Source organism: Jiella mangrovi (genome assembly GCF_017815135.1).
GTDB classification, from domain to species: Bacteria; Pseudomonadota; Alphaproteobacteria; order Rhizobiales; family Rhizobiaceae; genus Jiella; species Jiella mangrovi.
In genome coordinates this window covers 56,987-114,491 of record NZ_JAGJCF010000002.1, presented here as the reverse complement: position 1 = coordinate 114,491, position 57,505 = coordinate 56,987, and the positions used below count along the sequence as shown (strand labels likewise).

General features: G+C 65.5%; 47 protein-coding genes and 1 tRNA gene (2 of these 48 cut by a window edge). 20 read left to right on the top strand and 28 right to left on the bottom strand.

The features are described from left to right. Positions 1-1,267 carry the 5' portion of a hypothetical protein gene (locus tag J6595_RS03420; RefSeq protein ID WP_209593058.1) on the bottom strand. The gene continues 542 nt to the left of window position 1, outside the view, so 1,267 of the gene's 1,809 nt are visible here — the first part of the coding sequence; its start codon is at positions 1,265-1,267; the stop codon falls past the left edge of the window. A gap of 293 nt (positions 1,268-1,560) precedes the next feature. On the opposite strand from J6595_RS03420, the gene J6595_RS03415 reads away from it, so the two are divergent. Next, entirely contained in the window at positions 1,561-2,427 is an 867-nt protein-coding gene (locus J6595_RS03415; RefSeq protein ID WP_209593057.1) for a DUF1194 domain-containing protein, read from the top strand. Between the two features lie 49 nt (positions 2,428-2,476). On the opposite strand, the gene J6595_RS03410 is transcribed toward J6595_RS03415, so the two are convergent. The 5 genes from J6595_RS03410 to J6595_RS03390 all read right to left on the bottom strand — a co-directional run bounded on the left by J6595_RS03410 (position 2,477) and on the right by J6595_RS03390 (position 8,074). Then, positions 2,477-3,484, bottom strand: coding sequence for a GlxA family transcriptional regulator (locus J6595_RS03410; RefSeq protein WP_209593369.1), 1,008 nt, complete (start codon positions 3,482-3,484; stop codon positions 2,477-2,479). Between the two features lie 233 nt (positions 3,485-3,717). Beyond that, the gene (locus tag J6595_RS03405; protein ID WP_209593056.1) at positions 3,718-5,325 is read right to left on the bottom strand and encodes a TadE/TadG family type IV pilus assembly protein; all 1,608 of its coding nucleotides are present in this window, start codon (positions 5,323-5,325) and stop codon (positions 3,718-3,720) included. Between the two features lie 234 nt (positions 5,326-5,559). After that, positions 5,560-5,934: a hypothetical protein gene (locus J6595_RS03400; protein WP_209593055.1), complete on the bottom strand. Its 375-nt coding sequence runs from the start codon at positions 5,932-5,934 to the stop codon at positions 5,560-5,562. A gap of 126 nt (positions 5,935-6,060) precedes the next feature. Then, positions 6,061-6,705 (bottom strand): exopolysaccharide biosynthesis protein, encoded by a 645-nt coding sequence (locus tag J6595_RS03395; protein WP_209593054.1) that lies wholly within the window; start codon positions 6,703-6,705, stop codon positions 6,061-6,063. A gap of 220 nt (positions 6,706-6,925) precedes the next feature. Next, a complete protein-coding gene (locus tag J6595_RS03390) occupies positions 6,926-8,074 on the bottom strand; it encodes a patatin-like phospholipase family protein (protein ID WP_209593053.1) in 1,149 nt (382 codons plus the stop codon). 295 nt (positions 8,075-8,369) lie between these two features. On the opposite strand from J6595_RS03390, the gene J6595_RS03385 reads away from it, so the two are divergent. Continuing rightward, a complete protein-coding gene (locus tag J6595_RS03385) occupies positions 8,370-8,516 on the top strand; it encodes an entericidin domain-containing protein (RefSeq protein ID WP_209593407.1) in 147 nt (48 codons plus the stop codon). A gap of 285 nt (positions 8,517-8,801) precedes the next feature. Here the strand turns inward: J6595_RS03385 and J6595_RS22445 are convergent, their stop codons facing one another. After that, complete coding sequence (locus J6595_RS22445; RefSeq protein ID WP_209593052.1) at positions 8,802-10,955, bottom strand: glycosyltransferase family 2 protein; 2,154 nt, start codon at positions 10,953-10,955, stop codon at positions 8,802-8,804. A 103-nt stretch (positions 10,956-11,058) separates the two neighbouring features. Here J6595_RS22445 and J6595_RS03375 point away from each other — a divergent pair, with 103 nt between their 5' ends. After that, the gene (locus J6595_RS03375) at positions 11,059-11,907 is read left to right on the top strand and encodes a transporter substrate-binding domain-containing protein (protein ID WP_245197591.1); all 849 of its coding nucleotides are present in this window, start codon (positions 11,059-11,061) and stop codon (positions 11,905-11,907) included. Between the two features lie 106 nt (positions 11,908-12,013). Here the strand turns inward: J6595_RS03375 and J6595_RS03370 are convergent, their stop codons facing one another. Continuing rightward, the gene (locus J6595_RS03370; RefSeq protein WP_209593051.1) at positions 12,014-12,424 is read right to left on the bottom strand and encodes a tellurite resistance TerB family protein; all 411 of its coding nucleotides are present in this window, start codon (positions 12,422-12,424) and stop codon (positions 12,014-12,016) included. Positions 12,425-12,640: 216 nt separating this feature from the next. Here J6595_RS03370 and J6595_RS03365 point away from each other — a divergent pair, with 216 nt between their 5' ends. Next, complete coding sequence (locus J6595_RS03365) at positions 12,641-14,287, top strand: lysine--tRNA ligase (RefSeq protein WP_209593050.1); 1,647 nt, start codon at positions 12,641-12,643, stop codon at positions 14,285-14,287. 71 nt (positions 14,288-14,358) lie between these two features. Here J6595_RS03365 and J6595_RS03360 read toward each other — a convergent pair whose 3' ends face one another. After that, positions 14,359-15,120, bottom strand: a complete 762-nt coding sequence (locus tag J6595_RS03360; protein ID WP_209593049.1) for a thermonuclease family protein — start codon at positions 15,118-15,120, stop codon at positions 14,359-14,361. Then, entirely contained in the window at positions 15,087-15,740 is a 654-nt protein-coding gene (locus J6595_RS03355) for a LexA family transcriptional regulator (RefSeq protein ID WP_209593048.1), read from the bottom strand. The genes J6595_RS03360 and J6595_RS03355 overlap by 34 nt, the downstream gene beginning before the upstream one ends. A 273-nt stretch (positions 15,741-16,013) precedes the next feature. Between J6595_RS03355 and J6595_RS03350 the strand changes: the two genes are divergently transcribed. Both J6595_RS03350 and J6595_RS03345 read left to right on the top strand, forming a co-directional pair. After that, positions 16,014-17,027, top strand: coding sequence for a YihY/virulence factor BrkB family protein (locus J6595_RS03350; RefSeq protein ID WP_342453076.1), 1,014 nt, complete (start codon positions 16,014-16,016; stop codon positions 17,025-17,027). Positions 17,028-17,106: 79 nt separating this feature from the next. Then, a complete protein-coding gene (locus J6595_RS03345; RefSeq protein WP_209593047.1) occupies positions 17,107-18,486 on the top strand; it encodes an L-serine ammonia-lyase in 1,380 nt (459 codons plus the stop codon). On the opposite strand, the gene J6595_RS03340 is transcribed toward J6595_RS03345, so the two are convergent. Continuing rightward, positions 18,473-19,360: a LysR family transcriptional regulator gene (locus tag J6595_RS03340; RefSeq protein WP_245197590.1), complete on the bottom strand. Its 888-nt coding sequence runs from the start codon at positions 19,358-19,360 to the stop codon at positions 18,473-18,475. The two genes, J6595_RS03345 and J6595_RS03340, sit on opposite strands and share 14 nt — an antisense overlap. 94 nt (positions 19,361-19,454) lie before the next feature. On the opposite strand from J6595_RS03340, the gene J6595_RS03335 reads away from it, so the two are divergent. After that, positions 19,455-19,859: a tautomerase family protein gene (locus J6595_RS03335; protein ID WP_209593046.1), complete on the top strand. Its 405-nt coding sequence runs from the start codon at positions 19,455-19,457 to the stop codon at positions 19,857-19,859. Between the two features lie 17 nt (positions 19,860-19,876). Here the strand turns inward: J6595_RS03335 and J6595_RS03330 are convergent, their stop codons facing one another. Continuing rightward, a complete protein-coding gene (locus tag J6595_RS03330) occupies positions 19,877-21,226 on the bottom strand; it encodes an SH3 domain-containing protein (RefSeq protein WP_209593045.1) in 1,350 nt (449 codons plus the stop codon). A gap of 334 nt (positions 21,227-21,560) precedes the next feature. Continuing rightward, a complete protein-coding gene (locus J6595_RS03325) occupies positions 21,561-23,768 on the bottom strand; it encodes an FAD-dependent oxidoreductase (protein WP_209593044.1) in 2,208 nt (735 codons plus the stop codon). 156 nt (positions 23,769-23,924) lie between these two features. On the opposite strand from J6595_RS03325, the gene J6595_RS03320 reads away from it, so the two are divergent. Continuing rightward, positions 23,925-24,713, top strand: a complete 789-nt coding sequence (locus tag J6595_RS03320; RefSeq protein ID WP_209593043.1) for an EAL domain-containing protein — start codon at positions 23,925-23,927, stop codon at positions 24,711-24,713. Positions 24,714-24,758: 45 nt separating this feature from the next. Here the strand turns inward: J6595_RS03320 and J6595_RS03315 are convergent, their stop codons facing one another. Both J6595_RS03315 and J6595_RS03310 read right to left on the bottom strand, forming a co-directional pair. Then, the gene (locus tag J6595_RS03315) at positions 24,759-25,967 is read right to left on the bottom strand and encodes an acetyl-CoA C-acetyltransferase (RefSeq protein ID WP_209593042.1); all 1,209 of its coding nucleotides are present in this window, start codon (positions 25,965-25,967) and stop codon (positions 24,759-24,761) included. A 375-nt stretch (positions 25,968-26,342) separates the two neighbouring features. After that, complete coding sequence (locus J6595_RS03310) at positions 26,343-26,813, bottom strand: MerR family transcriptional regulator (RefSeq protein WP_209593041.1); 471 nt, start codon at positions 26,811-26,813, stop codon at positions 26,343-26,345. A 296-nt stretch (positions 26,814-27,109) separates the two neighbouring features. Between J6595_RS03310 and J6595_RS03305 the strand changes: the two genes are divergently transcribed. The 4 genes from J6595_RS03305 to J6595_RS03290 all read left to right on the top strand — a co-directional run bounded on the left by J6595_RS03305 (position 27,110) and on the right by J6595_RS03290 (position 33,590). After that, positions 27,110-31,021, top strand: coding sequence for a peptidoglycan-binding protein (locus J6595_RS03305; RefSeq protein ID WP_209593040.1), 3,912 nt, complete (start codon positions 27,110-27,112; stop codon positions 31,019-31,021). Between the two features lie 130 nt (positions 31,022-31,151). Further along, the gene (locus J6595_RS03300; protein ID WP_209593039.1) at positions 31,152-32,081 is read left to right on the top strand and encodes a sulfite exporter TauE/SafE family protein; all 930 of its coding nucleotides are present in this window, start codon (positions 31,152-31,154) and stop codon (positions 32,079-32,081) included. 80 nt (positions 32,082-32,161) lie between these two features. Then, a complete protein-coding gene (locus tag J6595_RS03295) occupies positions 32,162-33,016 on the top strand; it encodes a TIGR02186 family protein (RefSeq protein WP_342453075.1) in 855 nt (284 codons plus the stop codon). 61 nt (positions 33,017-33,077) lie between these two features. Then, positions 33,078-33,590: a DUF3429 domain-containing protein gene (locus J6595_RS03290; RefSeq protein ID WP_209593037.1), complete on the top strand. Its 513-nt coding sequence runs from the start codon at positions 33,078-33,080 to the stop codon at positions 33,588-33,590. Between the two features lie 8 nt (positions 33,591-33,598). Here the strand turns inward: J6595_RS03290 and pdeM are convergent, their stop codons facing one another. The 3 genes from pdeM to J6595_RS03275 form a co-directional block, all read right to left on the bottom strand. Further along, complete coding sequence (gene pdeM, locus J6595_RS03285) at positions 33,599-34,312, bottom strand: ligase-associated DNA damage response endonuclease PdeM (RefSeq protein WP_209593036.1); 714 nt, start codon at positions 34,310-34,312, stop codon at positions 33,599-33,601. A gap of 402 nt (positions 34,313-34,714) precedes the next feature. Next, entirely contained in the window at positions 34,715-36,373 is a 1,659-nt protein-coding gene (locus J6595_RS03280) for an alpha-amylase family protein (protein ID WP_209593035.1), read from the bottom strand. A 363-nt stretch (positions 36,374-36,736) separates the two neighbouring features. After that, complete coding sequence (locus J6595_RS03275; RefSeq protein WP_209593034.1) at positions 36,737-39,322, bottom strand: ligase-associated DNA damage response DEXH box helicase; 2,586 nt, start codon at positions 39,320-39,322, stop codon at positions 36,737-36,739. Between the two features lie 317 nt (positions 39,323-39,639). On the opposite strand from J6595_RS03275, the gene J6595_RS03270 reads away from it, so the two are divergent. Beyond that, a tRNA-Gln gene (locus tag J6595_RS03270) sits at positions 39,640-39,713 on the top strand. 258 nt (positions 39,714-39,971) lie between these two features. On the opposite strand, the gene J6595_RS03265 is transcribed toward J6595_RS03270, so the two are convergent. After that, entirely contained in the window at positions 39,972-41,348 is a 1,377-nt protein-coding gene (locus tag J6595_RS03265) for an amidase (RefSeq protein ID WP_209593033.1), read from the bottom strand. After that, positions 41,348-41,596, bottom strand: coding sequence for a hypothetical protein (locus tag J6595_RS03260; RefSeq protein WP_209593032.1), 249 nt, complete (start codon positions 41,594-41,596; stop codon positions 41,348-41,350). The genes J6595_RS03265 and J6595_RS03260 overlap by 1 nt, the downstream gene beginning before the upstream one ends. A 630-nt stretch (positions 41,597-42,226) precedes the next feature. On the opposite strand from J6595_RS03260, the gene J6595_RS03255 reads away from it, so the two are divergent. From J6595_RS03255 to J6595_RS03230, 6 genes are all read left to right on the top strand, one after another. Then, entirely contained in the window at positions 42,227-43,831 is a 1,605-nt protein-coding gene (locus J6595_RS03255) for an ABC transporter substrate-binding protein (RefSeq protein WP_209593031.1), read from the top strand. A 109-nt stretch (positions 43,832-43,940) separates the two neighbouring features. Then, a complete protein-coding gene (locus J6595_RS03250) occupies positions 43,941-44,894 on the top strand; it encodes an ABC transporter permease (RefSeq protein WP_209593030.1) in 954 nt (317 codons plus the stop codon). A 6-nt stretch (positions 44,895-44,900) separates the two neighbouring features. Then, positions 44,901-45,824: an ABC transporter permease gene (locus tag J6595_RS03245; protein ID WP_209593029.1), complete on the top strand. Its 924-nt coding sequence runs from the start codon at positions 44,901-44,903 to the stop codon at positions 45,822-45,824. Positions 45,825-45,828: 4 nt separating this feature from the next. After that, positions 45,829-46,929 carry an ABC transporter ATP-binding protein gene (locus J6595_RS03240; RefSeq protein WP_209593028.1) on the top strand — a complete coding sequence of 367 codons (1,101 nt, stop codon included), beginning with the start codon at positions 45,829-45,831 and terminating at the stop codon, positions 46,927-46,929. Further along, positions 46,926-47,945, top strand: a complete 1,020-nt coding sequence (locus J6595_RS03235; protein WP_209593027.1) for an ABC transporter ATP-binding protein — start codon at positions 46,926-46,928, stop codon at positions 47,943-47,945. Before J6595_RS03240 ends, J6595_RS03235 begins: the two co-directional genes overlap by 4 nt. Positions 47,946-47,968: 23 nt before the next feature. Continuing rightward, positions 47,969-49,183, top strand: a complete 1,215-nt coding sequence (locus J6595_RS03230; protein ID WP_209593026.1) for an amidase — start codon at positions 47,969-47,971, stop codon at positions 49,181-49,183. A 2-nt stretch (positions 49,184-49,185) separates the two neighbouring features. On the opposite strand, the gene J6595_RS03225 is transcribed toward J6595_RS03230, so the two are convergent. Further along, positions 49,186-49,839: an aspartate/glutamate racemase family protein gene (locus tag J6595_RS03225; RefSeq protein ID WP_209593025.1), complete on the bottom strand. Its 654-nt coding sequence runs from the start codon at positions 49,837-49,839 to the stop codon at positions 49,186-49,188. Positions 49,840-49,970: 131 nt separating this feature from the next. Between J6595_RS03225 and J6595_RS03220 the strand changes: the two genes are divergently transcribed. Then, the gene (locus J6595_RS03220) at positions 49,971-50,435 is read left to right on the top strand and encodes a RidA family protein (RefSeq protein ID WP_209593024.1); all 465 of its coding nucleotides are present in this window, start codon (positions 49,971-49,973) and stop codon (positions 50,433-50,435) included. Positions 50,436-50,613: 178 nt separating this feature from the next. On the opposite strand, the gene J6595_RS03215 is transcribed toward J6595_RS03220, so the two are convergent. The 7 genes in view from J6595_RS03215 to argE are tightly spaced (at most 1 nt apart) and all read right to left on the bottom strand, a layout consistent with a single transcriptional unit that may run on beyond the window. Further along, complete coding sequence (locus tag J6595_RS03215) at positions 50,614-51,804, bottom strand: aminotransferase class I/II-fold pyridoxal phosphate-dependent enzyme (RefSeq protein WP_209593023.1); 1,191 nt, start codon at positions 51,802-51,804, stop codon at positions 50,614-50,616. Position 51,805: 1 nt separating this feature from the next. After that, positions 51,806-53,221: a M20 family metallopeptidase gene (locus J6595_RS03210; RefSeq protein WP_209593022.1), complete on the bottom strand. Its 1,416-nt coding sequence runs from the start codon at positions 53,219-53,221 to the stop codon at positions 51,806-51,808. Next, positions 53,218-54,180 carry an ABC transporter ATP-binding protein gene (locus J6595_RS03205; RefSeq protein ID WP_209593021.1) on the bottom strand — a complete coding sequence of 321 codons (963 nt, stop codon included), beginning with the start codon at positions 54,178-54,180 and terminating at the stop codon, positions 53,218-53,220. The genes J6595_RS03210 and J6595_RS03205 overlap by 4 nt, the downstream gene beginning before the upstream one ends. Further along, complete coding sequence (locus J6595_RS03200) at positions 54,177-55,160, bottom strand: ABC transporter ATP-binding protein (protein WP_342453073.1); 984 nt, start codon at positions 55,158-55,160, stop codon at positions 54,177-54,179. The genes J6595_RS03205 and J6595_RS03200 overlap by 4 nt, the downstream gene beginning before the upstream one ends. Next, positions 55,157-56,050, bottom strand: coding sequence for an ABC transporter permease (locus tag J6595_RS03195; RefSeq protein WP_209593019.1), 894 nt, complete (start codon positions 56,048-56,050; stop codon positions 55,157-55,159). The genes J6595_RS03200 and J6595_RS03195 overlap by 4 nt, the downstream gene beginning before the upstream one ends. Further along, complete coding sequence (locus J6595_RS03190) at positions 56,047-57,018, bottom strand: ABC transporter permease (RefSeq protein ID WP_209593018.1); 972 nt, start codon at positions 57,016-57,018, stop codon at positions 56,047-56,049. Before J6595_RS03190 ends, J6595_RS03195 begins: the two co-directional genes overlap by 4 nt. Further along, positions 57,015-57,505, bottom strand: the final stretch of a protein-coding gene (argE, locus tag J6595_RS03185; protein ID WP_209593017.1) for an acetylornithine deacetylase. It continues 661 nt past the right edge of the window; the window shows 491 of its 1,152 coding nt (coding positions 662-1,152); the start codon falls outside the window, past its right edge — the gene reads right to left on this strand; it ends in the stop codon at positions 57,015-57,017. The genes J6595_RS03190 and argE overlap by 4 nt, the downstream gene beginning before the upstream one ends.

The window sequence follows — 57,505 nt, the reverse complement described above, 5'->3', positions numbered from 1 at the left end:
TCACCGCGGCATGATGCATGATCTCCGAGCGCTGCGAGACCTGTCCGAGCTGGCCGAGATGATCGTTTTGGAGCCGCTCGTAGGTGATCTGGCCGACGAAGGCGCGCGCGGCGCGGGCGGTTACTTCCGTCAGATAGGGGAGCGAGGCGGCAGCGATCAGAACGGCGAGGAGGCCGAGCCGAGAGCCTTCCAGGCGGCCACGGCGCTCCCAGGCCATCAACAGCACTGGCCAGACGAAAATGAAGCCCTGACCGCCGGTGTTCTGCGTCTCGACGAAGAGGGCGGCGAAGGTGGCGGCCGCGAGCCAGACCAGCGGCCAGTCCATCACGCCCGCGAGCGTCGCCGCGCCGGGGGACCGCAGGAAGGCTTTAACTGCCCCCAGCATGGCGCGGCCGTCGAAGACGATGAGCACGAGCATCAGGGCGCATAGCGGCCCAAAGACGGTGAAATGGATCGACGCCGCCTGCAGGAAGCGCGGCAAGAGGCTCCCCTCGTTCAACGACAGCAATGCGGCGATGTCGCCGAGATAGGCCGAGACGATGCCCAGCCACAATTCGAGAAGGGCGAGGACGGCGAGGAACGAGGCCGCTGCCGCGAGCGACAGTTTGAGGTCGATCCGCCGTGCCAGCAGCGCGACGACGCAGAGGAGGCCGCCGGCGAAGAAGCCCGTGACCTTGACGAGGAAGAGCGCCAGCATCGTGCCGACGACGACCGCGAACATCACGCGCATCGAACGCACGAACAGAAGCGATGCTGCCAGAACGTAGAGGATCTCGGTGATCTGGCGGTTATAGATGCCGAAGCCGTCGACGCTCGGATAGGAATAGTACTGCGTGACGTTGATCGGCAGGACCTGAAACACCAGGAACGGCAGGAGAAGCGCAAGCGCCAGACCGCGCGAGCGCTTGTCCACGTCGTGGACGACGAGAGCGATCAACGGCCCCGTGACGAGCAGCAGCGACCACTGTGCGATCAGCAGCGGCTGGCCCTGCGGGAAGATCCATTCGACCAAGGCGAACAGCCAGTAGCCGAGCGGCCCGACCGGCGTGAAGAAGTCGACGCCCGGCAGCTGGCCGGAGAAGATTCGGTTGGCGGCGTCGAAATAGATGAAGAGATCCCAGTAGAAGGCACCGATCGGAACCGTCAGAGGGAGAAGGAGCAGGCCGACGAGGATGAGGGTGATGGCGAGAAGGATCACCAGCGGCGAAGCGAGTGTGGCGAAACGTCTCGAAAGGCTCGAGTGACTGTTGTTCAAGGTCAGCGTCACGATCAAGGGTCCGGCGTTGCGGCAGCTTCGCCAACGCTAACGCGACGTCATTAAGAAAGACTGAGGGGTTTGCTCCCAATCTTTTCCCGCTTAGCTAGGGCGCGCGTGCCGTCCGCTCATCTCCCCTCGTGTGTGACGGTTTTGTGAGTTGCGTGCGCTCGTCTTCGGCGTAGCGTGTTGCGATGCAATTGCGGCGCTGCACCCATGGGAGCACTGATGACGCCCGCGTCGATCCGTTTGACGGAGAGCGGCGCAAGCGGCGCTGCACGGGTCCCCTCGGCCGCCTGGCGACCATGACGGTTTTCCTGGCTTCGGTTTTCGCATCGCTCCTTCCTTCGTCTCCGGCCGGTGCGTTCGAGCGGGGCCTTCTCGATCTCGGCGCCGGTGTCGAGCGGCAGGCCGATGGTACGCCCGTCGATGTCGAACTGGTTCTGGCCGTCGATGTCTCCTGGTCCATGGATCGCGGCGAGCAGGAGATCCAGAGGAACGGGTATGCGGCCGCCTTTCGCGATCCGAAGGTCCAGGAGGCAATCCTCGAAGGCGTGAATGGCAAGGTGGCGGTCACCTATGTGGAATGGGCGGGAACCGCCTCGCAGACGGTCGTCGTTCCCTGGACGCTGATCGATTCGAAGGCAGCCGCCGACGCCTTCGCCTACCGGCTGACGACGGAACTGCCGGATCGCGAACGCCGCACCTCGATCTCGGCCGCGATCGACTATCTGGTGCCGATGTTTTCCGGCAACGGCTATGACGGCCTGCGCCGGGTCATCGACATATCCGGTGACGGGCCGAACAATCAGGGCCGCATGGTCACCCTGGCACGCGACGCGGCGGTGAAAGCCGGCATCACCATCAACGGCTTGCCGCTAATGACGTCGGATGGCGGGTTTTCATGGGGCTCGATCCCCAATCTCGACCGGTACTATTTCGAATGCGTCATCGGCGGGCCGCGTGCCTTCGTCATCCCGGTCAACGATTGGTCGCAGTTTCCCGAAGCGGTGCGGCGCAAGCTGATCCTCGAACTGGCCGACGCCTGGCCACGCGTAGAGAGCGATCTGCCGCCCGTCCTGAAGACGCAGGCGATGCCTCCGGCGGATTGCCTCGTCGGCGAGAACATGTGGATGGAACGCCAGCAGCGCTGGATGGACGATACGCGCTGAAGCGGTGCGAACCGTCTCCTATCGGTGCGTTGTGCCGAGATGCCGGATTTTAGGCGACCGAGGCGATCTTCTGGCGGCCGGCGCGCTCCTGCTGCGGCGAGCGATCGTGGAGTTCGCGATAGCATTTGGCGAAGTGCGAGGCCGAGACGAAGCCGCAGGCGATGGCGATCTCGACGATCGGCAGTTGCGACTGGCGCAGCAGGTGGCGCGCGCGGTCGAGCCGCATTTCGAGATAGTAGCGGGCCGGAGACAGCCCGAGCTCGCGCTCGAACAGGCGCTCCACCTGCCTGCGCGAGAGTTCGACATGATCGGCGATCTCGGCGAGCGAGAGGGGGTCGGCGAGATTGGCCTCCATGATCTCGATCGCCCGGACCACTTTGGCATGCTGCACCCCCAGCCGGGCGCGAAGCGGCAACCGCTGGCGGTCGTGCGGTCCACGCACACGGTCGGTGATCGCCTGTTCGCAGACCCTGTTGACGATGCCGTCGCCGAGATCCTCCCGGATCAGGGAAAGCATCATGTCGAGGGAGGCGGTCCCGCCGGCCGAGGTGTAGATGTTGTGATCGATCTCGAAGAGGTCGGCATAGACCTCCGCCATCGGGAACGCCTCGGCAAAGCCCGCAATGTTCTCCCAGTGGATCGCGCAGCGGCGCCCGGACAGAAGCCCCGCCTTGGCCAGCAGCCAGGCGCCGGTGCACAGTCCGCCGACGGCGACCCCGCGCTGGTGGGCCTCGCGCAGATAGGAGAACAGCGCCTTGTCCTGAACGTCTTCGACGAAGACGCCGGAACAGGCGAGGATCATCGAGGGGCGCCTGCCGTCGATGAGGCTGCGACGCTCCTCGTCGAGACCGACCGCGGCGGTGCAAAGAACGCCGTTCGAGGCGGTAACCGTCGCGCCATCGGCCGAGGCGATGCGCCAGCGATAGATCTCCCGGCCGACGATCCGGTTGGCGATTCTGAGGGGCTCGATGGCATTTGCGAATGCCAGCATCGAGAAGTTCGGCACGAGCAGGAAGACGATCGTCCTCTTCGGGCCGTCTCCCGCGGCGCCGACCATCAAGGGCCCGATCGCCGTCTCGGCGTCATCACCGTTGCTCATCGATGCGGCCCTTGGTCGAAATCGCCACTCTCTCGCGCCATTGCGCAATCCAACGGTGACGAAATTTCGACGGTCCCGCAAGGTGGTTCGCTTCGGGGCCTGTCATTCTTGCAGAAGACAGGGGGGAGGCGCCGGGACCGCCGCCTTCGGCGCGACCCCGGGCCAGCCCTCTCACAAGACGGTCGGACCTGTCAGCTGACGAGGCGGATCCGCAGGACGCGTTCGGCGATTTCCCTGAAGGTTTGGGTCAGTTCGCTGGCGGTCGTGACCGGAAAATAATGGTCCGAATCTGACGCGCAGCCGGTCAGCAGGGTCTCGTTTCCGCTCATGAGGCGGATGGTGAAGATCTCGATGTCGTCCGCCTTGGCGTTCTCACAGGCCTTCGTCGTGCGAGCGTCGATCGCCGAGACCTTGTCGCTGCCGTTCCAGCGGTTCTGGGTGTTGTTGCCGTCGGTCAACACGATCATGACCTTCTGGGTGCGGGTATCGGTGTTTGCGCCTGCGAGGGGATAGGTGGAGGTGAAGGCTTCCATGCCCCATTGCACGCCGATGGTGATGTTGGTGTTGCCGGAAGGCTGCATCTGATTGACCTTGGTTTTCAGGGTCGTGAGGTCGGTCGTCAGGGGATAGACGGGAAGCAGCGTGTCCCGGGCGCAGTTGGCCTTCGGATAGATCGTCGCCGATACTCCCGTCTGCGGCGGATCGTTGGTGACGTCGTAGGACTGGGTGCGATCGATCACGCAGCCGGACCAAGTCTCCGAAGCGGTGAGGATCAGATCGTTGTTGGCCGTCTCGGTATCGTTGTCCTTGGTGGTGACCGGCGTCGTGCCGGTCGTCGTGATCACCTGGGAATAGATCCGTGTCGACGAACCATAGGCGACGTAGCTGCAGCCCCGGTAACTGCACTGCTTCGACACGTTCTGGCGATCGACGACGTAGTTGGTCCCGCTTTGCGATGCGGTGTAGGAATAGGTGACGCAGTAGTAATAGGTATAACAGCCGGTCAGAATGTTCGTCGTGCCGAGCTCGAAGCCGTCGCGGGTCGGCGAGCAGAAATAGCGGTCGATGTAGTTCGCGTTATAGTTCAGCTTGCTGCAGTCGATGACCGGGTCCGCAATCGCCTGTGCCGCGACGCAGGCCGCCCTGTCGGTCAGATCGGCGATCGTCGAACAGTCGGTCGTCGCATAGGGATTGGCGGGGGTGCCTGCGTAGGTTCCCATGGTGGTCGAATCGAGCCGCACCTGCGTGTCAAACGGTATCAGTGCGGCCTGGACCTTGGCGTCGCCGCTTTCGGCGCCCGCGAACTGGTCGAGAAACAGGCCGACGGCCTTCTTCAACTCGACCATGCGACTGTCGTTGGCCATTGAGCCGGACGAGTCGAGAACGAGGACGATGTCGAGCGGGATGTTGGCTCTCGCCGACACCGATTCGACGCCGACAGTCAGGTTTTCGATGCCGATCAAACCGAGAAACGGCGTCTCGACCTTGAAATCGACGTTGTAGATGTACTCGCCGTTTTCGATTTGAAGGTTCGTGCCGGAAACGTCCGCGTCGATGTCGTCGGCAATGTTGGCGAGAAAATACATGTCCGCCAGACGTTCGCGCTCGGTGTCGTCCCCACTGGCATCTCGCGCCGCGACGATCACGGCGGAATCGGCTGCCGCCTGTGCCTCGGACTTGTAGCGCCAGACATTGCCGGCATCGACGCCGCCGCCGATCGCAACGATGACGGGGACCGCCGCAAGCGCCGTCATCATGCCGAAATTGCCGCGGGTGTCTCTTACAAGGCGGCCAGCCAAGCCTCTCCACAAACGCGCAAGAGAAAGCCGATACGCCATGAATGGACCTCACGTGAACATTGTCACGCGGCACTCTTGTGGATTTGTCTTAACAGAACGCCAAACAAATCAGGACGATATCACAGGCCATCGCCGAGTTTGAAAGCGAGGTTAACGGTCCATGTCGCAGGCGGCGACGGACTTGTCATTTTGCCTCATTCATCGGCCCGGAGCTGATATTTTGCGGGAGACTCGCTAGCGCGACAAACGGCGATGGTTCGAGCGAACGCGCTTTGAATAGGGCCTGAGCCCCGCCTGGAAGACCGCGTCCATCGGGTTGCCCGGTTGGCGCCGGCCCGTAATCGACGAGATGACGGCATCGCCGACGGCCTTTGCCATGGCGGTCTGTACCGCAATGACGGCCTCGCCGGTGGCCGCCATCTTCTCGCTCACCATCTGCGTCGCCTCGGCCTTGTCCCTCGCCGTCGGCGCCGTCGCCATGGCGAACCAGAGCTGACCGACGCGGCTGGCGATCACGAAGGGCGAAAGCGTCGCAAGAGTGGTCAGTTCGGCGACGCTCTTGGGCGTGCCGAAATCGGCGACGAAAGAGAACGGATCGTTACGATGCATTGCGGACAGTCCTTAAGGTTCACAGAGTAAACTCGGAACCGCCGCGAAAGTCGCGCGGGCCGAGCATTTATTCGCAGTCGCGGCTGTGCCGGCCAGGGCCGGGGACGTCTCTGCAGCCTTTAACGGCTAGAAAAACTGAAGAACGGCGAAAGCTGCAGCGCCGTAAAAACCGACGAGCGCGGCGATCCCGATGATGCCGGTGATCAGCGCGGCACCGAGCCAGAGGCCGTCGCGGGTGCTGATCGCCACACCGACGAGAGCAACCGAAATGCCCGGCAGGAGATTGGTGAGCGGAAACGGGATGGCGACGATCGTCGCCATCACGAAGGAATACCAGCCGAGGATCGGCAGCAACAGCCGCTCGGGCTCCATCCAGTAGCGATGGCGGGCGAGCCGCTCGATCCGCCTCAGCATCGGCCCGATCTTTCCCATCACCTGGGCGATCCGGTCGGGGCTGAGCTTCATTCTTCCCACTGCGTTGGGCAGCCAGATTCTCGGGCGCCCGATGGCGAGCTGAAAGGTGAAGAACATCAGCGGCAGGCCGATGAAGAACGACGCCGGAGGCGGCAGCGGGATGAGGTTGAGCCCGCCGAACAGAATGAAGAAGGCGCCGAACGCGCGTGTATCGAAGGCCTGGGAGAGCTCGTTGATCGTCGGTTCGCCGGACCGGCGATGGCTGAAGGTGCGAAGGATCGCCGAGATACGCTTCTGTCGATTGCCGCCTTGCCGGCGGATCGCACGGCGCAGACTGGAAAAACCACCAGGGGACACGGACGAGACTCTGCAAATTGACATTTATGGTCGTTCGATCAGGGCATTTTCAGGCCGGTGATGGATCAACGACATCGACGATCGACCAGTCCCGAACGAGCTGCACCGGGCTCACTATGCCCATTCCTGCGTTAAGTCGAGGTTTCGATCCGCGTTCCCGGGCTCGTGACGCCGAAACAGGGGCAATGTTGCCGAGCTGCCTGCGGGCCGTTGGCCGCGTTTACTTGTCGCTGAGGTCCAGCACCTCGACGGAATGGGGTGGCATGCGGCGATTCTGAAACCGGCTATCCTCGAAGGTTTCCTGCGCATCGGCAAAGCCATCGCTCCAGCGCTCGTCGACCGACGCACGGGAGAATTCATAGTCCTTGGAGTCCCGGCTGGCGGCCTTGCGGCGGTTGATCAGATGGACGATCGTCACCGACGCATCGTTCGATGCCGCGCTCAGGAGGGCGGCGTCCGGATCGGCGGCGAGGTCCTCCGGCAGCTTGCGCAGCAGCCGGTAGAGCGCCCGTTTCAGTTGCCGTTGTTCCTTCATCATGTCGGTGTTCAGCCGCGTGCGGCTGGAGAAGCGAATGTCCTTCTCGCGCTCGGCGATGTCGAACAGCGTCGTCGGCACGGGGCCTCTTGCGCTGAACAGATCGACCTGAAAAATGCACATGTCGTGATGGTGATCACGCTCGAGGACGTATTGCAGCGGCGTGTTGGAAACGAGCCCGCCATCCCAGTACCATTCGCCCTCGATCTCGACCGGCGGAAATCCGGGGGGCAGGGCGCCGCTGGCCATTACGTGTTCAGGGCCGATCCTGGTTTCCCGGCTGTCGAAATAGCGGAAGTTGCCGGTCGCGACGTTCACGGCACCAAGGCTGACACGGGTCTCGCCGCCGTTGAGGAGGTCGAAATCGACGAGTTCTTCCAGCGTCGCGCGCAACGGCGTGGTGTCGTAATAGCTGACGTCGCCGGGGTTGCGGTCGGGAAGGAGGTAGCTTGGCGGAAGCCGAGGGACGAAGAATCCGGGCACGCCATACATGGCGGTCGATGCGGCACTCGCCTCGTTGAAGGCCGTCCGCAGGAAAAGTCCCGGCAAGGGAGGTCCGAAGGTGATGGAGGACGAGACCCTGTCCCAGAACGTCCTCAGGGCCTGCGTCCGCTCGCCGGGCTTGTTGCCGGCGACGAGCGCCGCGTTGATTGCGCCGATCGAGATCCCCGCCACCCAATCGGGCCTGGCGCCGCGCCCTTCCATCGCCTCGAAGACGCCGCCCTGATAGGAGCCGAGGGCGCCGCCGCCCTGAAACACCAGAACGAGCATTTCGTCTGCCTTGGTGATCGCGAGATCGCTGGAAATGGCCTGTTTTTGCGAAGCGTGTTTCATGGTGGCGAAGACCTTTGGGCGTCGGCAAGAAGCGGGCGGCTGCGATGACTGGGTGAGCGCGAGGCGCGAGCTTATTCGGCATGGCCCCTGGCGCCAAAGCCGAAACCCGGCTGTCCGGATTTGCGGCATGCCGGTCCGGGCTGCCTGAGGTGATGAAGACAGGCCGACGCCCCCGATGCCGCGCTGCAGCAAAAGAGAAGTGGGGCGGAAGCTCCACGCGTCGAGAATGTGTCGGAACTTTAAGGTCACGAGACCGTTCCAATGGCACCTGTATCTTCTTTTGGAGCACCGACCCGTGACCAGGCGTAATTCGATCGTTCTCACCCTTCTCGCCAGCGCCATGCTGCTGTCGGCTTGCGCCAACACCGTCAGGGGCGTGGGACGTGATGTCGGCAACACCGTCGACGCGACGGGCGCCGCTGTGAACGACGTCGCCAGATGATGGATGGTTTCGCCTGATGCGGGTCGTGTGAGGCTCGCCTGGCGCGACCTCGATGTCTGTTGGAGCCGGGACACTCGCGGGAGTGGGCCCGGCTTTGACTTTGAGACAGTGTTCAGTTCCGCCTCGCGTTCCTTAGGCCGGGCCGGGTTGAAAGCTGAATGCGCCTGCTGGCCGAACCGCCGTTTCGTAGGTGCAGTTCTGATGCCGCTTGCCATTCTCACCATCGCGGTTCGCTTTGTTCCACTCCGAAGGACGCCCCTCGCATCGTCCTTTACACCGGCCAGGTCAGCGAACGGGAATGTACGCGAACTCCTGCGGTCCTGAGGACTGCCATGGCCCGGTTGCAGAGGGCCACTCCGGCAGGGACATGAGACGGGGGCCGCTATCAACGACAGGCGCAAGGTCGACGCGCTCGAAGAACGGCTCGATCCGGTAGCGCGGATCGGAGAAACTTGCCCGTGAATCAAGGCCGTGAGGGGTCTTTTCCCATTTGTGCGGCGCCGTCAGGAGCTGAATTAGCGCTCGCGTCGTCGCGACTGCCAGAAGCACCCAGTAGGCAGGAAGCAGCACGTAGCGGCGGCGCAGCGGCTTTAGCTCCGCTGGTGTCAAACCGCTCGAGGAGAGAACCACGAAAAGCGTGTAGGCCGTCGCGACATTGAAGAGATCGACGAACGTCAGTGCCGCGAGATCGCGGAAATGCAGGAAACCGAACGCGATCGCACCCAATTGCCCGATGATGACGGCAAGCAGGATCGGATGGGCGAATGCCGAGATCAGCATGCCGAGAAACAGAAGCTGGAAGGCGACCATCGTTTTCGCGCCGAGATCCTTCGACAACCGCCGCGGTTCGCGCATGTGCAAGAGATAGGTGATGAACCAGCCCTTCATCCATCGCGTGCGCTGGCGAACCCAGACGCGCCAGAGTTCAGGCGCGTGCTCGAAGGTCGGCCGGGTCAGCGTGCCGACGCGGTAGCCCGCTCTGTGCAACCGAATGCCGAGATCGGCATCTTCGGTGACGTTGTGGGAATCCCAGCCGCCGACGGCGACGAGATCGGCGCGAACGAAATGGTTCGAGGTGCCGCCGAGCGCCAGTGGCAGGCCCTGGCGGGCAAGCCAGGGCAGCAGGCGACGAAACAACGCCGCATATTCGAGCGCAAACAGCGCGGCCAGCCAGTTGCCCTCGCCATTCGTCACGATGAGCGGCGCTTGCAGGCAAGCGAGATTGGGCGGGCCGGTGCGAAATCTCAGATAGGCTTCGCGCAGCTGGCCGGGATCGGGCTCGTCCTCCGCATCGTAGAGGACGAGAAATTCCCCGAATGCGAGCGGCAGCGCATGGTTGAGCGCCTTCGGCTTGGTGCGGGGTTCTCCGGGAGGGACCAGCACCAGCGAAAAATGCGGGCGCCCCTCGATCGCGCGGGCGACGGCGCTGATCGTCTCCTCGTCGTCGGCCTCGCAGACGAGCTTGATGTCGAGCCGGGTCTTCGGCCATTCGAGCCCATCCAGCGCCGCGACGAGCTTCGGCACCATGGCCGTCTCCTTATGGAGGGCGACCAGAATGCTGTAGATCGGCACGCTCTGGCAGCCTTCTTCGAGAACGCCAGGGGCCGGCAGGTGGCGCGCTGCCGCCGGGTCCTGTCGAGCGGCGAGCGCGGCGGGGATGCGGAAAGCGAGACAGGCCGTGAAGAACAGCGTGCCGACGCCGTGGCATAGGCCGAAGGCAAGGCCGGGCGCGGCCGCAAAGAAGACGATGGCGGCGATCAGCGCTGCGACGCCGAACGCTGCCTGATGGGCTTCGATGGCCGTGCGGGCGGAAAGGCGGGGCGTCTCGGCCGACAGGCTGAGGCGGGCGGTGCGGTAGCGCTCGGCCATGGTCTGTCGGTCGATGGCCCGCGACGCGTCCGATGGCGTCGTCACCCGCATCAGCGCACGCATCTGCGTCCAGCGATCGAGATAATCGCTCAAACGCTCCAGATTTTCGATGGTCGGGCAAACGAAGATGCGCCCGTCCAGCCGGTCGTCGCAGACCTTCAGAATGCGTGGCGGCGGACGCTCCAGCATGTCCGCGACGTCCAGAACCCGGTCGAGTTCCCCGATCGGCCCATAGGCAACACCGAGATGAGCGGCGACGCACTCGGCGTAACGGGTTTCGTCGCAATGGCCGGCGGCGATCAGCTCCGAGGCGATGTCGCTGCAATGCCGCCGCGCGGCCAGATGAGCATCGAGAGCATCGCCGTAAGAAATCTGCAGAGCGTCGAACAACCGCATCTGGAAGGGGCTGAAGGCGCTGCCGGATCGCGGTAGATTGTCATGGCGGAAGTTCGGTCCGGGGCGCTCGTCGATATCCAGTCCCGGCGACGGGGGGGGACGCTTGCCCGGTCCCATCGGCGTCGGATAGATCTGGCCCCCGAGGGTGTGAGCGATATCGAGATTCGCCCGCACCGAACCCTCCTGCGTCTTCAGGCTGTATTGTCTTTTCCGGCAACCCCTGGGTATCGTGTTGAAGTTGAATGGTCAGGTAAACCAACTATTGAGGGAATTATTCTTGCGCTGGTTGATTTGCCTCGTCTTTTTCATAGTCGGCTTCGCGATGCCGTCGCTTGCGGCCGACGATGGTCGCGAAACGGTGGCGACGCCAAACTTCGTGGACCAGCATCAGCGGATTGCCAAACCCGACCTCACCAGTCGCCAGCGCATCCGCTTCATGACCTCGACGGACTATCCGCCGTTCAATTTTCTCGACGCGCGGGGCATGCTGACGGGATTCAACGTCGATCTCGCCAAGGCGATCTGCGAGGAGCTGGGCGTTCTTCCCAAGTGCCAGATCGAGGCGCTTCCTTTTGCCGATCTCGTGCCGGCCCTGAAACGCGGTGACGGCGAGGCAATTATCGCCGGGCTCGCCATGAACGCGACCACGCGGCGCGAATTCGCTTTTACCCAGCCCTATTTCCGGTATCCGGCTCGGTTCGTAGCGCGCAAGGACCGCCCGATCGAACAGCCGATCGGTGACCATCTGAGTGCGAAGGTCGTCGGGGTGGCGGAGGGGAGCGCCCATGGCGCCATGCTTCGCGCCTTCTTTCCAGCCGCGACGGTGCAGACATTTCCCGATCGCCTCCAAGCTCTCGCCGCGTTGCGGCAGGGCAAGATCGATGCGTATTTCGGCGATGGCGTCAGCCTGTCGTTCTGGCTGGAAAGCGACGCCGCGGCGCAATGCTGCGTTTTTGCGGGCGGGCCGTTCCTGTCGGATCGGTTTTTGGGCGAGGGACTGTCAGTTGCGGTTCAGCCAAGCGACCCCGGCCTTGCCACCGCCATCGACTACGCCATCGCGCAGCTCGTCGCCAAGGGGCAGATGACGGAGTTGATGCTGCGCTATTTTCCGATCAGCGCGTTCTGATTTATCGGGCCACGCATCGCGACTTCGACCAGCGCGCCCATCGCGCGATGCCGGTCAGCTGATTGGGCTGAATTCGGCATTCAGTCCGGCAGCGCGCGGGCCGTCGTCACAGCTTGCGATAGCGCACCCTTGCCGAGTGCTCGATCGCGCCGGCGGTCAGCCGGTCGAGCTCGAAGGCGTCGCGCAGCATTTCGAGAAGTCGCAGTTCGGGCTCGGAGGCATCGCTGTCGGCTGCGATGACTTCGACGGCCAGAGCATAGGCGGTCTCGTAGAGATTGGTCGGCACGGAGTTCAAGAGGTTTGCGATGATCTCGTCGAGGCCATCGTCCTTGTCGAGCAACTGCCCGCAGTCATGGGCGAGTTCCGTCAGCCGGCCTTCGTCGAAGCCTTCGAAGACGGGGAGGGTGCGAAGCAGCACGGTGAACTCGCGTTGCTCGATCCCGCTGATCTGGCCATCGGCTGCGGCGACGGCGATCAACAGATGGACGAGTGCGTCCTGCGGGTTCATTGCTGCCATGCTCTTTGCTCCATCGCGGCTCCAGTGCGGCAAACCTAGGAATCGGATCGCTTCGCCACAAGTGCCGAGGCGCCGGGGCGGCTCAAGCGAGCTTTCCCGAGACGCCGGGTTTGTTGACGCAGGGCCCGCTTCTTTCTAGACCTTGCCGTGCATTTCCGACCGGTCTTTGCCGGCGGCTTTGGACCATCGTTTCTCTCGATCATTTCTGGAAAAAACATGCCGACCCCCGATGCCGAACCGATGCGCGAAGAGGCGCTCGCCTCCAATGCCTGGCCGTTCGAGGAGGCGCGCAAACTCCTGAAACGGTTCGAGGCCTCCGGAATGCCGGCCGAGGTCCTGTTCGAGACCGGCTATGGCCCCTCCGGCCTGCCGCATATCGGCACCTTCGGCGAGGTGGCGCGCACATCGATGGTGCGCCACGCCTTCCGTGTTCTCACCGACGATCAGGTGCCGACACGGCTGATCTGCTTTTCCGACGACATGGACGGCATGCGCAAGATCCCGGAAAACGTGCCGGACCGGTCCCTGCTCGAGCCGCATCTTCACAAGCCGCTTTCGGCGGTGCCGAACCCCTTCGGCGGCGAGTATGAGAGCTTCGCCGATCACAACAACGCCATGCTGCGCCGATTTCTCGATGCCTTCGGCTTCGATTACGAGTTTGCCAGCGCGACGCAATACTACCGCTCCGGTCGGTTCGACGAGGTGCTGCTGCGCGCCGCCGCGCGCTACCAGGACATCATGGACGTGATGCTGCCGACGCTTGGGGCGGAGCGGCAGGCGACCTACAGCCCGTTCCTGCCGATCTCGCCGACGACGGGGCGGGTTCTCTACGTGCCGATGAAGGCCGTCGATGCGGCCGCCGGGACGATCACCTTCGCCGACGAAGGCGGACAGGACGTGACGCTTCCCGTCACAGGCGGTCAGGTCAAGCTGCAGTGGAAGCCGGATTTCGGCATGCGCTGGGCGGCGCTCGGCGTCGACTTCGAGATGTTCGGCAAGGACCACCAGACCAACGCGCCGATCTACGACAGGATCTGCGAGATTCTCGGCGGCCGCGCGCCGGAGCATTTCGTCTACGAGCTCTTCCTCGACCAGAATGGCGAGAAGATCTCGAAGTCGAAGGGCAACGGCATCACCATCGACGAGTGGCTTGCCTATGCCTCGCCCGAGAGCCTGTCACTCTACATGTTCCAGAAGCCGCGGACGGCGAAGAAGCTCTACTTCGACGTCATCCCGAAGGCCGTCGACGACTATTACGCGTTTCTTTCGGCCTATCAGCGTCAGGATCTGAAGCCGCGGCTGCAGAACCCGGTCTGGCATATCCACGACGGCATGCCGCCGGCGCAGGGCATCGCCGTGCCCTTTGCGATGTTGCTTAATCTGGTTTCGGCCTCGAACGCGTCCAACACCGAGACGCTCTGGGGCTTCATCAGTCGCTATGCGCCGGGCACGACGCCTGAGACCGATCCCGAGCTCGACCGGCTGGTCGGCTACGCGCTGCGCTACTACGAGGATTTCGTCCGGCCGACCAAGCAGTTCCGGGCACCCGACGATGTCGAACGCGCAGCGCTTCGCTCGCTCGACGAAAAGCTCGCATCGCTGCCCGAGGACGCCGATGGCGAGGCGATCCAGAACGCCATGCTCGACGTCGCGCGGCCGATCGAGCGCTATCAGGACCTCAAGAAGAAGGGCCCCGAAGGCGGGCCGGGCGTCTCGGTCGAGTGGTTCCAGGCGCTCTACCAGATCCTGCTCGGCCAACAGAAGGGCCCGCGCTTCGGCTCCTTCGTCGCGCTCTACGGCATCGACGAGACCCGTTCGCTGATCAGCCAGGCCTTGGAGGGCAAGCTTTCGGCGGCGAGCTGAGGGAAGGGGGAGAGGCGGACGACCGCGCAGCCGCGGCCCGATACCGTTCTCCCGCACCGGGGCTCTTCGCCCTACCGCCAGATGCCGCGCTGAGCCTTCCTCGCCGCCGCTTCGACCTCGACATAGGGCCCGTCCGGCGTCGCCCGGGCCCAGCCGTTCTCGACCACCCAGCGGCCGATGTCCTCGTCGGCGACGGTGCAGGCAGTTGTGGCTTCGCCGCGTCTGACGCCGAAATCGTCCGGCACCTCGCAGGCGATGGAGCGCCCGCGCAGGAAGCGGCGGAGCTCGGTGCGCGCCATGACGCCGCAGGGGAAGGCCGCGGCGCCGCTGCCGCACTGTTCGGCGAGCGGCACCGCCTCGACGCCGGGAAGCGTGATCACGCCCTGGCGATAGGCGATATGGGCTCCATCGAGGGCGACGGGGCGGGGCAGAAGTTTCGGGCGCGGCGTATCGGCCCGAAGCGCCTCGTCTGACAAGGGCGGGCGTGGCGGCAGCCGTTCCAGCGGTTCCTGCTCGGTCGAAGCGCCGGCGGCTGTCTCGCCGCGCGACGCCATGCTGTGCGAGGCCGGGGTCGAGGTCGAAGACCGTTGGCCGGCGACCCGTTCGTCCCGAGGGCTGGTCTTCTGCGGCTCGTTTGCGGTCTGCGTGGCGGGAGCTTGCGGGCGGCTGCGGCCGGCCTCGAACACGGTGCGGCCCGCGTCCTTTTCCGGCGCCAGCCACATCACGAAGGCAAACACCAGCATCAGGCCCACTGCCACGGCGATGTTACGCCGGATGGCGGCGACATCGACGGAAATTCTCACTGGCTCGCCCAGAGAATTCGCGCCATCCACTCGATCTCCTCGACGCGAAAGTGGAGGTCGGGATAGTCCGGATTGACCGAGGCGAGCTCGATCGAGCGGGCGGTCTGGCGCTGGAGGATCTTCGCCATCACCTCGCCTTCGCGGGTGCGCACCACCACCCTGTCGCCGCGCCGCACCGAGGCGCCGGGGGCGACGATGATGACGTCGCCGTCGCGATAGAGCGGCAGCATCGAGCTGCCCGCGACCTCGAGTGCGTAGGTCGTCTCGTCGGATCGGGCCGGCAGCTGGATTTCGTCCCAGCCCTGACCGACGGGATAGCCGGCATCGTCGAAAAAGCCGCCGCCGCCGGCCTGGGCAAAGCCGAGCAGCGGCACGCTGGCGGCAGCGCGGCGTGCCTGCAGGCCGGCGTCGCCAGCACCCTTTCCGGCCATCAGCGCGGTGAAATCCTCGATCGTCGAGCCCGTTGCCTCGATCACCTTGGCGATCGATTCCGTCGACGGCCAGCGCGGCCGCCCGTCGCCGGCGCTGCGCTTCGACCGGTTGAAGGTCGTTGGATCGAGGCCCGCGCGCCGCGCAAGACCCGACGCCGAAAGGTTGTTGCGCGCGGCGAGCGCGTCGATCGCGGCCCAGATTCGATCGTGCGAGAACATGGCGAATGGTCCGTCGTCAGGCGGCTAAGGAAAATATACCTTTATGGCTTCTTAAAAGCGTCGGCGCGCCTTGTCCATAGGGAAAGGCGGCCGGATGGCGTCAGCCGTTTGCGGCCAAAGGAACGAAGGCGCCCCCTGTGGCATTGTGGCGATTGCGGGGCGCCGGGATGCTGTTACGGTCCGGCCTTCAGAATTCTTCCCATGACGAGACGAATTTTCACGGCATGATGGGAAGCGGGGCGCTGCTGGTCCCGCCAACGGAGACGACAAGAGGTGAGTGAAACGCGGTTCGCCGCCCAGACCAGTGAGGAAATGCGCCGCAGGGCCGGGGAGCCCGGTCGCGGACGCGACGCGGACTATCCGACCAAAATCCCATGGAAGGGCTGGAAGGACATCGCCGCCCGCATCTATGTCTCCTTCTTCGAAGACCGGGTGATGCTGATCGCGGCCGGCGCGACGTTCTATCTCCTCCTGGCGCTGTTTCCGGCCTTTGCCGTGTTCGTGTCGTTTTACGGCTTCGTCAGCGACCCGACGACGATCGGCGATCACATCGCCTTCATCGGCCAGTTCCTGCCGAAATCGGGAACCGATCTTCTCGAAGCGCAACTCACCACCTTGAACAAACAGAATTCGACGTCGCTCTCGCTGGGCTTCGTCACCAGCTTTCTGTTCGCCATGTGGAGCGCGAACAACGGCATCAAGACGCTGTTCGAGGCGATGAACGTCGCCTATGGCGAAAGCGAGAAGCGCAGCTTCCTGCGGCTCAACCTCGTGGCCTTCTGCTTCACGATCGGCGCCATCGTCCTTGCCATCGTCCTGATCGTCGCCGTCGGCGTCGTTCCGGCGCTGATGGCGATCTTCGGATTGCGGACCTATACGGAGACGGTCATTGCCGCGCTGCGCTGGCCCGCCGTCTTCGTGCTCATCGTCGTGGCGATCGCGATCATCTATCGCTACGGGCCGAGCCGCAAACGCGCGCGCTGGCGCTGGGTGACCCTCGGCGCGCTCCTGACCGCGAGCGTCTGGCTCGTCGCCTCCATCGGCTTTTCCTGGTATCTGTCGAACTTCGCCAACTACAACGCCATGTACGGCTCGCTCGGCGCCGTCGTCGGCTTCATGATGTGGGTGTGGATTTCCTCGCTGATCTTCATCATCGGCGCCGAGATCAACGCCGAGATGGAACACCAGACGGCCGTGGACACCACCGACCCGCCGGCCAAGCCGATCGGCCGGCGTGGCGCACGGGTCGCCGACACTGTCGGACGAAGGATCGGCCGAAGCGCTTGACGCGGAAGCCGGTTCGCGCTCCCCTCGCAACGAGGCACCCCGCAACGGCAAGGTGCCCTGGCATATGGGAGCGGCCGCAATGTCGATCAGCCTGTTCGAGCTCTTCAAGATCGGCATCGGGCCCTCGTCCTCCCATACGGTCGGGCCGATGTGGGCGGCCCGGCGCTTTCTCGATCGGCTCGACGAGCGCGGGACCAAGGACCGTGTGGCGAGCGTCGTGGCCGAACTTTACGGCTCGCTGGCGCTGACCGGCGTCGGCCATGGCACGGACAAGGCCGTGATGCTCGGCCTTCAGGGCATGCGGCCGGACCAGATCGATCCGGACGCTGCTGAGGAGGCCTATGCGCAAATCCGCGAAACCGGGGAAATCGCTTTCGACGGCAGGCGGAAAATGCCGTTTCGCGACGGCGAGGAGCTGACCTTTCACAAGCGCGAGCGTCTGCCGCACCACCCCAACGGAATGCGGTTCGTCGTCTTCGACGAAAGCGGCGCGGAATTCGACCGCGCCGACTATTATTCGGTCGGCGGCGGCTTCGTTCTGTCGGCCGAAGAGGCCAGCGATGAGACTCCGGTCCTAAGAAACGCCGTCGCGCCCTATGAATTCGCCAATGCGGCCGAATTGCTCGTCCATTGCGACGAGGAAGGCTTCGCGATCGCCGATCTCGTTCTCGCCAACGAAGAGACCTGGCGTTCCCGCGCCGAAGTGCGGGCCGGCATCCTGTCGATTCGCGACGCGATGATCTCGTCGATCGAGCGCGGCTGCCGGATGGATGGCTGCCTGCCCGGCGGGCTCAAGGTCAAACGCCGGGCCAAGCTGCTTTATCAGGATCTCCTTCACCGACCGGAGCGGGCGCTGCGCGATCCCTTGACGACGCTCGACTGGGTCAATCTCTATGCTTTGGCCGTCAACGAGGAAAACGCCGCCGGCGGGCGGGTCGTCACCGCGCCGACCAACGGGGCGGCGGGCGTCATTCCTGCGATCCTCGCCTATTACGAGCGCTTCGTTCCCGGCGCCGACGACGAGGGCTCGATCCGCTTCCTCGCCACGACGGCGGCAATCGGGGCGCTCTACAAGCAGAACGCCTCGATCTCGGCGGCGGAGATGGGCTGTCAGGGCGAGGTGGGCGTCGCCTGCTCGATGGCGGCGGCGGGGCTCACCGCCGTTCTCGGCGGCACGCCGAGGCAGGTGGAGAACGCTGCCGAGATCGCCATGGAACACAATCTCGGCCTCACCTGCGACCCGATCGGCGGTCTCGTCCAGATCCCCTGCATCGAGAGGAACACCATGGGCGCGGTCAAGGCGATCAACGCCGCGCGCCTCGCCCTCAAAGGCGACGGCACCCACTTCGTCTCCCTCGATCAGGTCATCGAGACGATGCGCCAGACCGGCGTCGATATGAGCGAGAAATACAAGGAGACCGCCTTGGGAGGCCTCGCCGCCAACGTCACGCTCTGCTGAGCGCTGAGCGCGGGCCGGGCGCGGCCGATGGGCTTTTCAGCATATCCCGCACGCTGGCTACCAGCGCGCGGGCCGCGGCGGCCTGTGACGGGCCGGGCGTTCGCGCCAGCATGACGATCTGCGAGGAAGGAAGGGCCGGCAGGCCCCATGCGGCTGGAGCCTCTGGAAGGTCGCCGCCGACGAGCCGGCCGAGCGGGGCGATGCCGAGGCCCGCCCGCACCGCCGTGACCAAAGCGAGGCAGCTTCCTCCGACGAAGGCTTCCCGAAAGGGCAGGCCGGCACGATCGAGCGCCTTTGCGGCAACGGCGCTGACACCGCAGGGCGGCGGAAGCCAGACGACGGGGACCGGCCCCTGCGGCGCCGACCATACCGGCGGCACCCGCCAGACCAGCGGATCTTCTCCGAGGACTTCACCCTCGTTCGCCTGCCCCTCGCGCCGAACGATGGCGATATCGATCGAGCCTTTGTCGAAGAGCGCGCGGATGTCCGCCGACTGACCGATCCGCAAGGCAAGCGGCGTGCGCGGTGGCAAGGCGATCTGCAGGCGATGGAGAACGGCGTCGAAGGCCGTGCCGAGCGCATGGTCGCTGATGCCGAGGCTAAGGGCCGGCGGCCGATCGTCTTCAAGTCGCAGCGCCTCGTCATGGGCGGCGAGCAGCTGGCGCGCCGGCCCGAGAAACGCCGCGCCGGCCTCGGTCAGGTGAAGATGCCGCGGGCTGCGGTCGAGAAGCTGCCTTCCGAGCCGCTTTTCCAGGGACTTGATCCGCTGGCTGACGACGGGCTGCACCGTTCCGGCTGCCTCCGCAGCGCGGGTGAGATTGCCGTATTCGGCGGTCAGCACGAAGAGGCGGACGGACTCGAGATCGAGCATCATACAAAAACACGATCATAGATATTATTCATCATAGGATTGTATGATGGTAATGGAAAGTCAAAATCGGCGTCACACCCCATGAAGGAGACCCGAAATGCCGATGATCACCATTCGCTTCGTCACGCCGAGCCAGCGCCCCGAACTGCCGCCACGCATCGCCGCACTGGCGGCGCGCCTCAGCGCCGAGATTCTCGGCAAGGACCCCGAAGTGACCGCCGTCCTGGTCGAGCCGGCCGAGCCCGAAAACTGGTTCGTCGCCGGTAAGCGGCCGACGGATGGGGGGCTTTCGGCGTTCTGGCTGGACATCAAGATCACCGCCGGAACGAACACCAGAGCCGAGACGGCAGCCTTCGTCAAAGCCGCCCATGCCGAGATGCAGACCCTGCTCGGCCCGGTGCACGAGGAATCCTATGTCCATGTCCACGCGACCGACGGAGACGCCTATGGCTATGGCGGTCGGACGCAGAACGCGCGCTGGGCGGCGGCGCATCCGGGCTGACAGGCGCAGCCGGGCGCTTACTCCTGCGGCGTGCGCGCGACGAACTTTTCGTAGACGAAGCCCCTGTTTCCCCTATCGGTCTCGACTTCGCACCAGCTCTGGCATGACAGGATCTTCAAGGCCTCGCCCTTGGCGAGAACGGCGACGATGGTCCCGTCATTGGTCGGCTCGGCGCGCAGATTGACCGAGGCCGTCGCCCGCCCTTCATTTGCGGGCAGAGCGGCCGTCTCGCCGGATGGAAGAGCGGCGCCGGCTGCGGCATTGCCGGGCTCTGCCGTCTCTCCAAGGAGAGACGGCCTCGGCGTTTCCGCCTTGCTCGCTGGCGTGGTGGCGGCTTGCGTGGACGCGATCAGGATCGACGGTGAGACCGCGACGAAATCGCCGATCGGGGCGGATGTCGCATCGGGGGCCGGCACGACCATGGAGGCCGCCGGAGTGAGTGCGCCTGGGACGACGACATCGCTCGTCGTCGCGGGCGAACCGACGATGCTGCCCGTCGCCGTCGGATCGAGATCCGTGAAAGCCTCGTCCGGTCCGGATGGAAGCCGTAAGGCCAGGGCGGCGGCGGCCGGATCGATGGCGGGCATGTTGTTGGCGGCGATGCTGGTCTCGGCCCCGACGTCGGGGCGGGCTCCGACGGGGGCTGCGCCGCCGGGCGCCGCGGCGGGCCCAGACCAGGGAGCGCGCGCTGCCTGTCGGCGCAGCGATGCATCGTCGGGCAGTCCCGGCCCGACAGGTTGCGCGTAGGCCGAGGCGGTTTTTCGGCCAGCGTTGCCGCTGGTGCCGCTCTGCGACGGGGAGGAAGCACTTGAGGCGCTGCTGCGTGTGTCGTTCAGTGCCGCAGCGATCGAGGCCTCGGCCAGAGCTGCATCGGCTTCGACGGTGTCGCGCCTGCCCGCGGCAACGTCGCTACGCGCGCTCGCGCCGAGGGTTCCGTTTTCCGCGGTCCGGGCGGAGGAAGGTCGATGCGCTGCGGCCGGATTGCTGCGCGATGCAAGAGCGGACGGCGCGGGAGCTTCGCCGGGCAGGGGCGCCAGGGCGGACAATGCCAGGGGCACGAGAATGACGGCGGAGAGGCACGCCACCGCGACAAAGGAAACGATCGGCCGCTCGCTGAGGCCGCGCGCCGCCCCGCGCATCGCGGCGAGCGGCGCTTCCAGCGCAAGCTGCGGCCTGCGCGAGCCGGCCGCCGGGCGCATGCGCTTGCGCATCCGGCCGAGCAGCCGACGGTCGGCCTCGGCCGCGTCGAATGCGCGCCTGCGATCGATCAGGCGGCTACGAATCGTCTCCTCGCTGGGGCGATCGGCGCTGTGGCAGCTGTCGGCAAATTCTTTTCCGTCCCGGGACGGAAGATCCCCCGGTCGCATGGCTTCCCCGTCTCTGTGTCGATCCCCTCGGCTGCCGCCTTGGCGGCTGAGCGCGCGGGGAACCGGACGGACCCCTGCGACGGCTGGACAGGCCGGTCGGCACCATGGCGCGTCCGTCCCATTCCGCATTATTGCGCCTGATCCCCGAAGCCTTCCCCTGACTTCGGGACCGCGCCGCCGCAAGTCCGCTTGGCATCCCTTTATTCGAATTTGATCTATTAAACATGGCAAAGGTCTGGCGCCATCCCGTTCGATCTCGGGACGGCGCCAGACCCTTTCGTCATGCGCGAGCGGCGTGGCCCATCTGGCCGGCCGCCGATCCGGGTTGCAGAGCTCAGGCGGCCCTTGCTGAAACCCCGGCCGGATCGAACCTTTGGTAGAAGGTCTCGCCCTTGTCGGCCATTTCCTTCAGCAGCGGGATCGGCGCAAAGCGCTCGCCGAACCTTGCCTCGAGCTTTTCACACAGGGCGACGAAGGCCTTCACGCCCATTCCGTCGATGTAGCTGATGGTGCCGCCGGTATAGGGGGCGAAGCCGAATCCGAAGATCGAACCGATATCGGCCTCGCGCGGATCGACGACGACGCCTTCGGCCATGGTGCGGGCCGCTTCGAGCGCCATCGTGACGAGGAAGCGCTGCTTCAGCTCCTCGAAATCGATGGTCTCGGGGTCCTTCTGCTCGAACATCTCCTTCAGACCCGGCCAGAGCTTTTTCTTCGCCGGCTTCTCGGGATAGTCGTAGAAGCCCTTGCCGGCTTTGCGGCCAAGTCGGCCACCACCGACCATCGTCTCGACCAGCTGGAAGTGGCGCGGATCGACGGCGTCCTCGCCCATGTCGCGCATGGTCGCCTTCATGATCTTCTGCGACAGATCGACCGCCGTCTCGTCGTTGAGGGCGAGGGGCCCGACGGGCATGCCGGCGAACTTGGCGGCATTCTCGATCATCGCCGGCGGCACGCCCTCGACGAGCATGTCATAGGCCTCGTTCATGTAGCGAAGGACGCAGCGATTGGCGAAGAAGCCGCGACTGTCATTGACGACAATCGGCGTCTTCTTGATGACGCGGATGAAGTCGAGCGCGACCGCCAGCGCCTTGTCGCCGGTCTTCTCACCGAGGATCACCTCGGTCAGCTGCATCCGGTCCACCGGCGAGAAGAAGTGGATGCCGATGAAGCGATCCTGATCGGGAAAGGCCGTGGCGAGGCTGGTGATCGGAATGGTCGAGGTATTGGAAGCGTAGATCGCATCCTTGGAGAGGACCTCGGCGACCTTCTTCGTCACCTCGGCCTTGACGTCGCGATCCTCGAACACCGCTTCGATCACGAGGCCGGCATCGGCGAGCTGGCCGTAGTCGGTGGTGGCGGTGATGCGGGAAAGAAGCTGCTCGCCCTTCTCCTGCTTCATCCGGCCTTTCGACACGGCGCCTTCGACCAGCTTCTGCGAATGTCCCTTGCCCTTGTCGGCGGCTGCCTGCTCCTGGTCGATCAGCACGACCTCCAGCCCGCCCATGGCTGCGACATAGGCGATGCCGGCGCCCATGAAGCCGGCGCCGATGACGCCGATCTTCTTCAGGTCGGTCGCCGGCACGTCCTTCGGCCGGCGGGCGCCTTTCGCCAGCGCCTGCGAGGAGACGAAGAGCGAGCGGATCATCATCCGCGCCTCGGTGGTGCGCAGCACCTCGGTGAAATAGCGCTGCTCGACCTTCAGCGCCGTATCCATCGGCAGCAGCAGGCCCTCATAGACGCATTTCACGATCGCCTTGGCCGAGGGATAGTTGTCGCTCGTCTCCTTGCGGTAGAGCGAGGCGACGGCGGGCCAGACCTTGGCGCCGGCCGGCGAATAGACCGGGCCCGACGGCAGCTTGAAGCGGTCTTCGTCCCAGGGTTTGACCGGCGAGACACCCTTTTTCAGCATCTCCTTGGCCGCACTGACGAGTTCGCCTTCCTCGACCACGGCGTCGATCAGGCCCATCTTAAGGGCGTCGTCGGCCGAAAGGGTCGAGCCCTTCATCAGCATCTGCAGCGCGCCCTGCGTATCCATCATGCGGGGCACGCGCTGGGTGCCGCCGGCGCCGGGCAGAATGCCGACCTTGACTTCCGGCAGGCCCATCTTGGCCGAGCGCGCCGCGATGCGGGCGTGGCTCGCCAGCGCCAGCTCGAAGCCTCCGCCCATGCAGGTGCCGTTGATCGCCGCGACGAAAGGCTTGCCGCAGGTTTCCAGCTTGCGCCAGATCCAGGACATCCGCCCGGCGCGCTCGAACAGCGTGGCGATCGCCGCATCGTTGTTCCTGCCGACCTCGGCGTAGAAGTCCTCGAACATCGCGCTGACCGATTTCAGGTCGGCGCCGCCGGTGAAGGAGCCCTTCTTGCCGGACGTGATCACCGCGCCCTTGACGGCGTCGTCGGCTGCGATCTGGTCGATGATCGCGTCGATCTCACCCGTTGCCTCGTCCGTGAAGACGTTCATCGAGCGACCCGGCATGTCCCATGTGACAAGGGCGATGCCGTCGGCATCGGTCTCGACGGTGAAGTTCTCGTAGGTCATGTCTGGCTCCCATCCCAGTCGCGGACAAACGTTGCTCCGCTAACAATTTATGTTCGGATTTAAGACGTTATCGGCACTGACGACCGTCTTGTTGAGATAGTTTCAATCTTTGCACTGCACCGTCGGCTTTTGCGAATGATGACAAGGAGACGCCTCATGTCCGCTCCGGAGTGCCCAGGCTGCCAGACCTCGAAGCCGCTCGACTTCGACTTCTCGATGGCCTTCCAGCCGATCATCGATGCGTCTGCCGGCAAGGTATGGGGCTATGAGGCGCTCGTCAGGGGTGTGGCGGGCGAGGGGGCGTATTCCATCCTCAGCCGGGTCTCTGACGAGCAGAAATACCGCTTCGACCAGGCGTGCCGGGTCAAGGCGATCGAACTCGCCTCGCAGCTTTTCCCGCGCCCCGACCTGCATCTGTCGATCAACTTCCTGCCGAACGCGGTCTATGAGCCCGCCGCCTGCCTGAGGGCGACGCTGGCGGCTGCCCGCAAGAACGATTTTCCGCTCGGCGCGATCATGTTCGAATTCACCGAATCCGAAGAGATGACCGACGTCGATCATCTGAAGCGGATCATCACCGAATACCGCAAGATGGGCTTCATCACCGCCCTCGACGATTTCGGCGCCGGTTATGCCGGGCTCGGCCTGCTGGCCGATTTCCAGCCGGATCTGATCAAGATCGACATGAAGCTCGTGCGCGACGTCAACCGGTCCCATGCCCGGCAGACGATCCTGTCGGCGATCCTCTACGTCGCCCGGGAACTGGACATCAAGGTCCTCGCCGAAGGCATCGAAACGGCGGCGGAGTTCAATGCATTGAAAGCGGCCGGCGTCCGGCTTTTTCAGGGGTACTACTTCGCCAAGCCCGCGTTCCAGGCACTGCCGGACCTGCAGATCGACGTCAGCGGGCCGGCGACGACGAAGATCCTTCTCGCCACCGCCTGACGCCGCCCGGTCGGACTGAACGCTTGCAACGCCCATCGAAGCGCCTCACACGCGCTCGATGATGGTCGCCGTGCCCATACCGGCGCCGATGCAGAGCGTGACGAGGGCCGTCTGCTTGTCCTGGCGCTCCAGCTCGTCGAGGACCGTGCCGAGGATCATCGCGCCGGTCGCCCCGAGCGGATGGCCCATGGCGATGGCGCCGCCATTGACGTTCAGGATCTTCGGGTCGATGTCGAAGGCCTGCATATAGCGCAGCACGACGGCGGCGAAGGCCTCGTTGAGCTCGAAGAGGTCGATGTCCTTCAAGGACATGCCCGAACGTTCGATGAGCTTGTTCGTCACGTCGACGGGGCCGGTCAGCATCAATGCCGGGTCCGAGCCGATATTGGCGAAGGCGCGGATGCGGGCCCGCGGCTTGACGCCGAGCGTTTCACCGCCTGCCTTCGAGCCGATCAGGACGCCGGCAGCACCATCGACGATGCCCGACGAATTGCCGGCATGGTGGACATGCTCGACCGCCTCGATTTCCGGATGGGCCTGGATGCCGACGGCATTGTAGCCGCCCATCTCGCCGATCTGGGCAAAGGATGCTTTCAGACTGCCGAGGGACTGCATGTCCGTCGAGGGACGCATATGCTCGTCCTTGTCGAGGATCGTCATGCCGTTCTGGTCTTTGACCGCGACGACCGAATTGGCGAACCGGCCCTCGCTCCAGGCCTTGGCCGCGCGCTTCTGGCTCTCCACCGCATAGGCGTCGACATCGTCACGGGTGAAGCCGTATTTGGTCGCGATGAGATCGGCCGAAACGCCCTGCGGCATGAAATAGGCCGGAATGCCGACGGATGGGTCCATGACCCAGGCGCCACCGGACATGCCCATACCGACGCGCGACATGGATTCGACACCGCCGGCGATCACGAGATCGTCGGCCCCCTGCGCCACCTTGGCCGCCGCCAGGTTGACCGCGTCGAGGCCCGATGCGCAAAAGCGCGAAATCTGCATGCCGGGCGCCGAAAAGGCGTATCCGGCCTCGAAGGCGGACGCCTTGGGAATGACGCTGCCGGCCTCGCCGACAGGATCCACGCAGCCGAAGATGATGTCGTCCACTTTGGCCGTATCGATGCCGTTGCGCTCGCGCAAAGCCTCGAGAACCTTCGCGCCGAGACGCACCGCCGGCACCTCGTGCAGCGAGCCGTCCTTCTTGCCGCGCCCACGCGGGGTGCGGACGTGATCGTAAATGTAAGCTTCGGCCATAAGCGTTGCCTCCTCTCCCGGGATCCGTGCCACACGCTCCACATGTTTGATGGATGCGTCGGCGACGGCGTCGTTTACATTGACGTAAACGTCAATCGATCCGATCGCAAGGGGTCGGCCGGGCGAGAGGCCGGACGCGTCTTCGAACGATCTGATCGGGGAGATTGGGAGAGATGGCTCGACGACAAGATGCGCCGCGCGAAGTCTGTGACCGCGATGCGGGACGTGGCGGGCGAAAGTGGCGGCCACGAGCTTGGCACGCCCACCGACGCGGCGTCGCCTCACACCGAGCTTCGCTGTCCGCTATGCCGTGCGGCGGAGCGACACCAGAATTGGTGTCGCTGCCTTACCGCCACCGAGCGCCGAAGGCGCCCGTTATTCGGCAGCTTCGCTCAGCCGTGAACGCGTGAAATCGATCGTCTTGTCCATCGCCTTGATCGATTCCTCGATCTCGCGCTTCTGTTCGAGCAGGATGTGGCGTTGCTCTTCGAATCGCTCAAGCGACACTTCAAGCTGCTTCCGCTTGCCGTTCGGCTGATGGTAAAGCTCAATGAGCTGCTTTGCTTCGGTGAGGGAAAAGCCAAGCATTTTCGCCAGCAGGATGAGACGCAGGCGGGTGCGATCGCGGCGGCTGTACAGCCGCGTCGTGCCGCGACGGGCCGGCGACAGCAATCCGCGATCCTCGTAAAACCTCAGCGTTCGCAGCGTGACACCGAATTCCTGCGAGAGATCGCCGATACGAAACGTCTCTTTGTCTGCACGGGGATCACCGCTCAGTCCCAGCAGAAAATCGATATCGACGGGTGTTTCTTCTTCCGGTCTTTCGACCGCTGATAGCTTTGACATTGTAGATTCCAACTTTGCCCCGAGGTCCAGGTCTCGCTGCCCGAAGGCAAGCCCCGAATCCCTCCTTAGAGGAATACCGATCCAATTGCGGTTCTTCAAAGACAGATTTGTAACAGAATGAAATCCGACTCCAGCTTCAAGCCGGCTTCCCGGTCTAATCCCTGACGAGCCGTGAGTGGGAAGATGCCTGTCCACCTTGGAGGTAGATGGCGCTTCTCATCGCGGTGCCAAGATGTGTCGCGGTGCAAACCGGGGCGGCGGGCCCGAGGCCCTCCAAAAGTCGGGAAGAGCTGGAAATGGCCGATCTTAAAGGGATGGAAGCGGAAAAGCGCGAGGTCACCGGTGGAACGACGTCGCTCGAAACGTTGAACCGGACCCTCGAAGAACTCGAGGCCCGACTGTCCCGGCTTACGGCAAGCCACGCACGCGCCGCGGCGGATCTCAGGCACCACGAGAGCGGCGCTTCCGTGCCAGGCGAGGCGGAAGAAGCCCCCGCGTCGATGCCGCGCCTTGCGGCGGGGGCAGGGCTGTCGTCGCCGCGGGCCGATCTGTCAAAGGCCGTTTCCGAAATCGTCACGCGCCAGCGCGCGCTCAATCGTCCTCAGCGTTCCCGGCACCCGAGCGAAGACGCCAGAGAGGCCTCCAGCGAGCGCAGACGCTCCTTTGCTGGCGAGGAGCGTGAGACGATCACCGAACTGCCCGTTGCCGATGCGGCCGCCGCCGCGCGCCTTGCGTCTCGTTCGCACCGGACGTCGGGGCCGACGATCGTCGAACAGCTCGAGCGGCTGCGCGAGGAACTGCGCACCGACATGGCAAAAAGCTTCCAGCCGCGCTTCGACGACATGCGCGAGGCGGTCGACGACCTGCGGCGGATGATCGCCGATCGGGCCAGCACGGACCGCATCGACGCCGAGATCGCGCGGGTCCACGAGGGCCTGGCGCAAATGGCGACGACCGGCGCCGACGAGAACGGCGTCAAGGGGCTGCGATCCGAGCTGGAATCGATCCGCACCCTGGTCAAGGACCTGGCCCGCGAGGAGAGCCTCAAGGTCGCCGACGAGAAATGGGACGATATCCGCGAAACCATCAACACCCGTGATGCCGCCAGCGTCACGGAACGCCGGGATATCAAGGACGAGCTGGAGCGGCTGAGGCTCTCGCTCGGCAGCCTCGCCAGCGAAGAGCATGTCAAGGCGTTCGAGCGGCGCTGGGACGAGTTCGAAAGCCGCTATCTCGACAAGCCGGAGCGCGAGGAAGGCCCCGAGATCGGCGAGCTTCTCAAATCCGAAATGGCCAGCCTTCGCGACAAGCTCGAGACGCTTGCCTCCGAACAGTCGGTGAAGGCCGTCGAGGAGCGTTGGGGCTCGCTCGAGGAGCGCTTTGCCTCCCGCGGCATCGAACAGAACATCGAGACGCTTTCGAGCCGCATGGAGCAGCTCGAACAGACCTTGAGCAAGCTGCCGGACAGCTTTGCGCTCGAGCCGATCGAGGCGCGTCTCAGGGCGCTTTCCGAGGGGCTCGAAGCGCTTGGCAACGAGCGGCGGGACGAGAGCGACGACGCGCATTTCCAGGCGCTCGACGAGCGGCTCGACGAGATTTCACGGGCGATCGTCGCCGCGGCCACGAAGGCGCCGCCGGTCGACATGTCGCCGGTCGAGCGCGTCGAGGCGCGGCTCCAGGCGCTGGCAAGCCGCGTCGACAGCCTCGGCGAGGCCGACGTCGACGCCATGTCGGCGCGGATCGCGGAACTCAACGATCGCATCGAGGGGCTCTCCAACGCTCCGGCGATCGCGGCGCTGGCCGAGCGGATCGAAGCCTTTTCCGCCCATCTCGAATCGCTGGCGGCCATTGGCGCAGCGCCATCGCCCGACGTCAGCGCGATCGAGGCGCGGCTCGCGGCCCTGAACAGCCGGCTGGAGGCATTCTCGGCTCCCGCACTCGATCCCGAGATCGTCGCGGCGCTCGAAGACCAGATCATCCGTCTGTCGGATCGGATCGCTGAGGTCGGAAGCGCAAGCGCCTTGTCCGATCCCGAACTCGACGAGCGGCTGGCGACCATCGAATTCAGGATCGAGGAAAACCGCGAAGCCATCATGGAATCGGCCGAGGCGGCGGCCGAGGCTGCCGTGCGTCGTATGGTCGAGGACGGCGACGGACGCCAGAGCGCCTATGTCGAGCAGCTGGCAAGCGATCTTCGCTCGCTCCAGGAAATGTCCCGGGCGAGCGGCGAGCAGAGCCAGAGCTTCTACGAGGCGATGCATGCGACGCTGTTGAAGCTCGTCGATCGGATCGATCGGATCGACACCGACCTCTCACAAGGCCGGGCGTCCGACAGTAACGAAGCGCAGACTGCCGCCCCGACCGACGCAGAGGAAGCACCGCGCGGGCTCCGCGCCATGCTCAAGCGCCGTGGCGCCAAGCTCCCCGTTGCCGATGTCGAGCAGAAAGATCACTCCGACAAATGGCAGGAGCCGGAGTTCGCAGACTATCCGGCCGAAGAGGAGCGGGCCGAGTATACGGACGCCGCCGACGGGCAGCAGGCGGAGGACGAACTCGAATCACAGGAAGCGAACCGCCCTCTCGCGGTCGGTTCCGGCCAGCCTGACATCGTCTCCCTCATCGAACGGGTCCGCGCCCAGCAGGCCGGCCGTGCAGAAGAGGACACCAACGGCAAGGCCGATTTCATCGCCGCAGCCCGGCGCGCCGCGCTTGCGGCCGCCGCGGAAGCCGACGCGATGCGCGCTTCGCCCGAGATCGATCCCGAGGCGACGACCAGCGAGGGGATCGCTGCCAAGATCAGCCGCCGTCGCAAGCCGATCCTTCTGGCGATCAGCGCTATTCTTCTGGCTCTTCTGGCTGTTCCCGCCGCCAAGGTCGCCACGCAGATCGTATCAGCTCCGGTTGCCTCCTCGTCCTCGCAGACGACCGCCGAGGGTGTGGCCGCGAGCGAGGATGCGCGGCCTTCGAGCGAAGCTGCCGAAGACGATGGCGCGGCGACAGACGCGGCGACAGACAATGCAACGGGGCAGGAGACGCAGACCGCAGCCGATGACACGGCCTCGGCGGCCTCGGGGTCTGCCGATGTCGCAGATCGGAAGTCGAGCTCCGATGTGCTGGCGCAACCGGCTTCTCCGACGGTGCCGAAGAACGGCTTTTCACTGGACGATGGGCCGGCCCAGGCCGGCTTTGCCACTCAGGAGGTCGCTCAGTCCGCCGCTTCGCCTGCCAGTGCTCCGTCGGACGACGGGCAGGTAGCCGAACCGGCCTCGGCCGCCTCGGCGCCTGCGAGCGAGAGCGTGCCGCAGGGCCCTGCCCAGCAAGCATCGATCGATTCTGCGGATCTTCCCACGATCCCGGAGGGTGTTGGCCCCGAGCCGCTGATCAACGCGGCGAAGGCTGGCGATCCCAAGGCGCTGTTCGAAATCGGTCTGCGGCTGATGGAGGGGCGTGCCGGCGCGCCGGATCCGGCGCTGGCCGCCAAGTGGTTCAGCCTTTCGGCCGACCGCGGATTTGCGCCGGCGCAGTACAGCCTCGGGACGCTCTACGAGAAGGGCAATGGCGTCGAGAAGGATCTGGCGAAGGCACGCGACGAGTATCTGAAGGCCGCCGACGGCGGCAATGTCCGCGCGATGCACAACCTCGCCGTGCTTTATGCAACGGGCATCGACGGCAAGTCGGCGCCGGCCAAGGCCGCCAAGTGGTTCGAGATGGCCGCGAGCTACGGCATGACCGACAGCCAGTACAATCTCGGCATTCTCTACGCCCGGGGCGCCGGTGTCGATCAGGACATGGTCAAGTCCTACAAGTGGTTTTCGATCGTCGCCAAGGAAGGGGACGCGGACGCCGCCGGCAAGCGCGACGAGATCAAGAAGGCGCTGACCCCGGAGCAGCTGAAGACGGCGGACGCCGAAATCGCAGCCTACAGCCCGCTGCCGCGCGACGATGCGGCGAACACGGTTGACATTCCCAAGGACTGGCGGGGTGACTCGGCCAAAACCGAGACCTCGTCGATCGACATGGCCCGTGCGATCCGCAATATTCAGGCGATCCTGATCAAGCTCGGCTACGAGCCTGGCGCGCCCGACGGCGTTATCGGCGACAAGACGACCAACGCCATCGAGGCCTTCCAGAAGGATTCCGGGCTCCAGCCGACTGGCAAGGTCGACGAGGCGCTGATCCGCAAGTTGCTCGAGCGCAAGGACGGCTGACAAAACGACGCCTTGCCCGCGAAAGACCGGTAACGGCGGGTTTTCGCCATTTGACAGCAGCCGACCTTCGGGCCAGAACGAAGAAGCTCGCCATCCGGCGGGAGCACTCCAGTTCCATCGGCCGCGTCCCGTGAATCTCTACCTGCCGATCGCGGAAATCTCGCTGAACGTCTTCGTCCTCGTCGGCATGGGCGCGGCCGTCGGATTCATCTCGGGCCTGTTCGGCGTCGGTGGCGGCTTTCTGATCACGCCGCTGCTGATATTCTACAACATCCCTCCCGCCGTCGCGGTGGCAACCGGCGCCAATCAGGTCATCGCCGCCTCGTTTTCAGGCGCGCTCGCCCACTACCGCCGGGGAACGGTCGATCTCAAGCTCGGGACGGTTCTTCTGATCGGCGGCCTCTTCGGTTCGGTCGGGGGCGTTCTCCTGTTCACCTTGCTGCGACGTCTCGGCCAGCTCGATCTGGTCGTTTCGCTGCTCTACGTCGTTTTCCTCGGCGGCATCGGCGGGCTGATGCTCGTTGAAAGCATCCAGTCGATGATCCGTTCGCGCTCTCAGGGCAGCGGCGAGGTGCGCCGTCCGGGCCAGCACTCCTGGGTCCACGGGCTGCCCTTGAAAATGCGGTTTCATCGGTCGAAGCTTTATGTCTCGGTCATCCCGGTCCTTCTTCTCGGCGCGTTGATCGGACTTCTCGCCGGCATCATGGGCGTCGGCGGCGGCTTCATCGCGGTTCCGGCGATGATCTATCTCCTCAGGGTCCCGACCAGCGTTGTGGTCGGAACGTCCCTGTTCCAGATCATCTTCACGGCCGCGGCGACGACCATCCTCCAGGCGGCGACGAACCGGACCGTCGACGTCGTGCTCGCCTTTCTTCTGATGATCGGGGGCGTGATCGGAGCGCAGTTCGGTACCGAGGCCGGGCGCAAGCTGCGCGGCGATCAGCTGCGCGCTCTGCTTGCGCTCCTGGTGCTTGCGGTCGGGCTGCGCCTCGGCTGGGAGCTGGTCGCACGGCCTGCCGAGCCCTTCACCATCACGCTGCCGACCGGAGAGACGGGGTGAGCCGCCGGTTACTTCAAAGGCTCGGGCCGCTATTTGCGCGGCCGCCATGGGCAGCGAGGGGGCTTGCAGCGTGCCTCGCGGTGTTTAGCCTGCCGGCCGCCGCCCAGGACGGCAACGAGAGCTTCGAGATCGGGCTTTCGACCGACACCATCTCGATCACCTCCGACTTTACCGGCGCAAGGCTCGTGGTCTTCGGCGCTCTCGACAATGCCGACGCAAAGCTCCTGCGCCAGCAGCGATACGACATCGTCGTCGTTTTGATTGGTCCGAGACGGCCCGTCGTCGTGCGCGAGAAGGAGCGCACGTTCGGCCTTTGGATCAATCGCGGCTCGGAGACTTTCGATTCCGTGCCGGCCTCCTATGCGCTGGCCGCGACGCGGCCGCTGGCCGACATCGCCCGCAAGGAACTGCGTTCGCGGCTGTCGCTCGGCATCAACGATCTGCAGCTGCAAAGCTCGCCGCCCCCCGGTCCCGCGGGACAGCCGGCGATCGATCAGCCGAGCAAGCCGGCGCAGGATCAGCCCAATATCAGCCTTGCGGAGCGGCGGGCTCAGGCCGCCGCCGAGCCGAAGGTCGCTTCCCCGGTGGCGGCGCGCGTCGATGGCTATGTCGAGGCGCTGAAGCGCATCCGCGAAGAAAAAGGGCTCTACAACCAGACGGTCGGGACGGTCCAGTTCGTCAGTCCGACCCTGTTTCGCGCCGATCTGCATCTGCCGGCCGACCTGCCGACGGGAACGCACATCACCAGAGCCTACCTCTTTCGTGGCGGTGTCTTCATCCGCGAGAGCTCCGAGCCGCTTTATGTGAGAAAATCCGGCTTCGAGAATTTCATCGACGACATGGCGACGCGCTACGGCATTCTCTACGGCATCTCGGCGGTTCTGCTCGCGATATTCACCGGCTGGTTCGGCCGGCTGATCTTCAAGCGCGACTGACGCGACGTTTCGCGTCGATGACCAACGGCGCAACTGGCCTATCTTGCTGGTGATGAGCACGATGCACGACGCTGATCACACCGGACTGGGAAACGAAGCCGGCGACGCCGCGGGCAGGGCGGGCGGGCAACCGCAGCACGACCACGCGCGGACAGCCTGGGCGCTCGCTCTCTTCGGCCTCGTCCCCTTCGTGGGGATGGCGGGCCTTCTCGCCTATGCGGGCCGCGAGTTCATCGCCTATCCGCAGCTGGTTCTGGCCTTCACCGGCTATTCCGCGACGATCCTCGCCTTTCTCGGCGGGATCCGTTGGGGCTTTGCGCTGAGCCCCGGCCATCAGCGGATCGCCATTCTCGTGGCCTCCGTTCTTCCCTCGCTGCTCGGCTGGGCATTGCTTTTCGTGCCGAGCCCCTGGGCGTTCGCCGGCTTTGCGGCGAGCTTCCTGGCGAGCGGCGTTTGGGATGTCGTCTCGGCGCGGCGGGGAGCTCTGCCCGGCTGGTTCGGCCGGCTGCGGCTTTTTCTCTCAGGTGCCGTGGTGCTGTGCCAGATCGTCGCCTTCGTCGCGACCTATGGGTGAGCGCCGCGCTATCCCGCCACGAGGGCGCCGAACCTGACCGGATAGATCCCCGAATGGCCGATCATGCAGGCCAGCGCCGTTTCAATGTTGAAAAGCCCGTGAAACGCCCGGTCGAGGACGTTGAGGCCGCCGGTCGTCACGCCGAAGGAGGGCAAAATCATGCGGCTGCCGTCGGTGGCAAAGCAGGCACGGCGCGAACCACGCCCGGCGAGTCGAGCAACGGGATGAAGATGGCCGGACACCTCGCCCCGCCTTGCGCCGGGGCTCGGCTCGTGGCGGAAGGAAAGAGCGCCGACCGTCACTTCGCCGAGCGTCTCGCCGCCGATCCCCTGCGGCGGTTCGGGATCGTGATTGCCTGCGATCCAGATCCAGTCGCGGCCGCGCATCAGCGCCAACAGGCTGCCCCGCTCCGAAGCGGGCATCAGGGCGGCGCCCTTGCGGTCATGAAAGGAATCGCCGAGGCAGACGACGCGGGCCGGCGTATAGCGGTCGAGTGCGAGCGCGAGGAGAGCGAGTGTCGCGGCCGTATCATAGGGCGGCAGGAACATGCCCCGCCGGGCAAAGGCCGCGCCCTTTTCCAGATGCAGATCGGAAACGACGAGGCAGTCTTCGGCCGGCAGATAAAGGACGCCGGCCGGATCGCAGGTGATCCGCTCGCCAGCGAGCGCCATGTCCAGCGCCTCGCATTCTCCCTGCCTCAGCCGCCGCGCCAAAGCGTTCATCGCCTGCCTGTCCCGCTCTCTGATTCGCGTTTCGTTCCGATTTGACCGGGATGGCGGGGTGAAGGCAAGAGTCGGGAAGCCGCTTTGCTGCGGCAGGAGAGCGCAGGAGGCGGCGACGGGTGCGTGGCGGCGGCAAGATCGGGCGCCGGAACAGCTGCCTCTAAGGCCTGCCTCTTCGTTCTGGTCGATCGTCTGCCAGATGGCTCTCCGTCGACGGGAGCGCGGTAACATTGCCGCTTCGTCATCCCGGCCCCCGAGCCGGGATCCATTCCTCTGCGCTGGAAATGAGCCGTCCGGCACAATAAAAGCAACGGTCTATGGTCGAAAGTCTCGGCGGTCGAGGCGATTTGGAATGGATCCCGGGTCAAGCCCGGGATGACGAAACGGTTATGGTGGCGACCCTCATTCCGTCTCAGTCTCAGTCTCCGTCTCCGTCTCCGTCTCCGCCTCCAGCCGCAGCCATTCGTAGCCATAGGCGCCGAGCTTGAGCGTCAGCCCGTCGCCCGTCCGGTCGATGTCGATTCCGGCCCTGAGTACCGGGCGGACCTCGCAGCCCTCGATGAGCGGGGTGATCTCGACGGTCTGCGGTACGTCCGAAAGATTGTGCAGCGTGACCAGCCTGTTGCCGCGCCAGACATAGCGCAGGGCGAGGACCGAGGGGCCGTCGATTTCGAGCACCTCGGCCTTTCCCCAGCCGATCTCCGGGCAGCTTCGGCGGGCGCGGATCAGCCGCTGGACCGTCGAAAAGGTCGAGTTCGGGTCGATGCGCTGGGCGTCGGCATTGATATGAGCATAGCCGAAGGGGCCGTCGGTGACGGGCGTCCGCACGCAGTCTTCAGGTTTGGCGGTCGAGAAGCCGCCGGAACGCTTGTTCGACCATTGCATCGGCGTTCGCACCGCGTTGCGCTCAGGCAGGTCGAGATTGTCGCCCATGCCGAGCTCGTCGCCATACCAGATGACCGGCGTTCCCGGCAGGGACAGCATCAGCGAGAAGGCCATCTGGATGCGCCGCTCGTCGCCGCCGAGCATGGCAGCAAACCGCCGGCGAATGCCGCGATCGTAGATCTGCATCGACTTTTCTGGCCCGAAGGCGGCGAACACCTCGGCGCGTTCCTCCTCTTCGAGCCGGCCGAGATCGATCTCGTCGTGATTGCGCAGGAAGGTCGCCCATTGGGCCGTCTCGGGGATCTCCGGCAGGGCTTTGAGGAACCTTGCGACCGGCGTGCCGTCGCGGCGGGCGAGCGCCAGGAAGAGCTGCTGGTTCAGCGGAAAGTTGAAGATGACGTTCAGCCGGTCGTCATTGCCGAAATAGTCGCCGGCTTCCTCCATCGGGATGTTGGCCTCGGCCAGCAGGATCGCCTCGGCCCGGCGCCATGACAGGAACCGCCGGATCTGGCCGAGATAGCCATAGGGGCTCTCGCCGTCATCGGGGCCTTCGAGATCCTCCAGCATGAAGGGCACCGCATCGACGCGAAAGCCGGAGACGCCGAGCGCCAGCCAGAAGCCGATGATCCGCTCGATCTCCTCGCGCACGGCGGGGTTTGCGATATTGAGATCGGCCTGATGCTTGTAGAAACGGTGGAAATAATAGGCCTGGCGCTTGCGGTCGTAGGTCCAGGTGGATTCCTGGACGCCGGGAAAGATCACGCCCTTTTCCGCATCGGCAGGCTTTTCGTCCTTCCAGACATACCAGTCGCGATATTTCGGATCGCCCTCGCGGCTCCTCTGGAACCAGGGATGATCGATCGAGGTGTGGTTGACGACGAGATCGACCATGACCTTCAGCCCGCGATCCTTGGCGCCTTGCGCAAATTCGACGAAATGCCCGAGATTGCCGAGCCGCGGATCGACGGCGTAATAGTCGGTGATGTCGTAGCCATTGTCCTTGTTGGGCGAGGGATAGAAGGGCAAGAGCCAGATCGTGTCGCAGCCGAGCGCCTCGATATGGTCGAGCCTGTCGGTCAGCCCCAGGAAATCGCCGACCCCGTCGCCGTCAAAATCCATGAAGGCATCGACATCGAGACAGTAGATGACGGCGTTCTTGTACCAGAGATTATACATGGGGCAGGGCTCCTTGGGGTTGATGCGGAGCTAGTGCGTCAGGCTTAGAGTTCGAGCCAAAGACGTCATAGCGTTGCGCAAACGAGGGGACGCAGACGCATCGACTTTCGGGCCTTCAGCCGCAATGTCTGCGAGGTCCCTCGCCCTTCGAGGCCGCCTGCAGCGGCACCTCAGGGTGAGGGACGTCTCGCGCCGCGCCACTCGCTCCAGCAGCCGGCCGGCGACTTGGCTCCATGGTCATCATCAAGCGCAGCGTCCCAGTCGCCCCTCATCCTAAGGCGCTCGCGAAGCGAGCCTCGAAGGGCGAGGGGCGCCCCTTCGGCCCTTCCCAAGGGGCACAAATCGCGCTCTGACAGGCCAAGATCACGCGCCCGGTCCGTCCGCCATCGCCATCGCGATCATCGCCTCCTTCGCCGCCTCGCGCAGATCCGCGTCCCGCGCCTCGCCGACGACGCTCTCGCGGCCGATTTCCAGCATCACCGGAACGGCGAGCGGCGAGATCTGCTCGAGATCCTGGTGGACGATGTGATGCTTGATGCGGGCCAGCAGATCGGAGACGCGCGAAACGTCGAGCAGGCCGGTCGCTGCATCCGCCCAGGTCGCCTGCATCAGGATGTGGTCCGGCTCGTGGGCTCTCAGGACATCATAGACGAGATCGGTCGAGACGGTGACCTGACGCCCGGTCTTCTCCTGCCCCGGATGGCGCTTTTCGATGAGGCCGGAGATCACCGCGCATTGCCGGAAGGTGCGCTTCAAAAGCCATGAATCGGCCATCCAGCTTTCCAGATCGTCGCCCAGCATGTCCTCGTCGAAGAGGGCGTCGAGGGACAGCGCGCCGTCGGCGATCATCTCGCCCATGTCCTTCCGACCCCAGATCGAGATCGCGTAGTCCGTCGCGACGAAGCCGAGGGGCATCGCCCGGGCGCGTTCGAGGCGGCGGGTCAAGAGCATGCCGAGGGTCTGGTGGGCGAGGCGGCCTTCGAAGGGATAGAGCACCATGTGGAAGAGCTTGCCGTTCGGAAAGGTCTCGACCAGGAGGTCGTTCGGCCCCGGAATGATCGACTTCAGCTTCTGGATCGACAGCCAGTCGCGAACTTGGCTTGGCAGGGCGGACCAGCGGGCAGGGTCGGCGAGCATCGCCCGGACCTCTTTCGCCAGATAGGTCGTCAGCGGAAATTTCGAGCCGCCATAATAGGGCACCTTCGGCTCGTCGCTGGTGGCCCTGGTGACGAGGCACGAGGTCTCGTGAATGCCCTCGAAGCGCAGGACCTCGCCGGCGAAGAGGAAGGTGTCGCCGGGCGACAGCGTCTCCAGAAAGGCCTCCTCGATCTTGCCGAGCGCCCGGCCGCCGCGGGCGATCGCCGAGGCGGTGCGCCGACGGATCATCCGGATCTCCAGCATCGCCGCCTCGACGATGGTGCCGGCATTCATCCGGTATGCTTGAGCAAATCGGGGATGGGTCAGCCGCCAGGTGCCGTCCTCGGTCAGCTTGATCTTGGCATAGCGCTCATAGACCTTCAGCGCATAGCCGCCGGTGGCGACGAATTCGACGATCCGGTCGAAGGTTTCGCGCGGAAGATCGGCATAGGGCGCGGCGGAGGTAATCTCCGCATAAAGATCATCTGCCCGGAAGGGCGCTGCGACGGCCATGCCGAGGACGTGCTGGGCGAGAACGTCGAGGGCGCCGTCCCGCAGCGGCGGCGTGTCCTGCGCGCCGAGATAGTTGGCGTCGAGCGCGGCGCGGCATTCCATCACCTCGAAGCGGTTGGCCGGCACGAGGATCGCCTTGGAGGGCTCGTCCATCCGGTGGTTCGCCCGCCCGATTCTCTGCGCCAGCCGCGAGGCGCCCTTCGGCGCGCCGACATGGACCACGAGATCGACGTCGCCCCAGTCGATGCCGAGATCGAGGGTGGATGTCGCGACGACGGCGCGCAGCTCGTTGCGCGTCATCGCCGCCTCGACCTTGCGGCGCTGGCCGACATCCAGCGAGCCGTGATGCAGCGCGATCGGCAGAGTATCCTCGTTGATCCGCCACAGCTCCTGAAACAGGAGCTCCGCCTGGCTGCGGGTGTTGACGAAGAGCAGCGTCGTCCTGTGCGCCTTGATCGCCGCGTAGATCTCCGGCAACGCATACCTTGCCGTATGGCCTTGCCAGGGCACCCGCTCTTGCGATTCGAGGATCGCAATGTCCGGCTTCGCCCCGCCCTCGACGGTGATCAGCGCGGCCTCTGCCTTTAGATCTGCGGCGTCGCCAAAGTCGGTCGCCCTACCGGGGCCGCCCCCTCGGTTTTGCGACACCAGCCACCGGCAGAGCTCCGCCGGGTCGGACACCGTCGCCGACAGTCCGATCGTCTGCAGCTCCGGGCGCAGCTTGCGCAGCCGGGCGAGCCCGAGCGCAAGCAGATGCCCGCGCTTCGACGTCACCAGCGAATGTAGTTCGTCGAAGACGACATAGCGAAGATCGGAAAAGAAGTCTGCGGCGTCCTTGGCCGCGATCAGCAGCGCCAGCTGTTCGGGCGTCGTCAGGAGGATGTCCGGCGGCTTCAGCTTCTGGCGCTGGCGCCGCACCTGCGACGTGTCGCCGGTGCGGGTCTCCATCGTCACCGAAAGCCCGATCTCGGCGACGGGGCGCTCCAGATTGCGGGCAATGTCCGTCGCCAGCGCCTTCAAGGGCGAGATGTAGAGCGTATGCACCCCGCGCGGCCGTTCGCCCGGCTTGCGCCGCCTGCGCCGCGAAAGGTCCACCAGCGCCGGCAGGAACCCCGCCAGCGTCTTGCCCGCCCCGGTCGGCGCGATCAGCAGCACCGAGGCCCCGGCTTCGGCCTTGGCGAGCAGGTCCAGCTGATGCGGCCGCGGCGCCCAGCCATGGCCGGCGAACCATTGCAGGAATGGTTCGGGCAGGGCGATCGGGGCAGCGTCGGGCGCGAAGGGGGAGGGGCGGGCTGTCACGCGGATAAAAATAGGGACGAGATGCGCCTGCGCCAATTGCGGAAAGGACCTGAGAAGCGATTCACATCCGCGCCCGATGGCTCGCAGGGCCGCGGGCAAGTTTCAAGGGTAAGCTGCCCATACTGAGGAGCTGACAGGGCGCACTGCGATAGCCAAGGATGTCATCCCAAAAAAGATTGCCGCCGAGGGTTCACATCTGCAGGCGAGGCAGCTATATGACGCCCGGTCGATGGCCGCTACCGAGCCGCGACAAGCTTCGTGCCGGTTTCGTCCGCTATGGAACACGGCACCGGCCACCGGCGCTTCCGGGCGCCCGTTGGGGAATAGGTTAACGGTAGACCCACGGACTCTGACTCCGTTAGTCCTGGTTCGAATCCAGGTTCCCCAGCCAATTTTTTTCATAGCGGTATTCTGACCGAAAATTCGATGCTTTGGCGCTTGTTGGTATTCTGGTGCCCGCGTCTTTGCGCCGGTCGTTGTGACGCGTGCCGAAGTGGCGTCGATTCTGCTTCCGAACCTGGGGAAATCCCGTCCGACGTCCAGGGCGTCCTGCGTCCTTTCGGACGCAGGACGGTGCTCTCAATGTCTGAGGCGGTAGACTCAACAGGTTAGAGCGTCCTTCGTGCGTCCGTTCGGGCGCACGGATACTCTAAAGACCGCGTTCGATCGCTTCGCCGAGCGTGCAGGTGATATCTTCCCTGAAGGGGGCGGCCGCGATCTGGACGCTCGGCTTCAGGCCGCCGGTCGTCGCCGGGCCCGGAACGGCGAGGGTCGGCAGGCCCAGGAACGAGAACACCCGGGTGAACTTCGATATCGAGACCATGACGCGGGTCATCGCCTCGCTCGCGCCGACTTCGACCTCGGCCGAGACGGGCGGCAGCATCGGCATGGTCGGGGTGACGACCGCGTCGCACTCGGTCAGGACTTCGGCGAGAAAACGCCGGAGAAAGACACCCTTGATCTGCATCGCGCGCAGATAGACCGGCGCGGGGACGCCGAGGCCCTGGATCAGCCGGGCGCGCACCTGCTCGCCGTAATCTTCGGGCCGCTCGCGCATCGTGTCGAGATGGATCGCCCCGGCCTCGGTCATGGCGATGAGATTGGTCAGCTCGATGACGTCGTCGAGCGGCGGCAGCTTCGGCCGTACGATGCGGGCGCCCGCACCGGTCAGGATCGCCTCGGCGTCGGCCAGAAAGGCCGCGACCTCGGGGGCGAGATCCTCGACGAAGAAGCCTGCATCGGGAATGGCGACGGTGAGATCGGCGACGGCCGGTGCCTCGGCGCCGATCGGCGGGGCGTCGAGGCAGGCGCCATCGCGCCCGTCCGGTCCCGCGATAATCCTCGTGATGAGCTTGGCATCGGCGACGGAGCGGGCGAGCGGCCCGACGCAGTCGAGGGAATGGGACAGGGGCATCGCGCCGAAGCGGCTGACGCGGCCCTGGGTCGGTTTCAGCCCGACGACACCGCAACAGGCGGCGGGCAGGCGGATCGATCCTCCGGTGTCGGAGCCCAGCGCGGCGAAGATCGTGTTCGAGCCGACGGCGCTGCCGGAGCCCGACGAGGAGCCGCCGGCGATCCGGGCGGGGTCGAGGGGGTTCGAGGCCCGACCGTGATGGGCGTTGAAGCCCGTCGGTCCCATGGCGAATTCGGACATGTTGAGCCGTCCGAGATGGATCTGGCCAGCCTCGTCCAGCCGCTCGATCACCGTGGCGGTATGCGCCGCGACCTCATGGGCACGGATCTTCGAGCCGCAGCCGGTGATCGCTCCGGCGCGGTCATACATGTCCTTGTGGGAGAGGGGCACGCCGTGGATCGGGCCGACCGCGCGTCCGCTCGCAAGCGCTTCGTCCGCGGCCTTCGCTGCCGAGCGGGCCGCCTCCGGCTCGAGGGCGATGAAGCTGTTGAGCTTCGTTTGCAAGGCCTCAGCGCGCTGGATTGCCAGATCGGTGAGTTCGGCCGAGGAGATGTCGCCGGCGCGAATCGCGGCAGCGGCTTCGATGAGGGTCCAGTCGAGCGGTTCCGTCATCAGGCGTCTCCGGTCCGGGTGGCGATCCGGGCCATGGCGGCGCCATAGGCGTCCGGCTCGACGTGGAAAAGGTCCTGCCCGGCACAAAGATCGGACATCACGCAATGGCGCAGGGCGCGATCGGCCTGAGCGGCGACGGCGTTCGCCTCGCCGATCAGCGGCTCGCGGCCCATGGTCGTTTTGATGAGGCGTGATGCGTCGGCCAGAGAATCGGACTTGGCTGGATCGGACTTGGCTGGATCGGACATGGCAGGACCTGGTCTGTGAGGAGGATGCGGACAGGGTGCTGGTGACGCCTGGGGCTTTGCCAAGGGAGTTGGCTTCGCGAAACAGAGCAGCGATGCGCAAGCGCGATGCTGCGCTGCGAAATCGGAGTTTGTCCGGACATTTGCCCTGCGTCAATCGCCGTCTGGCGGATTCGAGGTGACATACCCGCAATGGTCTTTTCTCGGAGAAGGACCGGCGTCAGGGCCGTCCGCGGAGCAGGCTGACCCGGCGCCGGGCACGCTGTGCCTTTTGTATGAACAGTGTGGTGGGTCTGCATAGATTATATGCATATCATGCCCCGTACGTTGCGCCGTCCGGCAGGTCGAACCGCCGTGACCTGTGCCCGGCCGATCGCTTCCGGCTCCTTCGAAGTCTTTGTGTGGGGCTTCGGCGCATCCTGGGAATCGGCATCGAATCCACCGTTTCAAGCCCAGCTTCCGACGATCGGGTGATCGCCGCCCCATGCGTCTCCCATTCCCCAGACATTTGCCCGAGGCGAGGGCGGACGCGCTCGGAGCGCTTGGCATGGCCCTTGCAAGATGGCCCTTGCGCCTGGCCTTGGCGAAAATCGCCGGCCCCAGCCGTCTTCACAAACGGGTAAAGGATCGTTCATGTTTCTCAAGCCGCTTCGCCAAGCCGTTCTGGCCGTCGCGACCGTCGCGCTCTTCTCAACCTCGGCCCTTGCCGCGGGCACCTTGCGGATCGGCATGACGGCCTCCGACATTCCGCTGACCACGGGCCAGACGGACCAGGGCGGCGAGGGCATGCGCTTCATGGGCTATACGGTCTATGATTCCCTGATCAACTGGGACCTTTCCAGCGCCGACAAGCCTTCGACCCTGACGCCGGGGCTCGCCACCGAATGGTCGACGGACCCTGAAGACCGCACGAAGTGGACCTTCAAGCTGCGCGAGGGCGTGAAATTCCACGACGGATCGGACTTCACCGCCGATGCGGTGGTGTGGAACCTCGACAAGCTTCTCAACGACAAGTCGGAGCAGTACGACACGCGCCAGGCCGCGCAGGGGGCGAGCCGCATTCCCTCCATCGCCAGCTACAAGGTGATCGATCCGCTGACGGTGGAGATCGTCACCAAACAGCCCGACGCGACGCTGCCCTATCAGATCGCCTGGATCATGTTCTCCTCGCCGGCCAACTGGGAGGCGCAGGACAAGAGCTGGGAAAAGGTCGCCGCCCATCCTTCGGGGACCGGTCCCTGGAAGCTGGAAAGCTTCGTGCCGCGCGAGCGCGCCGAGCTGGTGCCGAACCTGGATTACTGGGACAAGACCCGCGTCCCCAAGCTCGACAAGATGGTGCTGATCCCCCTGCCGGAGCCGAATGCGCGCTCCTCAGCGCTTCTGTCCGGCCAGGTGGACTGGATCGAGGCGCCGGCGCCCGATCTCGTGCCGGCGCTCGAGGGCAACGGCTTCAAGATCGTCTCAAATACCTATCCGCACAACTGGACCTATCACTTCTCGCGGCTGGAAGGCTCGCCCTGGAACGACATCAACGTTCGCAAGGCCGCCAATCTGGCGGTCGACCGGGCCGGGCTGAAGCAGCTTCTCGGCGGGCTCATGGTCGAGGCGAAGGGCTTCATGCCGCCGTCCTCGCAGTGGTTCGGCAAGCCGGAATTCGACGTGCGCTACGATCCCGAAGCGGCGAAGGAATATCTCGCCAAGGCCGGCTACGGCCCGGACAAGCCGCTCAAGGTCAAGGCGCTGATCTCGCCGTCGGGCTCCGGCCAGATGCTGCCGCTGCCGATGAACGAGTTCATCCAGCAGAATCTGGCAGCGATCGGCATCGACGTCGAATTCGAGGTCGTCGAGTGGAACACGATGATCAACATCTGGCGCGCCGGCGCCGCCGATCCTTCGGCGCAAGGGGCTCAGTCGATCAACTTCTCCTACTTCATCCAGGACCCCTTCACCGGCCTGATCCGGCATCTGTCCTGCGACCTCATCGCGCCGAACGGCACCAATTGGGGCCACTACTGCGATCCTGAGATGGAAGAGCTGTTCAAGAAGATCCGCACCACCTTCGATCCGGCCGAACAGGACGAGGTGCTGCGCAAGACGCACGAAAAATATGTGAACGACGCGCTTTTCCTGTTCGTCGCCCATGACGTGGCGCCCCGGGCCATGAGCCCGAAGGTGAAGGGCTTCGTCCAGGCGCAGAACTGGTTCCAGAACTTCTCCGGCATCACCATCGAGGAATAGGCGACCGACGCGGCGAGCCTTCGCCGCCGCCCACTCCCCCTCATCTGAAACGACGCTGTCGATCCGCGCCTCTGGCGCGGGTCCGCAAACTGAAAGGGCGTTTCACCCCATGCTCGCCTATATGATCCGGCGGCTTCTCTACGTCATTCCCGTCGCCTTCGGCGTCAGCGTGATCTGCTTCATGCTGGTCCACATCGCGCCGGGCGATCCCCTGACCGCCGTCATGCCGATCGACGCGACGGCCGAGCAGCAGGCCGCCATGCGCGCCGAATACGGCTTCGACCGCCCGTTGCCGGTGCAGTTCGGCATATGGCTCGGCAACGCGCTGCAGGGCGATCTCGGCTCGTCCATCGCCACAGGTAGGCCGGTGGCCGCCGAGGTGCGGCGGGCGGTCGGCAACACGCTTATCCTCGCCTTCACCGCCTCGCTGATCGGCTTTCCGCTCGGCATCTTCTTCGGCTTCGTCGCCGGCACCTTCAAGGACACGCTGATCGACCGCGCGGTGACGGCACTGGCGATCACCGGTGTCTCTGTCCCAAACTACTGGCTCGGCATCGTCCTCGTCGCGGTCTTCTCGGTCACGCTAGGCTGGCTGCCCTCGACGGGAGCAGGGCCGGGCGGTTCGACGGCGTGGGCCTGGGACATCGAGCATCTGCGCTTCATTCTGCTGCCGGCGATCACCCTCGCCGTCGTCCCCATGGGCATCGTCACGCGCACGGTCCGGGCGCTCGTCGGCGACATCCTTTCCCAGGATTTCGTCAGCGCACTCGAGGCCAAGGGTCTCTCGGGCACCGGTGTTCTGCGCCATGTGATCCGCAACGTCACGCCGACGACGCTCTCGGTGGTCGGCCTGCAGCTCGGCTATCTCCTCGGCGGCTCCATCCTGATCGAGACGGTGTTCAACTGGCCGGGGACCGGCTTCCTGTTGTCAAACGCGATCTTCCAGCGCGACCTGCCGCTCCTGCAGGGCACGATCCTCGTCCTCGCCCTGTTCTTCGTCTTCGCCAATCTCCTCGTCGATCTCGCCCAGCCGCTGGTCGACCCGCGCATCAAACGAGGCTGACGAACGATGTCCGACACCTCGACGACGACCCTTGGACGGGCCGAAGGCCGTGTCGCCGGCCACGCCGCGGCCGAACAGGCACCGGCCAGATCGAAGGGCTACTGGAGTGGCGTCGGCTCGCGGCTCCTGCGCGATCCGGTGGCGATGCTCTGCGCGGCGCTGCTCGGCCTGTTGCTGCTCGCCGTGATCTTCGCGCCCTATCTGCCGCTGGCCGACCCTTTCACCGGCTCGATGATCTCGCGGCTGAAGCCGCTCGGCACGCCGGGCCATCTTCTGGGAACCGACGAACTCGGCCGCGACATGCTCGCCCGCCTCATCTATGGCGGCCGCCTGACGCTGATGCTCGGGCTCTTGCCGGTGATCTTCGCCTTCGTCATCGGCACCGGTCTTGGTGTCGTCGCCGGCTATGTCGGCGGCTGGCTGAACACGGCGATCATGCGCACCGTCGACGTCTTCTTCGCCTTTCCCTCGATCCTTCTGGCGATCGCCATCTCGGGCGCGCTCGGCGCCGGCATCGTCAATTCGCTGGTCTCGCTGACGATCGTCTTCGTCCCGCCGATCACCCGCGTCGCCGAAAGTGTCACGGCCTCGGTGCGTTCGCTCGAATATGTCGACGCGGCGCGGATCTCCGGCGCCCATCCGCTGACGGTCGTCAGGGTGCATGTCCTCGGCAACGTCATGAGCCCGATCTTCGTCTATGCGACGAGCCTCACCAGCGTCTCGATGATCCTCGCGGCCGGGCTGTCGTTCCTCGGTCTCGGCGTGAAGCCGCCCGAGCCGGAATGGGGGCTGATGCTGAACACGCTGCGCACGGCGATCTACATCAATCCGGTGCTCGCCGCGCTGCCGGGGGCGATGATCTTTCTCACCTCGCTCTGCCTCAACCTGCTTTCCGACGGCCTCCGCTCGGCCATGAACATCAAGGATTGAGCCGATGACGACGAGCGAAAATTCCGTCGCACGGGCAGCCCCCGGGAATGTCCAGGCCGCCGATCGCGGTGGGCCCGCCCAGCCGCTGGTGATCGCCCGCGACCTCAAGCGGCACTTTCCGGTGCGCAAGGGCATCTTCAACCGCAAGGCCAGCGCGGTGCGGGCGGTCGACGGCATCTCCTTCACGGTGAGAAAGTCCGAGACCCTCGGCATCGTGGGGGAATCGGGCTGCGGCAAGTCGACGACCGCCCGGCTTCTCGTCGGCCTGATCGGCCTCGACGAGGGTGATCTCATCTTCGACGGCGAGAAGCTCGGCGAAGAGCTGTCCCTCAACGATCTGTGGAGCGGCGTCCAGATGGTGTTCCAGGACAGCTACGCCTCGCTCAATCCGCGCCTGACGATCGAGGAGACCATCGCCTTCGGGCCGAAGATGCGCGGCGTCGCGGCGCCGGAAGCCCGCCGGCTCGCCCACGAGCTTCTGGAGCGCGTCGGCCTCGCGCCGGCGCGCTTTGCCGGCCGCTATCCGCACGAACTCTCGGGCGGCCAGCGCCAGCGGGTGAACATCGCCCGCTCGCTCGCCATGAAGCCGCGGCTGATCATCCTCGACGAAGCCGTCTCGGCGCTCGACAAGTCGGTGGAGGCCCAGGTTCTCAACCTGTTGCGGGAACTGAAGGCGGAGTTCGACCTCACCTTCGTCTTCATCTCCCACGATCTCAACGTCGTGCGCTACGTCTCGGACCGCATCATGGTCATGTATCTCGGCGAGGTCGTCGAGATCGGTCCCGTCGATGCGATCTGGAACCACCGGGCTCATCCCTACACCCAGGCGCTCTTCGCCGCGATGCCGTCGATGGATCCGGACAACCGCACGCAGGTGCCGCCGCTCGCCGGCGATCCGCCGAACCCGATCGACCCGCCGTCAGGCTGCCGGTTTCACACCCGCTGCGGGTTTGCCGAGCCGGTCTGCGGGACGCGCAAGCCGCGCGTCGTCGCAGTGAGAGGCGATGCGGGCCACGAAGCGGCCTGCCACATGCTGGACGGTCAATCCGGGCACTCGAAGGCCGGCGAGACCGGTGAGGTCCGCAAGGAGCTTGGCGAGGTATGAGCGAAGCGACGAAAGGTAATCTTCTCGACATCTCGAACCTGACCGTGCGCTTTCACGGCGAGCGCACGGTGCATGCCATCAACGGGCTCGATCTCACCCTGAAGCCGGGCGAGATCCTGACCATTCTCGGCGAATCGGGATCCGGCAAGTCGGTGACGCTGAAGGCGCTGTTGAAGCTTCTGCCGAAAAAGCGCAGCGAGATCAGCGGGGCGATGCATGTGGACGGCGTCGATGTTCTGGCGCTGAAAGGGCAGGCGCTTTCGGCCTATCGCGGCAAGACGGTCTCGATGATCTTCCAGGAGCCGGCCCTCGCGCTCGATCCGGTCTACACGATCGGCGATCAGATCGCCGAAGCGGTGATGCGCCACGAGAAGGTCTCGCGCAAAGAGGCGCTGGCGGTCGCTCTCGACATGCTGAAACGGGTGCGCATCCCTTCTGCCGAGAGCCGGCTCAAGAATTACCCCCACGAAATGTCGGGCGGGATGCGCCAGCGGGCGATGATCGCGCTGGCGCTCGCCTGCAAACCCGACCTGCTGCTCGCCGACGAGCCGACGACGGCGCTCGACGCGACGGTGCAGATCCAGGTGCTCCTGCTTCTGCGCGAGCTGCAGCGCGAATTCGGCATGGGGATCATCTTCGTCACCCACGACATCGGCGTCGCGGTGGAGATCTCCGACCGGATCGCCGTCATGTATGCCGGCAATGTCGTCGAGGAGGGAACGGTGGCCGAGATCATCAAGGATCCGCGCCATCCCTATACGCAAGGGCTGCTTGCGGCGAACCTGCACGATGCCGATCGATCTCAGACGCTCGCCTCGATCCCGGGCTCGCCGCCCCCCCTCGACGAAAAGCCCGATCACTGTTCCTTCGCGCCGCGCTGCGCCCATGCCCGCGATCGCTGCTACGCTGCTCTGCCGCCGGTGCATCGCCCCGGTCCGGGACGCCGGGTCGCCTGTATTCTGGAAGACGCCAGCGACCCGGCTGAAAAGCCTGGCGCAATGGCCGAGATCCACTGACGCCATTTGAGGACAATGATCTCATGCTGATCGAACACGATCCCGTTCGCGCCTTCATGCCGTACCCGCCGGTTGCGGTCGAGACTGCCCCGGACGGGCCGCTGGCCGGACTGAGCTTTGCCGTCAAGGACCTCTTCGACGTCAGCGGCTATCGCACCGGCTGCGGCTGCCCGCTGCGCCTGGCGATGAGCGATGTGAAGAGCGACACGGCGCCGTCCATCCGGATGCTGCTCGACGCCGGCGCCAGCTTCAAGGGCAAGACCCACACGGACGAGCTCGCCTGGTCGCTCTACGGGCTGAATCCGCATTTCGGCACGCCGATCAATCCGGCGGCGCCGGACCGGATCCCGGGCGGTTCCTCGTCCGGGTCGGCGTCTGCCGTCGCGGCCGGCCTCGTCGACTTCGCCATCGGCACCGATACCGGCGGCTCGGTGCGCGCGCCGGCGAGCTTCTGCGGTCTGTGGGCCCTGCGCCCCACCCATGCCCGGATCAGCCTCGCCGGCTGCATGGAATTGGCCGGCAGCTTCGACACCTACGGCGTCTTCGCTCGTGATTCTGAAACGCTGTCGCGCGTTCTCGGCGTCGTCTGCGCCGAGGATCCGGTGCCGCTGCCCGAGGATGTCAGGCTCCTGCGGCCGACCGACATGGCGGCCCGTCTCGCGCCCGAACAGAAGGGCGTCTACGACGCCGTCTTCGGCGGCCTGGCGGCAGAGGAGGTGAGCGTCTATCCCGCCGGAGGCGTCGAGCCGCTCTACGACGCCTTCCGCATCCTGCAGGGAGCCGATGCCAGGCGCGCGGTCGTGCCGTTCATCATGTCTTCCGGCATGCCGCTGACCGCCGGCATCGACGAACGCTCGGCCGCTGCCCAAAGGCTCACCGACGACGAGGAGGCGAAGGGCAACGCCGTGCGAACGGCATTCCGTGCGGGGATGGACGATCTTCTGGGGTCCGACGGCGTCCTGCTCGTTCCGGCCGTCCACGACGCCCCGTTCCGTCTCGATGCGGGCCGGGACGTCTTCGACAGCTTCCGCCACGACGCGATGCGGCTTCTCTGCGTCGCCGGCATGAGCGGCCTTCCGCAGGTGGTGTTTCCCGCCGGTACGGTGGACGGTGCGCCCTATGGCCTGTCGATGATCGGGCCGCGGGGCTCGGATCTGTCGCTGGTCAGGCTGGCCGGCAGACTGTTCGGCGCAATCGCGCGGCCGTCGGCGAAGATCGTCGCCCTGAAGCCGGCCTGACCTCAGTGGGACAGTGCCCGGGCGACAAGGCGGGCGGTTGCCCGAACCGGGGCGATGACGGGAATGGACAGGCGGTCGGTCAGCATCTCGGCAGCCTCGGCCAGCGGCCCGCCGCCGATGATGACGGCCTCGGCGCCAAGCTCGTCGCGGGCCTGCCGGCAGGCCTCCTCAAGCCGCTCTGCAAGACGGGCGGGCGAACGGACGAGCGCCTGGGGATCGCCGCTGGTCAGAACCGTGCCGAGGAAGAGATCGGACAGACCGGAAAGCCGAACGCGTTCCGCGATCGCCGCGACGAGGCCTGGTGTCGTGGTGGCGACGGCGAAGCGGCGGCCGCCTTCGCCGGCCTCGGCAAAGCTTGCCTCGCCGAGACCCGTGACGGCGCGATCGGGGAAGCGGGCTCTCACGGCCTCGATCCCCGGATCGCCGAAGGCCGCGACGATGATGGCGTCGGCGTCGCCGCGCTCGGCAAGCGTCCTCGCCATGGCGGCGACCGCCTCGGCGCCGATGGCAAGGCCGGCTTCATCGACGATCATGGCTGGTCCGAAAGGCGCGGTGAGGCCGGCAATATGGAGATCGGGCGCTTCGCGTCCGGCAATCGCCGTCATTGCCTCGGTGGTCGCTCGGGAAGTGTTCGGATTGAGAAGATAGACCGTCATCGGGACCGGGCACCAAAAAGGCGAGGGCGTCACTTGCGAAAAGGCGGGCCGTGCTCCGAAGGCACGGATTTCGACCGCCATCATGGCGGAGCCAACGCTTCGAAACCAGCCAGAGGGACAAAGGATATTCGATGAGCGATCCGATCGAGATGAAGCTGGCCGCGATGGGCCTCGAACTGCCGAAGAGTTCACCATCGAGGGCGAATTTCCTGCCCTTCAAGCAGGCCGGCAAGCTTATCTTTCTCGCCGGCCAGATCTGCGAATGGGAGGGCAAGCCGCAGGTCTTCGGGCAGGTCCAGCCGGACTACGATCTCGCAGCCGCCAAGAAGGCCGCTGAAATGTGCGCCCTCAACCTTCTCTTCAACATCCGGGCGGCCGCCGGATCGCTGTCGCAGGTTGCGAGCGTCGTGAGGCTCGGCGGCTTCGTCGCCGCGCCGCCGGGTTTTGGGGAAGGGCCGGCGATCGTCGACGGGGCGTCCGAACTCTTTATCGCCCTTTATGGCGATGCCGGCCGTCACGCCCGAACGGCCGTCTGCGTCTCTTCGCTTCCGGCCAATGCGCTCGTGGAAGTCGATGCGATCGTCGAATTGCGGTGACGATCTCGCCACCGTCCGCGCCAGAGCCGTGTCGATCAGCATGTCACGGCTGGCAGGTTGCGGTGATACAATAGGTCAGAGCATCGGCCCAAAAATCGGAATCGATTTTTGGAAAGCACGATGCGTGGATTCAATAGGTTAGAGCGTCCTTTGTGCGTCCGCTCGGACGCACGGCGCGCTAAAGGACGGCAGCCATCCGGTCGCAGGCCGCGGCGACCATCTCGGTCTTGCGGGCGATGCACATGCGCACGTAGTTGATCGTGCTCCTGCCGAACATGCCGCCCGGCGCAAGGCCGACATGGGCCGTCGAGACGAGATCGAGGCAGATTTGACGGGCATCGACGCCCTCGGGCGCCAGCGGGAAGAACGCATACATTCCGCCCTGCGGGATTTCCGGCAGGCGGATGGCGTTTGACGCGCCGAGGCGTTCATAGGCGACGTCGAGGCCGGCGATGCACCGATCGCGCATCGCGAGAGCATAATCCTCGCCGTTGCGCAGCGCTTCCAGGGCACCGGCCTGAACGAAAGGCGAGGTGCCGCTGTTCACATACTGCGTCACCGCCCGGATGGCCGGCGCGACCGAGGCGGGATGGTTCAGCCAGCCGACCCGCCACCCGGTCATCGCCCAGGCCTTGGAAAAGCCGTTGATGCAAAGGGCCAGATCTTCGTCGCCGGCATGCTGCAGCAGCGAGGGGGCCGCCCGGCCGCTTCGGCTCAAACGGTTGTACATCTCGTCGCTGATGATCCATATCCCGGTCCGCCGCGAGAAGGCGACGAGGGCCTCGAGTTCTTCGTGGCTGGCGCACCAGCCGCACGGGTTGGACGGCGTCGAGAAGACGATGGCCCGGGTCCGCGCGTCGCAGGCGTCGAACAGGCGATCGAGGTCGAGGGACCAGCGTCCGTCGGCCATGTCGAGCGCGACGGGGCGGGCCTCGGCGCCGCTCAGCTGGATCGAATGGCGGATGTTGGGCCATTGCGGCTCGACATAGACGGCGTTCGTGCCCGGCTCGAGGACCAGCGACAAGGCCAGATGCACGGCCTGCATGCCGCCGGGCGTGATGGTCGAGCGATCGATGCCGAGATCCAGCCCGTGCAGCTTCGACTGGTAGGCCGCAAGCTCCGCCGAAAGCGCCGGATGGCCGGCCATCTGCGGAACGTAGAACGTCTCGCCACGCTGAAGGCTCTCGGTCGCGGCCTGGCGGATCGGCTCCGGTGTCACCACGTCGCTTTCGCCGTACCACAGGCGGATGACGTCTTCGATCTCGCCCGCCTTTTCGGCGAGGAGGGCGATATTGTCCGTCTCGACGTCTGCGACCGCGCCGCGCACATGGGCAAGGGCTGTGTTCTCGGCGATGGCCAACCGTTTCATGTCATGCGTTCCGGTTCGAAGGGGTGGAGTGGTTCAAGGGGGCGGGTCCGTTCGACCCGAGATCGAAATAGAGCCCTGCCATCAGGCCGAGAGCCTCATGGGCAAGTGCGATCGGGAGATGCTCGTTCGGCGCGTGCTGCAGGCAGCCGGGATAGGAATGCGGGATCCAGATCGTCGGCAGCTTCAGGTCGCGCGCGAAGATATCGTTCGGGAGCGAGCCGCCGAGATTGGGCAGGATCGCCGGAGCCGCGCCCGTCGTCAGTTCGAGCGAGCGGGCGATCCGGTGGACCCAGGGGTGGTCCGGATCGAGGCGGGTGGCAAGGAAGATCGCGTCATGGGGCTCATGGACGACCACCTTCCCGAAGCCGGCGTCGTCGAGGGCCCGGCGCACCGCGGGAACGACCGCGTCGACGTCGACCCCCACGGGGAAGCGGAGCTGCAGCCTTGCGCGGGCGCGCGGGGGAATGGCGTAGAGCGGCTGGGCGAGACTGCCGCACTCCATCTCCATGACCTCGAAGCTCGACCAGGCGAAGACCTTCTCCTCGCTCGTGAGGCCCGGTTCTCCCCACCACGGCTCGATCTGCGGATCGCCTGCGAGCGGCGTCACCTTCAGTTTCGACAGCGCCGCGCGGACATTCGCCGGGATCTCTTCCGGCATCAGTTCGGCGACGCGGATCTCGCCGCTCCGCCCGATCAGCGCGGTGATGGCATGGGCCAGTTCGACGCCGGGATTGCTGAGCAGACCGCCCCAGTTGCCGGAATGCTGAAACTGGTCGCGGGCGATGATCTCGATGTAGAACGAGACCCCGCCACGCGCGCCCAAGAACAGCGTCGGACGGTCAAGAGCAAGACGTGGTCCGTCGGAGGCGATGAAGACGTCCGCCTTGAGGGCATCGGCGTGTTCGGCGCAGATTTCCCTGAGGCCGAGCGAACCTGATTCCTCGCCCATCTCGATCAGGTATTTCAGATTGAAGCCGAGCCGGCCGCGGGTCGCAATGACCGCCTCGAGGGCTGCGAGATTGACGCTGTGCTGGCCCTTGTTGTCGGCGGTGCCGCGACCGTACCAGCGGCCGTCGCGTTCGGTGAGGGTGAAGGGGTCGAGCCCGTCGTCCCAGCCGTCCAGCCCGGCGACCACGTCGCCATGGCCATATTGCAGCACCGTCGCAAGATCCGGGCTTTCGATCCGCTCGGCGAGAAGGCATGGACCCGGCGCGAGGGGATGTTCGAGGAGACGCGTCGTGAAGCCGAGCCGCTGGAATAGCGGGATCATCTCCTCGTCGAGATAGCGCGAGAGCTCGGGCGCGAGCTCCGCGACGCGGCTGGCGCTCGGGATCGCGACACGGCGGGCGAGTGCCGCGCGGAAGCTGCCGTCGGATATGCCTTCCTGGGCGCGGGCGATGGCGGTTTCACGGCTCATGCTGCCAGCTCCCGGCCGGTGAGATCGAGGTCGTAGTGGCAACGGACCTCGCCGGCGCCGATCTGGCGCAGCAGCGGGCGCTCCGCTGCGCATTTTTCGGTGGCAAACGGGCATCTCGTGCGAAAGACGCAGCCCGATGGCGGATCGGAGGGATCGGGCAACTCGCCTGGGATCGGATGCAGACTGCGGTCCTTTGCGTCGAGATCGGGCGCCGCATCGATGAGAAGGCGGGTATAGGGGTGGCGTGGGCGCCGGAAGATCGCATCCGTCGGCGCGAGCTCGACGAGCTCGCCGAGATAGACGACGCCGATGCGGTCGGCCATCAGGCGTACGACCGGCAGATTGTGGGTGATGAACAGGCTCGTCAGATGGAGCCGCGCCTGCAGATCCCGCAACAGATCGAGGATCTGCGCCTGGACGGACACGTCGAGCGCGCTCGTCGGTTCGTCGAGGATGAGGAAGTCCGGCTCGCCCGCCAGCGCCCGGGCTATCGAGATGCGCTGGCGCTGCCCGCCGGAGAAGGCCTGCGGGAATTTCGCCCCGTCGGCTTCCGACAGCCCGACCTGGGTCAGAAGTTCGCCGACCCTTGCGCTCACGGCATTCTTCGGCCGCAGCCTATGGGTGCGGATCGGCTCGGCGACGATGTCGTGGACGCGCCAGCGCGGATTGAGCGAGGAGAACGGATCCTGGAAGATCATCTGCTGGCGGGTCTTTTCCGCCCGACCGATCTCGCCGCCGGTGGGCGCCATCAGGCCGGCAGCGATGCGGGCAATGGTGGACTTGCCGCAGCCTGACTCGCCGACGAGCCCCATCACCTCGCCCTTGCGAATGGTAAAGCTTACCTCGCGTACGGCCTGGAGGCTCTTCGGCTGGCGTCCGAACAGCTTCTCGATCAGCGAGGCGCGGCCGCCATAGGCCTTCGATACCGAGCTCAGCGTCAGAACTTCGTGGCCGCTCATGGTTGCGCCTCCCGGTGGAGCGGAAAATAGCAGGCGGCGGCGCGGCCGCCCGCATCGGCCAGCGGCGGCGGTGTCTGGCGGCATATGTCCTGTGCCCGGCCACAGCGGGGATGGAAGGCGCAGCCGGAGGGGGCTGCGCCGATCCCCGGCATGGAACCTGGTATCGCCCGGACACGCATGACGCCGGTTTCGTCCGGGGCCGGCGTCGCCTGCATCAGGCCGGCGGTGTAGGGGTGCAGGGGCTCCGTGACCAAGGCTTGCGTCTTCGCGGTCTCGATCAGCCGCCCGGCGTATAGAACGGCCACCCGGTCCGCCATCTTGGCGATGACGCCGAGATCGTGGGTGATCAGCATCATCGCGGTGCCGGTTTCCTCATGCAGGTCGCGCAACAGCTGCAGCATGTGAGCCTGGACCGAGACGTCGAGCGCGGTGGTCGGTTCGTCGGCGATCACGAGGTCGGGCTCGGCGCACAGGGCAAGCGCGATGACGACGCGCTGGCGCTGGCCGCCGGACAGTTCGTGGGGGGCGGCGGCAAAGACCCGGGCCGGGTTTGGCAAGCCGGTGCGGGTGAGCCAGGAGATCGCCCGCTCGCGCGCCTCGCTGCGGCTGACGGGCAGGTGCCGGCGCATCGTGTCGGTGAGCTGCCGGCCGATGGTGAGGACCGGATTGAGCGAGGTCATCGGATCCTGAAAGATGAAGCCGACCCGCTTGCCGCGCACCCGCCGCATCTGGCGGGGGGTGAGCCGATCGAGCCGGTCGCCGGCCAGTGTGATCGTGCCGCCGGAGCGCCGCAGCGGCGGCACCAGAAGGTCGACGATGGCGACACCCGTCATCGATTTGCCGGCGCCGCTTTCGCCGACGATGCCGAGCACTTCGCCTGGAGCGATGTCGAAGGACACCTTGTCGAGCACGGGCAGGTCGCGCTCCGTGCGGGAAAGCACGACGCTGAGATCACGGACTTCGAGGAGCGGGGCGGTCACGAGCGCCCCCTGATCTTCGGATTGAAATGATCGCGCAGATGGTCGCCCAGCACGTTCACGGCGATCACCAGAACCACCAGAAGGAGGCACGGCCAGACCGAGATCCACCATTCGCCCGATTGCAGGAAGGCATTGCCGTTGCGGATCAGCGAGCCGAGCGAGGGATAGGTGGCGGGAATGCCGATGCCGAGAAAGCTCAGCGTCGCCTCGGTGATGATCGCGATGCCCAGATTGATGGTCGCGATCACCAGAACCGGCGCCATCACGTTGGGCAGGATGTGGCGGATGAGGATCGCGGTGTTGGTTCGGCCGGTGACACGGGCGGCGGCCACATATTCCTGCTCCCGTTCGATCATCACACTGGAGCGGATGGTCCGGGCGTACTGGACCCAGAAGGCGATACCGATCGAGACCGTGACGATGGCAATGGACATTTCGTTCGATCGACCCCGGCCGAGAGCGGCCGTGGCGATGCCGTCGATGACCATGGCAAGAAGCAGGGCGGGGTAGGCGAGCTGGACATCGGCAAGGCGCATGATCGCGGCGTCGATGCGCCCGCCGACGAAGCCGGAAAGAAGGCCGAGGGCGCCGCCGAGCACGAGCCCGATGACCACCGAGATGCCGCCCACCATGATCGACGTGCGCAGGCCGTAGGCCATCGCGGTCAAGAGGTTGCGACCCTGGTCGTCGGCACCCAGCGGCATGGCGGCGGTGCCGCCATCCATCCAGACGGGCGGGCTGAAGGCGTCGAGGATGGACATGCCGGCCATCGAGAAGGGATCGGCCGAAAACAGCGGCACGACGAAGGCGTAGGCGATGAAGAGGAGGATGAGCACGGCCGCGCAGATCGGCCCCGGTCGCCCGCGCAGGGCCTCGATGAGACTTCTCATGCCCGCCCCTTGCGCAGACGCGGGTCGAGAAGCGGGTAGCTCAACTCGACGAAGAGATTGATGATCATGAACACCGCCCCGACGAAGATCAGATAGATGGCAATGACGGGAATGTCGGCGGACTGCACCGACTGCAGGAACAGCGATCCCAGTCCGGGCCAGGCAAAGACGCCTTCGGTGACGACCGAGAAGGCGATGACGTTGCCGAGCTGCAGGGCGAGCATGGTAATCGTGGGAAGGAGGGCGTTGCGCATCGCGTAGGAGAACCAGACTGTCCGCTCGCTCAGGCCCCGGGCCCGGGCAAAGCGGATGTGTTCGCTCTGCCCCACCTCGAGAAGCTGGGTGCGCAGCATTCGGATGACGAAGGTCACCTGGAAGGCCGCAAGGGTGATGGCGGGCAGGATGATCGCCTGCCAGCCCGACACGGTCAGAAGGCCGGTGGTCCAGCCGCCGAGATCGACGGTGTGGCCGCGCCCGAAGGAGGGAAACCAGCCGAGTTGCACCGAGAAGATCGCGATCAGAAGGACGCCGACGACGAAGTTCGGCAAGGTGATGCCGGCGATCGAGACGAGCATGACGCCTCTGGAAACGACGCTGTTCGGCTTGACGCCGCAGACGATCCCGAGCGGAACGCCGACGAACAGCGTCACCAGGAGGCTGACGAAGGCGAGTTCGATGGTGGCGGGAAGTCGCGCGGCGATCATCGCGCCGACGCCTTGCTGGGTGCGGTAGGAAAGGCCGAAGTCGCCGTGCAGCATGCCCCACAGAAAATGCAGGAAGCGCCCCAGCATGGGCTGGTCCAGCCCGAGGCGGAGGATCAGCTCCTGGCGCTCGGCAAGGCTCGCCTCTGGCGGCAACAAGATGCCGAGCGGGTCGCCGAGCGTCGCAACGAGAAGAAAGGCGATGAAGCTGATGACGAGCAGCACCAGCAGGGTCTGCAAAATGCGCCCGACGGTATAGATAATCATGCGGCCTCTTGGGCGGCGAGGCGCAGGAGGAAGTCGGTACAGGCCGCCATCTGCTCGATGGCGATGCTCTCGTCGGGCTGATGGGCGTCGGCGATCGAGCCCGGCCCGATGACGACCGCGGGCATTCCCGCAGCGGCGAAGATCCCGGCTTCCGTCCCGTAGGGCACGGCGCGCGCTGCCTTGCGACCGAGAAGGGAAAGCAGTTTCGCCTCGAGCGCCGCGTCGCCGGTGGGAGCGAGCGGCGGAATGCGGGCGAGGATGTCCGTCCGTATCCCGGCGCCGGGCGATACCGCCTTCATTTCAGGTTCGAGCGCATCGGCCCTGGCCTTCATGCGGCCGAGGACGCGCTCGGCGCTGTCGCCGGGAACAAGCCGCATTTCCCAGAAGAACTTGCAGTGCTCGGCAAGGATGTTGCCGTGGCTGCCGCCTTCGATCTGATTGACCTGGATGGTGGAGAAGGGCGGGTCGATGCCTTCGACCGTCGGCC

Excerpts from the sequence above, each read along its gene's own strand:
- J6595_RS03415 (WP_209593057.1), top strand. The coding sequence starts at position 1,561 with ATGACGGTTTTCCTGGCTTCGGTTTTCGCATCGCTCCTTCCTTCGTCT.
- J6595_RS03410 (WP_209593369.1), bottom strand. The coding sequence starts at position 3,484 with ATGGTCGGCGCCGCGGGAGACGGCCCGAAGAGGACGATCGTCTTCCTG.
- J6595_RS03400 (WP_209593055.1), bottom strand. The coding sequence starts at position 5,934 with ATGCATCGTAACGATCCGTTCTCTTTCGTCGCCGATTTCGGCACGCCC.
- J6595_RS03390 (WP_209593053.1), bottom strand. The coding sequence starts at position 8,074 with ATGAAACACGCTTCGCAAAAACAGGCCATTTCCAGCGATCTCGCGATC.
- J6595_RS03370 (WP_209593051.1), bottom strand. The coding sequence starts at position 12,424 with ATGGCAGCAATGAACCCGCAGGACGCACTCGTCCATCTGTTGATCGCC.
- J6595_RS03365 (WP_209593050.1), top strand. The coding sequence starts at position 12,641 with ATGCCGACCCCCGATGCCGAACCGATGCGCGAAGAGGCGCTCGCCTCC.
- J6595_RS03355 (WP_209593048.1), bottom strand. The coding sequence starts at position 15,740 with ATGTTCTCGCACGATCGAATCTGGGCCGCGATCGACGCGCTCGCCGCG.
- J6595_RS03345 (WP_209593047.1), top strand. The coding sequence starts at position 17,107 with ATGTCGATCAGCCTGTTCGAGCTCTTCAAGATCGGCATCGGGCCCTCG.
- J6595_RS03340 (WP_245197590.1), bottom strand. The coding sequence starts at position 19,360 with ATGATGCTCGATCTCGAGTCCGTCCGCCTCTTCGTGCTGACCGCCGAA.
- J6595_RS03335 (WP_209593046.1), top strand. The coding sequence starts at position 19,455 with ATGCCGATGATCACCATTCGCTTCGTCACGCCGAGCCAGCGCCCCGAA.
- J6595_RS03330 (WP_209593045.1), bottom strand. The coding sequence starts at position 21,226 with ATGCGACCGGGGGATCTTCCGTCCCGGGACGGAAAAGAATTTGCCGAC.
- J6595_RS03325 (WP_209593044.1), bottom strand. The coding sequence starts at position 23,768 with ATGACCTACGAGAACTTCACCGTCGAGACCGATGCCGACGGCATCGCC.
- J6595_RS03320 (WP_209593043.1), top strand. The coding sequence starts at position 23,925 with ATGTCCGCTCCGGAGTGCCCAGGCTGCCAGACCTCGAAGCCGCTCGAC.
- J6595_RS03315 (WP_209593042.1), bottom strand. The coding sequence starts at position 25,967 with ATGGCCGAAGCTTACATTTACGATCACGTCCGCACCCCGCGTGGGCGC.
- J6595_RS03310 (WP_209593041.1), bottom strand. The coding sequence starts at position 26,813 with ATGTCAAAGCTATCAGCGGTCGAAAGACCGGAAGAAGAAACACCCGTC.
- J6595_RS03305 (WP_209593040.1), top strand. The coding sequence starts at position 27,110 with ATGGCCGATCTTAAAGGGATGGAAGCGGAAAAGCGCGAGGTCACCGGT.
- J6595_RS03290 (WP_209593037.1), top strand. The coding sequence starts at position 33,078 with ATGCACGACGCTGATCACACCGGACTGGGAAACGAAGCCGGCGACGCC.
- pdeM (WP_209593036.1), bottom strand. The coding sequence starts at position 34,312 with ATGAACGCTTTGGCGCGGCGGCTGAGGCAGGGAGAATGCGAGGCGCTG.
- J6595_RS03280 (WP_209593035.1), bottom strand. The coding sequence starts at position 36,373 with ATGTATAATCTCTGGTACAAGAACGCCGTCATCTACTGTCTCGATGTC.
- J6595_RS03265 (WP_209593033.1), bottom strand. The coding sequence starts at position 41,348 with ATGACGGAACCGCTCGACTGGACCCTCATCGAAGCCGCTGCCGCGATT.
- J6595_RS03260 (WP_209593032.1), bottom strand. The coding sequence starts at position 41,596 with ATGTCCGATCCAGCCAAGTCCGATCCAGCCAAGTCCGATTCTCTGGCC.
- J6595_RS03255 (WP_209593031.1), top strand. The coding sequence starts at position 42,227 with ATGTTTCTCAAGCCGCTTCGCCAAGCCGTTCTGGCCGTCGCGACCGTC.
- J6595_RS03250 (WP_209593030.1), top strand. The coding sequence starts at position 43,941 with ATGCTCGCCTATATGATCCGGCGGCTTCTCTACGTCATTCCCGTCGCC.
- J6595_RS03245 (WP_209593029.1), top strand. The coding sequence starts at position 44,901 with ATGTCCGACACCTCGACGACGACCCTTGGACGGGCCGAAGGCCGTGTC.
- J6595_RS03240 (WP_209593028.1), top strand. The coding sequence starts at position 45,829 with ATGACGACGAGCGAAAATTCCGTCGCACGGGCAGCCCCCGGGAATGTC.
- J6595_RS03235 (WP_209593027.1), top strand. The coding sequence starts at position 46,926 with ATGAGCGAAGCGACGAAAGGTAATCTTCTCGACATCTCGAACCTGACC.
- J6595_RS03230 (WP_209593026.1), top strand. The coding sequence starts at position 47,969 with ATGCTGATCGAACACGATCCCGTTCGCGCCTTCATGCCGTACCCGCCG.
- J6595_RS03225 (WP_209593025.1), bottom strand. The coding sequence starts at position 49,839 with ATGACGGTCTATCTTCTCAATCCGAACACTTCCCGAGCGACCACCGAG.
- J6595_RS03220 (WP_209593024.1), top strand. The coding sequence starts at position 49,971 with ATGAGCGATCCGATCGAGATGAAGCTGGCCGCGATGGGCCTCGAACTG.
- J6595_RS03215 (WP_209593023.1), bottom strand. The coding sequence starts at position 51,804 with ATGAAACGGTTGGCCATCGCCGAGAACACAGCCCTTGCCCATGTGCGC.
- J6595_RS03210 (WP_209593022.1), bottom strand. The coding sequence starts at position 53,221 with ATGAGCCGTGAAACCGCCATCGCCCGCGCCCAGGAAGGCATATCCGAC.
- J6595_RS03205 (WP_209593021.1), bottom strand. The coding sequence starts at position 54,180 with ATGAGCGGCCACGAAGTTCTGACGCTGAGCTCGGTATCGAAGGCCTAT.
- J6595_RS03195 (WP_209593019.1), bottom strand. The coding sequence starts at position 56,050 with ATGAGAAGTCTCATCGAGGCCCTGCGCGGGCGACCGGGGCCGATCTGC.
- J6595_RS03190 (WP_209593018.1), bottom strand. The coding sequence starts at position 57,018 with ATGATTATCTATACCGTCGGGCGCATTTTGCAGACCCTGCTGGTGCTG.